The 57,671-nt window shown below is 52.3% G+C and carries 48 protein-coding genes (1 of these 48 running past the window's edge); 33 read left to right on the top strand and 15 right to left on the bottom strand.

Translation table 11 applies throughout. The features are described 5' to 3' along the window. Positions 1–119 precede the first annotated feature (119 nt). The 7 genes from NMD08_RS21305 to thpR all read right to left on the bottom strand — a co-directional run bounded on the left by NMD08_RS21305 (position 120) and on the right by thpR (position 6,071). A complete protein-coding gene (locus NMD08_RS21305) occupies positions 120–710 on the bottom strand; it encodes a fimbrial protein (protein ID WP_370618995.1) in 591 nt (196 codons plus the stop codon). A 570-nt stretch (positions 711–1,280) separates the two neighbouring features. After that, positions 1,281–1,760, bottom strand: coding sequence for a 2-amino-4-hydroxy-6-hydroxymethyldihydropteridine diphosphokinase (gene folK, locus NMD08_RS21300; RefSeq protein ID WP_210904452.1), 480 nt, complete (start codon positions 1,758–1,760; stop codon positions 1,281–1,283). Then, positions 1,757–3,151, bottom strand: a complete 1,395-nt coding sequence (pcnB, locus tag NMD08_RS21295; protein WP_210904658.1) for a polynucleotide adenylyltransferase PcnB — start codon at positions 3,149–3,151, stop codon at positions 1,757–1,759. Before pcnB ends, folK begins: the two co-directional genes overlap by 4 nt. Before the next feature lie 71 nt (positions 3,152–3,222). Next, positions 3,223–4,119 carry a tRNA glutamyl-Q(34) synthetase GluQRS gene (gene gluQRS, locus NMD08_RS21290; RefSeq protein WP_370618993.1) on the bottom strand — a complete coding sequence of 299 codons (897 nt, stop codon included), beginning with the start codon at positions 4,117–4,119 and terminating at the stop codon, positions 3,223–3,225. A 69-nt stretch (positions 4,120–4,188) separates the two neighbouring features. Next, positions 4,189–4,644: an RNA polymerase-binding protein DksA gene (dksA, locus tag NMD08_RS21285; RefSeq protein ID WP_003018625.1), complete on the bottom strand. Its 456-nt coding sequence runs from the start codon at positions 4,642–4,644 to the stop codon at positions 4,189–4,191. 176 nt (positions 4,645–4,820) lie between these two features. Then, positions 4,821–5,525 (bottom strand): DNA/RNA nuclease SfsA, encoded by a 705-nt coding sequence (gene sfsA / locus NMD08_RS21280; RefSeq protein ID WP_151216775.1) that lies wholly within the window; start codon positions 5,523–5,525, stop codon positions 4,821–4,823. A gap of 15 nt (positions 5,526–5,540) precedes the next feature. Continuing rightward, the gene (gene thpR / locus NMD08_RS21275; RefSeq protein ID WP_187253746.1) at positions 5,541–6,071 is read right to left on the bottom strand and encodes an RNA 2',3'-cyclic phosphodiesterase; all 531 of its coding nucleotides are present in this window, start codon (positions 6,069–6,071) and stop codon (positions 5,541–5,543) included. Between the two features lie 73 nt (positions 6,072–6,144). Here thpR and hrpB point away from each other — a divergent pair, with 73 nt between their 5' ends. The 10 genes from hrpB to fhuB all read left to right on the top strand — a co-directional run bounded on the left by hrpB (position 6,145) and on the right by fhuB (position 22,842). Further along, the gene (gene hrpB / locus NMD08_RS21270; RefSeq protein WP_370618991.1) at positions 6,145–8,574 is read left to right on the top strand and encodes an ATP-dependent helicase HrpB; all 2,430 of its coding nucleotides are present in this window, start codon (positions 6,145–6,147) and stop codon (positions 8,572–8,574) included. Between the two features lie 79 nt (positions 8,575–8,653). After that, entirely contained in the window at positions 8,654–11,203 is a 2,550-nt protein-coding gene (gene mrcB, locus NMD08_RS21265; protein ID WP_370618989.1) for a bifunctional glycosyl transferase/transpeptidase, read from the top strand. A 603-nt stretch (positions 11,204–11,806) separates the two neighbouring features. After that, a complete protein-coding gene (locus NMD08_RS21260; RefSeq protein WP_151216777.1) occupies positions 11,807–12,349 on the top strand; it encodes a fimbrial protein in 543 nt (180 codons plus the stop codon). Between the two features lie 51 nt (positions 12,350–12,400). Next, the gene (locus NMD08_RS21255) at positions 12,401–13,114 is read left to right on the top strand and encodes a molecular chaperone (protein WP_370618987.1); all 714 of its coding nucleotides are present in this window, start codon (positions 12,401–12,403) and stop codon (positions 13,112–13,114) included. 31 nt (positions 13,115–13,145) lie between these two features. Further along, on the top strand, positions 13,146–15,629 hold the full coding sequence (locus NMD08_RS21250; RefSeq protein ID WP_370618985.1) for a fimbria/pilus outer membrane usher protein: 2,484 nt from the start codon (positions 13,146–13,148) through the stop codon (positions 15,627–15,629). Positions 15,630–15,643: 14 nt separating this feature from the next. Further along, positions 15,644–16,660, top strand: coding sequence for a fimbrial protein (locus NMD08_RS21245; RefSeq protein ID WP_278238242.1), 1,017 nt, complete (start codon positions 15,644–15,646; stop codon positions 16,658–16,660). Between the two features lie 218 nt (positions 16,661–16,878). Further along, positions 16,879–19,128, top strand: a complete 2,250-nt coding sequence (fhuA, locus tag NMD08_RS21240; protein ID WP_151224577.1) for a ferrichrome porin FhuA — start codon at positions 16,879–16,881, stop codon at positions 19,126–19,128. 47 nt (positions 19,129–19,175) lie between these two features. After that, positions 19,176–19,973: a Fe3+-hydroxamate ABC transporter ATP-binding protein FhuC gene (gene fhuC / locus NMD08_RS21235; RefSeq protein ID WP_286540983.1), complete on the top strand. Its 798-nt coding sequence runs from the start codon at positions 19,176–19,178 to the stop codon at positions 19,971–19,973. After that, positions 19,973–20,863, top strand: a complete 891-nt coding sequence (gene fhuD, locus NMD08_RS21230; protein ID WP_151216783.1) for a Fe(3+)-hydroxamate ABC transporter substrate-binding protein FhuD — start codon at positions 19,973–19,975, stop codon at positions 20,861–20,863. The genes fhuC and fhuD overlap by 1 nt, the downstream gene beginning before the upstream one ends. Beyond that, positions 20,860–22,842, top strand: a complete 1,983-nt coding sequence (gene fhuB, locus NMD08_RS21225) for a Fe(3+)-hydroxamate ABC transporter permease FhuB (RefSeq protein WP_252838394.1) — start codon at positions 20,860–20,862, stop codon at positions 22,840–22,842. Before fhuD ends, fhuB begins: the two co-directional genes overlap by 4 nt. A gap of 36 nt (positions 22,843–22,878) precedes the next feature. On the opposite strand, the gene hemL is transcribed toward fhuB, so the two are convergent. Further along, the gene (hemL, locus tag NMD08_RS21220; protein ID WP_151216785.1) at positions 22,879–24,159 is read right to left on the bottom strand and encodes a glutamate-1-semialdehyde 2,1-aminomutase; all 1,281 of its coding nucleotides are present in this window, start codon (positions 24,157–24,159) and stop codon (positions 22,879–22,881) included. 168 nt (positions 24,160–24,327) lie between these two features. Here hemL and clcA point away from each other — a divergent pair, with 168 nt between their 5' ends. The 3 genes from clcA to erpA are packed head-to-tail and all read left to right on the top strand — an operon-like array spanning position 24,328 to position 26,175. Then, on the top strand, positions 24,328–25,749 hold the full coding sequence (clcA, locus tag NMD08_RS21215) for a H(+)/Cl(-) exchange transporter ClcA (RefSeq protein ID WP_151224580.1): 1,422 nt from the start codon (positions 24,328–24,330) through the stop codon (positions 25,747–25,749). A 23-nt stretch (positions 25,750–25,772) separates the two neighbouring features. Next, complete coding sequence (yadW, locus tag NMD08_RS21210) at positions 25,773–25,838, top strand: small protein YadW (protein ID WP_122973801.1); 66 nt, start codon at positions 25,773–25,775, stop codon at positions 25,836–25,838. Continuing rightward, entirely contained in the window at positions 25,831–26,175 is a 345-nt protein-coding gene (erpA, locus tag NMD08_RS21205) for an iron-sulfur cluster insertion protein ErpA (RefSeq protein ID WP_003018581.1), read from the top strand. The genes yadW and erpA overlap by 8 nt, the downstream gene beginning before the upstream one ends. Positions 26,176–26,218: 43 nt before the next feature. Here the strand turns inward: erpA and NMD08_RS21200 are convergent, their stop codons facing one another. From NMD08_RS21200 to mtnN, 3 genes are read right to left on the bottom strand one after another with little or no spacing between them, the layout of a single operon-like run. Further along, positions 26,219–26,842, bottom strand: a complete 624-nt coding sequence (locus NMD08_RS21200) for a TRIC cation channel family protein (RefSeq protein ID WP_151216786.1) — start codon at positions 26,840–26,842, stop codon at positions 26,219–26,221. 35 nt (positions 26,843–26,877) lie between these two features. Then, the gene (gene btuF, locus NMD08_RS21195; RefSeq protein ID WP_151216787.1) at positions 26,878–27,678 is read right to left on the bottom strand and encodes a vitamin B12 ABC transporter substrate-binding protein BtuF; all 801 of its coding nucleotides are present in this window, start codon (positions 27,676–27,678) and stop codon (positions 26,878–26,880) included. Next, positions 27,671–28,369, bottom strand: a complete 699-nt coding sequence (gene mtnN, locus NMD08_RS21190; RefSeq protein ID WP_135323092.1) for a 5'-methylthioadenosine/S-adenosylhomocysteine nucleosidase — start codon at positions 28,367–28,369, stop codon at positions 27,671–27,673. The genes btuF and mtnN overlap by 8 nt, the downstream gene beginning before the upstream one ends. A gap of 83 nt (positions 28,370–28,452) precedes the next feature. On the opposite strand from mtnN, the gene dgt reads away from it, so the two are divergent. From dgt to cdaR, 3 genes are all read left to right on the top strand, one after another. After that, positions 28,453–29,970 (top strand): dGTPase, encoded by a 1,518-nt coding sequence (dgt, locus tag NMD08_RS21185; protein ID WP_151224581.1) that lies wholly within the window; start codon positions 28,453–28,455, stop codon positions 29,968–29,970. A 129-nt stretch (positions 29,971–30,099) separates the two neighbouring features. After that, complete coding sequence (gene degP, locus NMD08_RS21180) at positions 30,100–31,533, top strand: serine endoprotease DegP (RefSeq protein ID WP_187253755.1); 1,434 nt, start codon at positions 30,100–30,102, stop codon at positions 31,531–31,533. Between the two features lie 147 nt (positions 31,534–31,680). After that, positions 31,681–32,838 carry a DNA-binding transcriptional regulator CdaR gene (gene cdaR / locus NMD08_RS21175; protein WP_151216789.1) on the top strand — a complete coding sequence of 386 codons (1,158 nt, stop codon included), beginning with the start codon at positions 31,681–31,683 and terminating at the stop codon, positions 32,836–32,838. A gap of 86 nt (positions 32,839–32,924) precedes the next feature. On the opposite strand, the gene NMD08_RS21170 is transcribed toward cdaR, so the two are convergent. The 4 genes from NMD08_RS21170 to map form a co-directional block, all read right to left on the bottom strand. After that, the gene (locus tag NMD08_RS21170; RefSeq protein WP_003018562.1) at positions 32,925–33,311 is read right to left on the bottom strand and encodes a DUF3461 family protein; all 387 of its coding nucleotides are present in this window, start codon (positions 33,309–33,311) and stop codon (positions 32,925–32,927) included. A gap of 109 nt (positions 33,312–33,420) precedes the next feature. Continuing rightward, the gene (dapD, locus tag NMD08_RS21165; RefSeq protein ID WP_003837532.1) at positions 33,421–34,245 is read right to left on the bottom strand and encodes a 2,3,4,5-tetrahydropyridine-2,6-dicarboxylate N-succinyltransferase; all 825 of its coding nucleotides are present in this window, start codon (positions 34,243–34,245) and stop codon (positions 33,421–33,423) included. A gap of 31 nt (positions 34,246–34,276) precedes the next feature. Continuing rightward, positions 34,277–36,949, bottom strand: a complete 2,673-nt coding sequence (glnD, locus tag NMD08_RS21160) for a bifunctional uridylyltransferase/uridylyl-removing protein GlnD (protein WP_151224583.1) — start codon at positions 36,947–36,949, stop codon at positions 34,277–34,279. 238 nt (positions 36,950–37,187) lie between these two features. Then, positions 37,188–37,982 (bottom strand): type I methionyl aminopeptidase, encoded by a 795-nt coding sequence (gene map / locus NMD08_RS21155; RefSeq protein WP_151216791.1) that lies wholly within the window; start codon positions 37,980–37,982, stop codon positions 37,188–37,190. A 448-nt stretch (positions 37,983–38,430) separates the two neighbouring features. Between map and rpsB the strand changes: the two genes are divergently transcribed. From rpsB to accA, 17 genes are all read left to right on the top strand, one after another. Further along, positions 38,431–39,156: a 30S ribosomal protein S2 gene (gene rpsB, locus NMD08_RS21150; protein ID WP_016151758.1), complete on the top strand. Its 726-nt coding sequence runs from the start codon at positions 38,431–38,433 to the stop codon at positions 39,154–39,156. Between the two features lie 264 nt (positions 39,157–39,420). After that, positions 39,421–40,272 (top strand): translation elongation factor Ts, encoded by an 852-nt coding sequence (gene tsf, locus NMD08_RS21145; RefSeq protein ID WP_151216792.1) that lies wholly within the window; start codon positions 39,421–39,423, stop codon positions 40,270–40,272. 145 nt (positions 40,273–40,417) lie between these two features. Next, positions 40,418–41,143, top strand: a complete 726-nt coding sequence (gene pyrH / locus NMD08_RS21140; RefSeq protein ID WP_151216793.1) for a UMP kinase — start codon at positions 40,418–40,420, stop codon at positions 41,141–41,143. 139 nt (positions 41,144–41,282) lie between these two features. Beyond that, positions 41,283–41,840 (top strand): ribosome recycling factor, encoded by a 558-nt coding sequence (frr, locus tag NMD08_RS21135; RefSeq protein WP_016151760.1) that lies wholly within the window; start codon positions 41,283–41,285, stop codon positions 41,838–41,840. A 110-nt stretch (positions 41,841–41,950) separates the two neighbouring features. Beyond that, complete coding sequence (ispC, locus tag NMD08_RS21130; protein ID WP_151216794.1) at positions 41,951–43,147, top strand: 1-deoxy-D-xylulose-5-phosphate reductoisomerase; 1,197 nt, start codon at positions 41,951–41,953, stop codon at positions 43,145–43,147. Between the two features lie 187 nt (positions 43,148–43,334). Further along, a complete protein-coding gene (gene ispU, locus NMD08_RS21125; protein ID WP_003018543.1) occupies positions 43,335–44,093 on the top strand; it encodes a (2E,6E)-farnesyl-diphosphate-specific ditrans,polycis-undecaprenyl-diphosphate synthase in 759 nt (252 codons plus the stop codon). A 12-nt stretch (positions 44,094–44,105) separates the two neighbouring features. Continuing rightward, positions 44,106–44,963 (top strand): phosphatidate cytidylyltransferase, encoded by an 858-nt coding sequence (gene cdsA / locus NMD08_RS21120; RefSeq protein WP_151216795.1) that lies wholly within the window; start codon positions 44,106–44,108, stop codon positions 44,961–44,963. Between the two features lie 11 nt (positions 44,964–44,974). Beyond that, complete coding sequence (gene rseP, locus NMD08_RS21115) at positions 44,975–46,327, top strand: sigma E protease regulator RseP (protein WP_151224585.1); 1,353 nt, start codon at positions 44,975–44,977, stop codon at positions 46,325–46,327. A 29-nt stretch (positions 46,328–46,356) separates the two neighbouring features. After that, positions 46,357–48,780: an outer membrane protein assembly factor BamA gene (gene bamA / locus NMD08_RS21110; protein WP_151216797.1), complete on the top strand. Its 2,424-nt coding sequence runs from the start codon at positions 46,357–46,359 to the stop codon at positions 48,778–48,780. 122 nt (positions 48,781–48,902) lie between these two features. Further along, positions 48,903–49,388, top strand: coding sequence for a molecular chaperone Skp (gene skp, locus NMD08_RS21105; RefSeq protein WP_003018533.1), 486 nt, complete (start codon positions 48,903–48,905; stop codon positions 49,386–49,388). Between the two features lie 3 nt (positions 49,389–49,391). Further along, positions 49,392–50,417: a UDP-3-O-(3-hydroxymyristoyl)glucosamine N-acyltransferase gene (gene lpxD, locus NMD08_RS21100; RefSeq protein WP_151216798.1), complete on the top strand. Its 1,026-nt coding sequence runs from the start codon at positions 49,392–49,394 to the stop codon at positions 50,415–50,417. Positions 50,418–50,520: 103 nt separating this feature from the next. Then, complete coding sequence (gene fabZ / locus NMD08_RS21095) at positions 50,521–50,976, top strand: 3-hydroxyacyl-ACP dehydratase FabZ (RefSeq protein ID WP_003018528.1); 456 nt, start codon at positions 50,521–50,523, stop codon at positions 50,974–50,976. 3 nt (positions 50,977–50,979) lie between these two features. Beyond that, a complete protein-coding gene (gene lpxA / locus NMD08_RS21090) occupies positions 50,980–51,768 on the top strand; it encodes an acyl-ACP--UDP-N-acetylglucosamine O-acyltransferase (protein WP_151216799.1) in 789 nt (262 codons plus the stop codon). Continuing rightward, a complete protein-coding gene (gene lpxB, locus NMD08_RS21085) occupies positions 51,768–52,916 on the top strand; it encodes a lipid-A-disaccharide synthase (protein WP_151216800.1) in 1,149 nt (382 codons plus the stop codon). The genes lpxA and lpxB overlap by 1 nt, the downstream gene beginning before the upstream one ends. After that, the gene (gene rnhB / locus NMD08_RS21080) at positions 52,913–53,509 is read left to right on the top strand and encodes a ribonuclease HII (protein ID WP_187253757.1); all 597 of its coding nucleotides are present in this window, start codon (positions 52,913–52,915) and stop codon (positions 53,507–53,509) included. The genes lpxB and rnhB overlap by 4 nt, the downstream gene beginning before the upstream one ends. 24 nt (positions 53,510–53,533) lie before the next feature. Then, positions 53,534–57,016, top strand: coding sequence for a DNA polymerase III subunit alpha (gene dnaE, locus NMD08_RS21075; RefSeq protein WP_370618981.1), 3,483 nt, complete (start codon positions 53,534–53,536; stop codon positions 57,014–57,016). Positions 57,017–57,028: 12 nt separating this feature from the next. Further along, positions 57,029–57,671 carry the 5' portion of an acetyl-CoA carboxylase carboxyl transferase subunit alpha gene (accA, locus tag NMD08_RS21070; RefSeq protein ID WP_061067282.1) on the top strand. 317 nt of this gene lie beyond the right edge of the window, so 643 of the gene's 960 nt are visible here — the first part of the coding sequence; the start codon lies at positions 57,029–57,031; the stop codon falls past the right edge of the window.

The raw sequence follows: 57,671 nt of genomic DNA, 5'->3' as shown, positions 1-57,671 counted from the left end.
TTTTCGCTGTCTATTGTTGCGGCAGGATAAAACCGCATCCGCCTGCTATGTGCTTATTATGCGGTAGCAGGGAAACGAGGAGCTATCCCATTACTGCCGATAGCTCCAGAACCGGGCCTTTACTCGTAGGTCAGAGTATAGGCAGTGTTCGATTTCACGTAACCCGGCGTTACAGGAACTGCGCTGGCCTGTCTGACGTAGGACGCCACAAAGTTAAAGGTGGCGATGCCGCTTTTGAACGACACCTGGTGAGTATCAGCAGGGTTGTTGACTTTCACCTGTTTGTACGCCACGGCAGCGCCAGACGAATCGACCATATGAATTGCCAGGTTAACGCCGCTGGCCGGGCTGATGATGGCATCATCGTTGTTCAGCGTGCCGTTGGCGTTGCTGAAGAACGTGGAGGCCATGCTGAGGTTGGCTTTGGTATTCGTCGTGGTAGCGCCGCAGTCTACGGTGATGTAGAACTTCTCAGGCATAACACCCGGAGTGGTGTCTGCTACGCCGGTGTTGGCAGTGATATCAGCAGTTTTGGCGGTTTTCAGCTGCACCTGGCCGTCCTGGCTGCCGCCGTTTACGTGCGGCGTACAAGTGTTGTCACTGACCAGACCAGCGAAGTCGACCTGACCGCCGTCTAATGCTGCAAGTGCAGAGGAGGAGAGCAGGGCAGCGGAGAAAGCAACCGATAGTGCGATGATTTTTTTCTTCACAAGAATATCCTTATATAAAGTTAATATGTGGCGTAATTTTTTATCTGGTAAATAAAATATGGGTTATATGAAATTAATTCGTGTGAATTAAACCTGAATGTGGTTACTTTGTAAAATCCATGAGTTGAATTTAAAAAGTTTTATCATTCATAAATTGAATATTATTTTTTTACTTTATCTTCTTTGTCTTGAAGAAGATGTCATTGATATGTCTTTTTTACGCTAAACCATAGGTTTTGATTAATTTTTTGAATGAAATGAGCGTTTTTTTGTTTTTTTATTCGTTTTGAGGTGGTTTTAATACATGTCGAAATGGTTATTAAGTATTAGAGGAGTGTCGGTATATTATTTGTTTTAATGATGTAATTGCGTTATTTAGAATTTTTGAATTGTTTTGTTAGAAAGTATAAGGAGATGTGGGTTAAAATTTCAGCTATTATAAAAGGCGTTTCGGTAGATTGATTTAATATTTCTCGATAGATTATATGGTGAAACTCGTCATCTACTCAAAACTCAGGCACGTGTTGTGACGCAAACTGAATGATTCGTGCCTGCTTTATAAGCGCAATATTACCAGCGTTCGGGGCAGGGTGACACGTGACGCAGGCAGATAGCCAGCGGCTGGTTGTCATCGGGGAAGCGTAATTCAGGGGCTATTTCAAACAGTGGCCACAGCATAAATCCACGGTTCTTCATGTCATAATGTGGCACGGTCAGACGGTCGGTATTCATCACTTCATCACCAAACAGCATTATATCAAGGTCCAGCGTACGCGGCCCCCAGCGTTCGGCTTTACGCACGCGTCCCTGCTGTAGCTCAATGCGTTGGGTGTGATTAAGCAGTTCTTCGGGCGCGAGAGTCGTTTCCAGCGCCACGGCGGCGTTCAGGTAGTCTGGCTGATCCTGTGGGCCTAACGGCGGTGTACGGTAAAACGAGGAAACTGCGACGATGCGGCTGTCGGGAATATCGCCTATCGCTTGCACGGCAGCATTAACCTGCTCCAGAGGTGAGGCTAAATTACTGCCGAGCGCAATATAAACGAGGGTCACGAAGAACCTTCACGACGCGGGGCACGTTTACGCGGGCGACGATGTCGACGGCGCTCTGGTTCTTCGTCGAGTTCATTCAGCATGCCTTTTTGTTCCGGCGGCGCGGAAACCTGGAATTCACTCCACCACTGCGCCAGACGCTGCAGCTCTGCGTTGTGTTCCACTTCGGCGCGCAGGGCCAATAGGTCGTAGGCAGCGCGGAATTTTGGATGCTCCATCAGCTTCCAGGCGCGTTTGCCCTGACGGCGGGACATACGTAGTTGTAGCTGCCAGATATCGCGGGTCAACGAGGTCAGGCGCTTAGGAATAGCCAGCGAGCGGCAGGCTTCGTCCAGTACGTCGTTCATCGCCAGCGCGAAAGCGTCGTAGTAGGCCAGACCGCTCTCCTGCGCGATTTTCTGCGCGGCTTCCAGTAACGGATACCAGAACATGGCGGCGAACAGGAACGCCGGGTTAACGCGCATATCATTGTTGATGCGGTTATCGGTATTCTTCAGCACCTGGGCGATGATGCGCTCCATCGGGCTGTCGCCGTCTTCGGTGAAATAGCGCGTAATAGTTGGGAACAACGGCTGGAACAGGCTGTACTCACGCAGTTTTTTATAGGTTTCATACCCATAGCCCGCCTGTAACAGCTTGAGCGCTTCTTCAAACAAGCGCGCGGGAGGAATATCGTTAAGCAGCGTTGCCAGACGCGGGATCGGTTCTGCGGTTTCCGGGCTGATGCGCATGTCGAGCTTGGCGGCAAAGCGTACGGCACGCAGCATACGTACAGGATCTTCACGATAGCGCGTTTCTGGATTACCGATCAGGCGGATGACGCCATCTTCGAGATCCTGCATGCCTCCGACGTAATCACGTACGGTGAAATCGGCCACGCTGTAATACAGGCTGTTAATCGTGAAGTCGCGACGCTGAGCATCTTCCTCGATGGAGCCGAAGATGTTGTCGCGCAGCAGCATACCGTTTTGCCCGCGTTGTGACGTTGTGCGATCGGACTCGCTGCCTTCATGGTGTCCACGAAAGGTCGCGACTTCGATAATTTCCGGGCCAAACATGACATGGGCCAGACGGAATCGACGCCCAACCAGGCGACAGTTACGAAACAGTTTTCGCACCTGATCCGGCGTTGCATTGGTGGTGACATCAAAATCTTTCGGCTTTTTGCCCAGCAAAAGATCACGTACGCCACCGCCTACCAGCCATGCCTCGTATCCGGCCTTATTGAGCCTGTACATTACCTTCAGGGCATTTTCACTGATATCTTTGCGGGAGATAGAGTGCTGCTCACGCGGGATTACCGTCATATGTGGACGGGCGACGGCAAGCTCGGCCTCGCGCTCCTCGCGGCTTAGCACCTTGCGGCAAAAATTAGCGACTCGGGTAAAAATAGTGCACCTCGGTAGTGTCAAACTTCAGTAAAGACAAGTGTTGCTGTGTAAAAATCGCGGCTAATCATAGCTCAGCATGAGGCATTTGAGAATGCCGGATTTATGCTTACCTGTTCTGGTACCCTGGTGAGATCCCAGTTAGCCACGGCAAATTGCAGGAGTTGTGCCACTGACATATCCCGCCAGTCGTTATAACTGGGCTGCCCCAAAAAGCGTAATGCATCAATCAGTACCGGGCGCGGATCGCCATTGGGCAGTGCAGGCGCATGATTCTGCTTGGAAAGTTTAGCGCCTTGTTCATTGAGCGCCAGTGGCAGATGAATATAGTCTGGTGCTTGCCAGCCGAACTGTTGATACAACGAAATCTGCCGTACCGTTGGTTCGATAAGATCGGCACCGCGCACAATCTCCGTCACGCCCTGGAAGTGATCGTCCACCACCACCGCGAGATTATAGGCAAACAGCCCGTCACGCCGATGGATGATAAAATCTTCCCTTGCGAGTTGCGGGTCAGCCTGAATCATACCGCGCAGTTGGTCGGTAAACTGCAGTACCGGGCGGCGCTGCTTAATGCGTACTGCTGCCTGTTCTGGTCCATGACGTCGCTCGCGGCAGTGACCGTCGTATATACCGCCGACGCTTTGAATACGCGCGCGCGTGCAGGTGCAGTAATAGCTCAGATCCTGCTGTTGCAGCCAGGCGAGCGCCTCGCGGTAGGCATCATGACGTTGGGATTGCCATAAAATGTCGCCGTCCCAGTGCAGTCCGTAATGTTCCAGCTGACGCAGAATTGTGTCTGCAGCACCGGGAACTTCACGAGGGGGGTCAATATCTTCAATACGTACGCGCCAGATTCCGCGATGAGCCCGCGCCTGCAGGTAGCTCCCGAGGGCGGCAATCAGTGAACCGAAATGTAGCTCGCCAGAGGGGGAAGGGGCGAAGCGGCCAGTATAGTGTGAATCGCTCATTTTGCGGGCTAACAAATAATAAGGCGGGAGAAGCTCCCGCCTGTAGTCAACGTGGTAAAATGGCCGGAATTAACCTGCCATTTGTTTTTCGCGGATTTCTGCCAGCGTTTTACAGTCGATGCACAGATCGGCTGTTGGACGCGCTTCCAGACGGCGAATACCAATTTCTACGCCGCATGATTCGCAGTAGCCGAAATCTTCATCTTCTACTTTCTTCAGCGTCTTCTCGATCTTTTTGATCAGTTTGCGCTCACGATCACGGTTACGCAGCTCAAGGCTGAATTCTTCTTCCTGCGCGGCACGGTCCACCGGATCAGGGAAGTTAGCCGCTTCGTCTTGCATATGAGATACGGTGCGATCAACTTCATCCCTAAGTTGATTACGCCATGCCTCAAGAATACGCCTGAAGTGCGACAGCTGGGCTTCGTTCATATACTCTTCGCCCGGTTTCTCCTGGTACGGCTCCACCCCAGCGATGGCGAGAATACTCAGGGACGATGTTTTACGGTTTTGCCCTTCTTGCATGTTGCTTCTCCTTAACACGCACTATCGATCCCCATGTTCGGGGAAAAATCAGGTCGCTATAAATAGCAGATGCTTTTCCGGATAGCAATTATCTAAACGTAACACTTGACAACCCTGTGAGGAAAAGCGTATTTGCCCACGCGCCCAGAATACTAATTAACCAAATGTTTACACCATTACAAGGTAATGGGCAATGGCTCTTTAAGAGTCATACCATGGGCAGAAAGTTCCGCTTTATAAACCAGAATTTCTACCCCCTTAAGCTGTGCTTCAACTAATAATTGCGCATATTTAGCATCGATATGACGCGCGGGTGAAAACCGTGTAATGGCTGAATGCAACACCGCAAAAAATATCACGGCACGCTTGCCTTCAGCCGCTACGCTCATCAATTCCCGAAGATGTTTCTGACCTCGTTCAGTAATGGCATCGGGAAAATAACCCTGATCTTTTTCCGCCAACGTGACTGATTTCACTTCAATATAGCAGTCAGGTCGGGAATCCGCCTGTAACAAAAAGTCGATGCGACTCCCTTCGGTGCCGTATTTTACTTCACTTTTCAAGGTGCTGTAGCCTGAAACTTCTGAAATGAGCTCATTCTCAATAGCTTCTTTCGTTAATTTGTTGGCCCACAGCGTGTTAACACAAATAAAAGCGCCCTTTTGCGTTTGTGTTAATTCCCAGGTATGGGGATATTTCCGTTTAGTATTTTCTGATGTCGAATACCAGACTGTGTCACCCGGCGTTGCACATCCGGTCATCGCTCCCGTATTGGGGCAGTGTAATGTTAGCGCTGTGCCATCCGGTGTAATCACATCCGCTAAAAAACGCTTATAGCGCAGGATGAGCGTGGCAGGTTGTAAAGGTGGAGAAAATTGCATGAACAGTCCCTTTGATTATTCAGTCAGCATCCAGCGTTGCAGTGGCGTGTAACGCGTGCGTCCCCGCGATAGTGAAGAGGAATACAGCGCAAACTCCGTGACCGGAAATGACCAGCCAAAGCCAGGTGCGGGGAGAGATACCGCATGACCCGCATCGCGCAGCAGTGTGATATGTGGATGAAACGGCTGTGGGCTTTGGTAGCACCCGCTTCGTGCGGCCTGCGCCCGCAGCATATTCGCCAGTTGCAGCAGGCCGCGCGGCGGCTGACGCATTCCCAGCCACACAACCCGCGAGCGCAGCCATTGTCCGGCATCATCAAGTTTGAGGGTAAAACCCGGCTGGCGAATACGTCCGGCAAGCTGTGACAGCGCCTGCTGTTTCTCCGCGCTGACGTCGCCTAAAAAGGCCAGCGTCAGATGCAGATTATCAGCGGCGACGGGACGACCCGCTTCAGCGGGAAACTGCGCGGCCCGCCAGTGGATGAGCTGCTCCCGAACCTCGCCTGGCAATTCAATCGCAAAGAACAGCCTTTTTGGCTCAGTCATGATGGATACTCGGTTATGAATTAACGCGATGCTACAATGCAGCGCGAAGAATGTTAACCCTCTGGAGCCATTTGTGACGTCGTTGCCCGTTGCCGCCGTAGTGCCTGAACTGCTTACCGCCCTTGATGCCTCGTTGCAGGTTTTGCTGACGGCGCCGACTGGTGCCGGGAAATCGACCTGGCTGCCGTTGCGACTTCTTGAGCACCGCGGCATCAAGGGGCGCATTATTTTGCTGGAGCCTCGGCGTCTGGCTGCGCGTAATGTGGCGCAACGATTAGCGGAATTGCTGAATGAAAAGCCTGGTGAGACTGTCGGCTACCGGATGCGTGCGCAAAGTTGCGTAGGGCCGCAGACCCGCCTTGAGGTGGTGACGGAAGGTGTCCTGACGCGCATGATCCAGCGCGATCCTGAGTTGTCGGGCGTTGGGCTGGTGATCCTCGACGAATTTCACGAGCGGAGTTTGCAAGCTGACCTGGCGCTGGCGCTGTTACTGGATGTGCAGCAAGGGCTGCGCGACGACCTGAAGCTGTTGATCATGTCCGCCACTCTGGATAATGGGCGTTTGCAGCAGATGTTACCCGATGCGCCGACGATTGTCTCTGAAGGCCGGGCATTTCCTGTTGAACGGCGGTATCAGCCGTTGGCGGCACACCTGCGTTTTGATGAAGCGGTAGCGATAGCTGCGGCAGAATTCTTGCGCCATGAAAGCGGGTCGCTGCTGCTGTTTTTACCGGGCGTGGGGGAAATCCTGCGCGTGCAGGAACAGCTGACATCACGTGTGGGCAGTGATGTGCTGCTATGTCCACTGTACGGCGCATTGACGCTTGCCGAGCAGCGTCAGGCGATTTTGCCCGCGCCGCAAGGTAAGCGCAAAGTGGTGCTGGCGACCAATATTGCCGAAACCAGCTTAACGATTGAAGGCATCCGGTTGGTGGTCGACTGCGCCCAGGAGCGAGTGGCGCGCTATGACGCGCGCACCGGTTTAACGCGGTTGATTACCCAGCGCATTAGCCAGGCATCGATGACCCAGCGAGCCGGGCGTGCAGGTCGTCTGGAGCCCGGTATCTGTCTGCATCTGCTTGCCAAAGAGCAGGCCGAAAGAGCGGCGGCGCAGGGAGAACCCGAGATATTACAGAGCGATCTGTCCGGACTGTTGATGGAACTGCTGCAATGGGGATGCACCGATCCTGCGCAGTTGAACTGGCTGGATACGCCGCCAGCTATCAACCTGCAGGCAGCAAAACGGCTGTTGCAGATGCTGGGCGCGCTTGAGGGCGACAGACTCAGCGTCACGGGGCAAAAAATGGCGGCGTTGGGTAACGATCCCCGTTTAGCGGCTATGCTGGTTAGCACCAACAGTGACGATGAAGCGGCATCGGCGGCAAAACTGGCAGCAATTCTGGAAGAGCCGCCGCGCGGTGGCAGTAGCGATTTGGCTGTTGTATTTTCACGAAATCAGCCCGTCTGGCAGCAGCGTAGTCAACAATTACTGAAACGGCTTAACGTTCGCAGCGGGCAGCCAGACAGCGCGCTGCTCCCCTCGTTGCTGGCGCAGGCGTTTGCCGATCGGATCGCGCGTCGACGTGGACAAGAAGGACGCTATCAACTGGCCAACGGCATGGGGGCAATGCTGGATGCCGATGACGCTCTTGGACGCCATGAATGGTTGATTGCGCCGTTGTTATTGCAAGGCAGCGCGTCACCAGATGCGCGTATTTTACTGGCCTTGCCGCTGGATATTGAAGTGTTGATGCAGAGGTGTCCTGAACTGCTGCAACAGTCCGACACCATCGAATGGGATGAAGCCCAGGGAACGTTAAAAGCACTGCGCCGTACGCGGATAGGCCAGTTGACGCTAAAAGTGCAGCCACTGGCCAAGCCCTCGGAAGAGGAGTTGCATCAGGCGATGCTGAATGGTATTCGCGATAAAGGGCTAAGTGTGCTCAACTGGACACCGGAGGCCGAGCAGTTTCGGCTGCGTTTGCAATGTGCGGCAATCTGGTTGCCGGAGTACGACTGGCCCGCGGTAGATGAGGATTCTCTGTTGAAGACGCTGGAGCGTTGGCTGCTGCCACACATGAGCGGTGTGCACTCTTTACGAGCGTTAAAAGCACTCAATGTGGGTCAGGCATTGCGAGGTTTGCTGGACTGGTCAATGCTGCAACGTCTGGATAGTGAACTGCCAGCGCATTACACTGTGCCAACGGGAAGCCGGATTGCCATTCGCTATCATGAGGATAATCCTCCTGTATTGGCCGTTCGGATGCAGGAAATGTTTGGTGAAGCAAACACTCCGACTATCGCCCAGGGACGCGTGCCGCTGGTGCTGGAGCTGTTGTCTCCGGCCCAAAGACCGCTACAGGTGACGAGCGATCTAAGCGCGTTCTGGCAGGGATCGTACCGCGAGGTGCAAAAAGAGATGAAAGGGCGTTATCCCAAACATGTCTGGCCGGACGATCCGGCGAATACCGCGCCAACGCGGCGCACCAAAAAGTATTCATAATTTGAGAGATTTCTTCTTCTGTCGCAGGGCGGAAGAACTGAGAATCGGCCTTTGCGCCTGAATGTTGCGGAGAAAAAGCATGGCGGGGAATGACCGCGAGCCAATTGGACGTAAAGGGAAACCCTCGCGTCCGGTGAAACAAAAGGTGAGCCGTCGTCAACTCAGAGATGAAGAGTATGACGACGATTATGATGATGATGACTATGAGGATGAAGAACCGATGCCGCGTAAGGGTAAAGGCAAAGGGCGTAAGCCTCGTGGTAAACGCGGCTGGTTCTGGCTGCTGGTAAAACTGTCGATTGTTTTTTTGGTGCTGATCGCCATTTACGGCGTGTATCTGGACCAAAAAATCCGTAGCCGTATAGACGGTAAAGTCTGGCAGCTTCCTGCTGCAGTATATGGTCGCATGGTTAACCTTGAGCCAGAAATGCCGATCGGCAAGAACGAAATGGTGAAGTTGCTGGAAGCCACGCAGTACCGTCAGGTAACGAAGATGACGCGTCCAGGCGAATTCACCGTGCAGGCGAAAAGCATTGAGATGATTCGTCGTCCGTTTGACTTCCCGGACAGTAAAGAAGGGCAGGTGCGCGCGCGTCTGACCTTTGACGGTGATCATCTGGACACCATCGAGAATATGGATAACAACCGCCAGTTCGGTTTCTTCCGTCTCGATCCACGCCTGATTACCATGCTCTCTTCACCTAATGGCGAGCAGCGCTTGTTTGTCCCGCGCAGTGGATTCCCGGATCTGCTGGTCGATACACTACTGGCAACCGAAGACCGTCACTTCTATGAGCATGATGGCGTCAGCCTCTACTCGATTGGTCGTGCGGTGCTGGCCAACCTGACGGCCGGTCGCACAGTGCAGGGGGCGAGTACGCTGACTCAGCAGCTCGTGAAGAACCTGTTCCTGTCCAGCGAACGTTCTTACTGGCGTAAGGCCAACGAAGCTTACATGGCGCTGCTGATGGATGCGCGTTACAGCAAAGATCGCATTCTTGAGCTGTACATGAACGAAGTCTATCTCGGTCAAAGCGGCGATAATGAAATTCGCGGCTTCCCGCTGGCGAGCCTCTATTATTTCGGTCGTCCGGTGGAAGAACTGAGCCTCGACCAGCAGGCGTTGCTGGTGGGGATGGTTAAAGGGGCGTCAATCTATAACCCATGGCGTAACCCGAAGCTGGCGCTGGAGCGTCGTAACCTGGTGCTACGTTTGCTGCAACAGCAGCAGATTATCGACCAGGATCTGTATGACATGCTGAGCGCGCGTCCGTTAGGCGTACAGCCGCGTGGTGGAGTGATCTCGCCGCAGCCAGCCTTTATGCAGATGGTGCGTCAGGAGCTCCAGGCGAAGCTGGGCGATAAAGTTAAAGATCTCTCCGGCGTGAAGATTTTCACCACCTTTGATTCCGTGGCGCAGGACGCTGCGGAAAAAGCGGCGGTGGAAGGCATTCCGGTGCTGAAGAAACAGCGTAAGCTGAGCGATCTGGAAACCGCGATTGTAGTGGTTGACCGCTTCAGTGGCGAAGTGCGTGCCATGGTTGGTGGAGCAGAACCGCAGTTTGCGGGCTATAACCGTGCGATGCAGGCGCGTCGTTCGATTGGTTCTCTGGCAAAGCCAGCGACTTATCTGACCGCGCTCAGTCAGCCGAAACTGTATCGCCTGAATACCTGGATTGCTGATGCGCCGATTGCGCTGCGTCAGCCGAACGGACAGGTCTGGTCGCCACAGAACGATGATCGTCGCTATAGCGAAAGCGGAAAAGTGATGCTGGTGGATGCGTTAACCCGCTCCATGAACGTACCGACGGTAAATCTGGGGATGGCGCTGGGCTTGCCTGCTGTGACTGATACCTGGATTAAACTGGGTGTGCCGAAGGATCAGCTCCACCCGGTTCCGGCCATGCTGCTCGGGGCGTTGAACCTGACGCCGATCGAAGTGGCGCAGGCGTTCCAGACTATCGCCAGCGGCGGCAACCGCGCGCCGTTGTCGGCGTTGCGTTCGGTGATTGCTGAAGATGGCACCGTGCTGTATCAGAGCTTCCCGCAGGCCGAGCGCGCCGTGCCAGCACAGGCGGCGTATATGACGCTGTGGACCATGCAGCAGGTGGTTCAGCGTGGTACGGGTCGTCAGCTTGGCGCGAAATATCCAGGCTTGCATCTGGCAGGGAAAACCGGGACCACTAACAACAACGTGGATACCTGGTTTGCCGGGATCGACGGCAGCCAGGTGACCATCACCTGGGTGGGACGTGATAACAACCAGCCAACCAAGCTGTACGGTGCCAGCGGTGCAATGTCGATTTATCAGCGTTATTTGGCTAACCAAACGCCAACGCCGCTGGTGCTGACGCCGCCGGAAGATGTGGTGGATATGGGCGTGGACTACGATGGTAACTTCGTGTGTAGCGGCGGTATGCGCACGCTGCCGGTCTGGACTACCGATCCTGATTCACTGTGTCAGCAGGGTGAAATGATGCAGCAGCCGACCGGAAATCCGTTCGATCAATCTTCTCAACCGCAGCAGCAACAGCAACAGCAACAGCAGCAACAGCAGCCACCGCAGCAAGAGAAGAAAGACAGTGATGGCGTAGCGGGCTGGATTAAGGATATGTTTGGCGGGAATTAATCTCGCTACCGTTGTACTTTCCCCCATATCAGCATGATGCCAATGCGTGCTGATGTGGGGATTTCCCCCTGTTTGACATCCCTGTTTTTACGCCGCTTCCTGACTAACCTCCAGTTTTTAAAGCAAATAGCATTGAAAATCGATTCGATTATTATGTGCCAATCATAAACAATAATTTTTTTGTATTTATTTCTGTGACAATTAAACGTTAAATTTTTTTTGTTTTCGTTTTCTGGTTGCATTTTACAGTGAATTCCATAATGAAAATAATTAAATCCATCTAAAGTATTCTTTTGGTGTATGTATTTTTATCTTCTTAATGTTGAATTAAGTATAAATAATTTATGGGGATATTCTTAATTTAATCAATGTGTTGATTGTTATATTATTTCACTGTGTGTGGGAAGGCTATTCGCTTTTATTCGTTTATCCTCGTATGATAAATCATCAAAGGGAATATTTTGATGTTGATAGATCTGATGTTTGTATAATATTCATGGGAATATATTGCTCATCATCATTTTCAGCCAGACTCTGTATTTCCTTTGATGCAATCCATTTATTTTAATGTTGATTTTTATGAGCATATGTAAGGAATGCGTTATGTGCAAAAAAATTCTCACCGACTTGTTCATGGGCGGTATGTTGGCAGGGATTGTGGCCCCAGCGTTAGCTGTTGATACGGGAAGCATTACTTTTACCGGGAAGATTGTCCCTGACTCTTGCGTAGTCGATGTCAATGGCGCTGGAGGAGAGGGGACGGTTACCTTTAATCAGTTGTCAAAAACTGCGTTTGGCGCAGATAAGAAAGTTGGCGATTCGCAATCTTTTGCCATCACCATCACGGGTTGTGATGAGGCGGTTCAAAACCTCAATATCAAGTTTGATGGGGCAAGCATCCCCGGATACAACGAGGAAGTATTGCAGCCTGGAGGAGAGGCAAAGAATGTCGGGGTTCGTATGCTGCCTGAAGGGAGCAGTAATTATGTGAAATTTGATGGTTCAGAACCGGATGTCGCGCTAAATAAGGCCAACGTTGGGAACGTAATATTTAACTATAAGGCTGAAGTGATTCAGGTTGGTAGCACTGCGCCGACCGCCGGTGATTACTCGGCACAAGCTACTTACACCCTGCTTTACCGTTAGTACCTGTCTAACCTGGCCCAGGCTGGGCCAGTATTTCAATGGAATGGAAATATGAAACGATTTATTATCGCATTAACCGCTATTTTAACTATCGGGATTAATCTTGCCCATGCTGGTGTTGTATTGGGGGGGACTCGCGTTATTTATCCTGCTAATCAGGCGGAAGTTCAGGTTGCGCTGAAAAATAAGGATAATGATAAGCGCTACCTCGTGCATAGTTGGGTGAGTAATATTGATGACAGCAAAGCCCCCTTTATTATTACTCCGCCAATTTATAAACTCGATGAAAATCATCAGACATTGTTGCATGTCGTTTATACCGGCAGTCAATCTTCTGTCCCTCAGGATCGTGAATCATTGTATATGGCAAATGTTAAATCCGTTTCCGCGATTCCTGAAGCATTGCGTGATAATAATACACTGCAATTTGCCATTAAAACCAAATTAAAGTTGTTCTACCGCCCGGTATCGTTGAAAGAGAGCGAGGCTAAAACCGCCTGGCAGTCACTGCAGTTTAGTCGCAGCCAAAACCAGCTTATCGTGAAGAATCCTACGCCATTTTACGTCACTTTTGGCCGACTCACTGTCGCAGGAAAAGAGATTAAACCGGCCGCAGGTCAGCAAACTCCTTCTGCATTAACGATGATGGTCGCGCCGTTTGGCGAGCAGCGTTTCCCTTTATCATCATCGGTGAAAGGGGATGTGGTCTGGACTGCAATTAATGATTTCGGTTCAGAAACCGGGCAGCACAAACAGTCGCTGTAAATCAACTATTGATTTATCACGGGTGGTATTTATGGCTTCTGATCATACTGTTCGGATACTGGCCCTCAATTCGCTGACATTGGCTTTATTTACGATGAGTGGTGCAGTCTATGCCGAGGATTATTTTAATCTCGATGTTCTGGAAACGGGAACACCATTGGAAAATACGGGGGCGCTTGAATCTTATTTACAGCATAACGGGTTATCACCCGGGCGTTATTTAACATCGATTGTCTGGGATCAGGACCGAATTGATAAGCGAAATATAAATTACCTTCTTTCAAAAGATAATAAAAAACTGATTCCACAACTGACCAAAGCAGAATGGCGCGAGCTCGGTGTGAAAGTGGATGCCATACCGACATTAAAGAATATTGATGATAATACGCTGCTGAGCGATATCGGTGAGTATAGCGCCGATGCACGCTATGACTTCAACCCGGAGACCCAGGTACTGCAATTACGCATCCCTCAGATATACCGTGACCGGCAAATGTCGGGGGAAAGCAACCCCGCTTCCTGGGATGACGGCATTCCGGCGCTGTGGACGAGCTACTATGTCTCGGGGACGCATCAACAATTGAACGGCGACAGCAATGTATCCAACTGGGCGAGCTTCAATTCTGGAATGAATATCGGCCCCTGGCGTTTGCGTAACGCCAGTAACTGGGGAAATGATGATGGCTGGCAATCCATTAGTACGACGCTTTCCCGTGATATCAAGCGCTTACGCAGCCAGCTTCAGTTTGGGCAAACCGCTACCAATGGTGAACTGTTCGACAGCGTGCAAATGACGGGTATGAAGCTGGAAACGGATACCAGCATGCTGCCCAGCGGGTTGCAGGGATTTGCGCCGGTCGTTCGTGGCATCGCCAACAGCGATGCCAAAGTGACCGTTAAGCAAAATGGTTACACCGTTTACCAGACAAACGTTTCACCGGGCCCATTTGAAATCCGTGATTTAGCGCAGGTGACGGCAGGGGCGGATCTGGAAGTCACTGTGACGGAAGCCGATGGCACGGAAAGGAGCTTTATTCAGGCGAGCTCCTCGGTGCCGATCATGCAGCGTGATGGCGCGTTGAAATACAGCCTGGCTATGGGGAAATATCGCGATACGGATAGCCATGAGAAACCAGAATTTGGTCAGGCAACGCTAATTTACGGCTTGCCGTATGGCATTACCGCTTACGGCGGTGTGCAGGGCGCGTCAATGTACCATGCCGGGCTGGTCGGTATCGGGGCGGATTTACATCATTTGGGCTCGCTGTCGATGGATTTAACCATGGCCAAAACGGCTTTTGACGACAGTCGCTCTGATACCAGCGGCCAGTCGTGGCGCGTGCAGTACGCCAAAGATTTTCCGCTGACCGATACCACGGTCACGTTAGCCAGCTATCGTTACTCCACGTCCGGGTTTTATACCTTTCAGGAGGCACTCGACCAGCGAAATAGTCGCTATGACGACGACAGCATCTACAGCTACCGCGACAGCTACAACCGTCGCAGCCGCATGCAACTGAACGTGTCGCAGTCGTTACAGAGCTGGGGATCGGTGTATGCCAACGCTTATCAGCAGGACTACTGGGGAATGCAAGGCCATGAGCGCAGCGTCAGCATGGGCTACAGCAGCAGCTGGCAGGGCGTGAACTGGTCGCTGAATTACAGCCTTACCAAAACGCCGTCGACGGATAACGACCAGCAGTTTTCAGTATCGATTAACGTCCCGCTTTCGCGTTGGCTGCCGAATGCCTGGGGCACGTATAACCTGACGAGTTCGAAAACAGGCAACACGTCACATCAGGTTGGCGTAAGCGGTACATTGCTGGAAAACAACAATTTAAATTACAACCTCCAGCAAACCTACACGGATAACAACGTGGGCTATGGGGCGTATCTCTCGTCACGCTATCGGGCTTCGGCGGGTGAGTTCAGCGCCAATTACAGCTACCAGAAAAATAGCAAGCAGTGGGGCTATAGCGCGCAAGGATCTGTGGTGGCGCATTCGCAGGGGATTACGCTCGGGCAGTCAATTCAGGATGCCTTCGCCCTGGTGCATATCGCCGATGGTGACCACGTTAAAATACAGAATGCGCAGGGGATATACACCGATCGCTGGGGTAATGCGATCGTGCCGAATTTAACTAACTATCGGCGTAATACTGTCACTGTGAATACCGTGGGGCGTGACGATCTGGATATTCAGGATGCTTCTGTGGATGTGGTTCCCACGAAAGGCGCGGTGGTGGCGGCTCACTTTAGTGCTCGTTCGGGGAAACGGGCCTTGCTGACGCTGCGGCATGGCCAGGGCGTGGTGCCGTTTGGCGCAGTGGTGAGTATGGACGGGACGACATCAATCGTCGGCGATGATGGTGAAGCGTATGTCACAGGGCTCAAAGGAACGCAACGTTTTGAGGCGCAATGGGGAAATACCGCACAGACCAAATGTTCGGGCCGCGTGAGCGTGCCGGAGAACGTAGGCGCAGGAATTCTTACGGCTACAGTGAATTGCCAATAACGGAAGGCTAGCGAATGAACTCACAAAAAATAAGATGCAGGATGCTAATTTTAATAGCATTTTTATCCTTTTGGTTGTCACCAGCAGTATTGGCCTCGTGTTATTTTTCTGATGGTGGAGGAAATCCAGCGGAGGTGAATTTTACCATTCCTCAATTGATTGTGAATAGTGATGCACCGCCAGGAACTATTATTTACACGGCAGAAGCCACAAGCGCTTCGATTGCGGTGACATGTGATGCCGACGGCGATATTTATCAAGGATACAATAATGGTTTAATGCCAGATGATGCCAGACCGGACAATCCGCTTAAAGGTGTTTATGCAACGAATATTCCGGGGATTGGTTTTCGCGCTGCCTGGGCGAATAATACTAACGCAACATTAAATGAGGGGGCATTAATTAGCCTCTGGCATATGGGCAGTTCAAAAGTACGTAAATCAGATGGTTACTATCCCATAAAGCTTCATGCCATTATTCAGTTTGTGGTAACCGGTACCGTTTATTCTGGCGGTGGCGTTGTGCATACCCCACAGTTTTATGCAGACTGGAAATATGACAATCTGGTGATGGGGAAACTGCGTTTTTCCGATATAAGCGTTTTTGTACAATCACAAACCTGCGAGCTAACAGAAAAAAATATTACGGTGCCATTAAATGATATTACCGCTGGGGAGTTTACGAATAATGTCTCAAAAGTCGTTTCGGACGATCGTTTTAAAATCCAGTTAAATAATTGTGATGCCGGGATTCAAGTTGACTATCAGTTTACTTCTGCAGGCTCAACCGGTGTGACGGACGGCACTATTTTGAATATTGCTAATGGTGACAATGCCGCCAGCGGGGTGGGTATTCAAATTCTGGATAGCCACGATAATGTTCTTCGGTTTGATCAAAACTACACGGCGGTTGCGCAGACTACGCAGGATCAGTCTGTCACGATTCCGCTGAAAGCGCGTTATGCCAAAACCGGAACTGTGAAGGGAGGGCAGGTCAGCGCAGTGGCAACCTTTGAAGTGTATTATCGCTAAAGCCAGCCTCTGCTTGCCCTGAAACCGGGGGTTTTCTTTGACTCAACATTCCAGCTTATTTTATTAACCCTTTATTTTCATCTGGTTATTTCTTGAGCCCTTAGTTTTGGTAGGGGGCTGTATTGCTTGCTATCGCATCAAATTTTGGCCTATTATTCCCATCGTTATAATAATAATTCTCGTTTACGTTATCATTCACTTTCATCAGAGAAACACCAATGGCGCGTTTTAAAACTGCTAAGCCAAACTCATCGCTGCGTAAAATCGCAGTCGTGGTAGCCACAGCGGTTAGCGGCATGTCTGTCTATGCACAGGCGGCGGTTCAACCGAAAGAAGAAACCATCACTGTCACCGCAGCACCTGCCGTACAAGAAAGCGCATGGGGCCCCGCGGCGACGATTGCTGCTCGTCAGTCAGCGACGGCGACCAAAACCGACACACCGATTCAAAAAGTTCCTCAGTCTATTTCAGTGGTCACCGCCGAAGAGATGGCGTTGCATCAGCCGAAATCAGTTAAAGAGGCGCTCAGCTACACACCTGGTGTGGCAGTGGGTACTCGTGGCGCATCGAATACGTATGATTACCTGATCATCCGTGGCTTCGCTGCTGATGGCCAAAGTCAGAATAACTATCTGAATGGCCTGAAAATGCAGGGCAATTTCTACAATGATGCCGTGATCGACCCGTATATGTTGGAGCGTGCCGAAGTGATGCGCGGTCCGGTTTCCGTTCTCTACGGAAAAAGTAACCCAGGCGGTTTGTTGAACATGGTCAGCAAACGCCCGACCACAGAGCCGTTGAAAGAAATTCAGTTCAAGATGGGCACTGACAGCCTGTTCCAAACCGGTTTTGATTTCAGCGATGCGCTGGATGATGACGGCGTATACTCTTACCGCTTAACTGGCCTGGCGCGTTCCGCGAATGCCCAGCAACAGGGCGCAGAAGAACAACGCTATGCCATCGCGCCATCTTTCTCATGGCGTCCGGACGATAAGACAAACTTCACCTTCCTTTCCTACTTCCAGAACGAGCCGGAAACCGGTTATTACGGTTGGTTGCCGAAAGAAGGGACGGTGACTGAGCTGCCGAACGGCAAGCGTCTGCCTACCGATTTCAACGAAGGTGCGAACAACAATACCTATTCTCGTAACGAGAAGATGGTGGGCTACAGCTTCGACCACGAATTTAACGACACCTTTACCGTGCGTCAGAACCTGCGTTACGCGCAAAATAAAGTCTCGCAGAACAGCGTGTATGGCTACGGTATGTGCTCCGATCCACTCTATACCAAGGATCCGGCTAACAGTCCTTGCGCCAGTGTTCCTCAGGCCGACTGGAATCACACGCTGACTCGTCAGTATGTTATCGACAATGAGAAATTGCAGAACTTCTCCGTCGATACCCAGTTGCAAAGCAAGTTCGCGACTGCTGATGTGGATCACACGCTGCTGACCGGCGTTGACTTTATGCGTATGCGTAATGATATCAACTCCTGGTTTGGCTATGCGGGTTCTGTTGCGCCGTCCGATATCTATAACCTCGACCGTAGCGACTTCGATTTTGGCTCACACCCAGGCCCTTCAGGTCCTTACAAAGTGCTGAACAAACAGAAGCAGACCGGCTTGTATGTCCAGGATCAGGCGCAATGGGATAAGGTGCTGGTTACTCTGGGCGGCCGTTACGACTGGGCTAAACAGGACTCTCTGAACCGTGTTTCTGGCGTAACGGATTCCCGCGATGATAAGCAATTCACCTGGCGCGGTGGGGTTAACTATCTGTTCGACAACGGCGTAACCCCGTATTTCAGCTACAGCGAGTCGTTTGAACCGGCTTCCCAGACGGGGGCAAGCGGTAATATCTTTGCGCCGTCCAAAGGTAAGCAGTACGAAGCTGGCGTGAAGTACGTGCCGAACGATCGTCCAATCGTGATCACCGGTGCTGTCTATCAGTTGACCAAAACCAACAATCTGATGGCCGATCCGAACGGATCGTTCTGGTCAGTGGAAGGCGGTGAAATTCGTTCTCGCGGAGTGGAAATTGAAGCGAAAGCGGCGCTGTCTGCCAGTGTTAACGTTGTCGGCTCTTATACCTATACCGATGCGGAATACACCACCGACACCAACTACAAAGGCAATACGCCTGCGCAGGTGCCAAAACACATGGCATCGCTGTGGGGCGATTATACCCTTTATGACGGTGCGCTTTCCGGGCTGACGTTGGGTACGGGCGTTCGTTATACTGGCTCCAGCTATGGCGATCCGGCAAACTCCTTTAAAGTAGGGAGCTACACGCTGGTGGATGCGTTAGTTCGTTATGATCTGGCTCGTGTCGGCATGGCGGGCTCCAACGTGGCGTTGCATGTGAACAACCTGTTTGACCGCGAATACGTCGCCAGCTGTTTCAATACCTATGGCTGCTTCTGGGGCGCAGAACGTCAGGTCGTTGCAACCGCAACCTTCCGTTTCTAATTTCTTTTTGGGCACGCTTTGCGTGCCCGTTTTACAAGTTGGCTGCTATGCAGGAAAACAGATCCCATCCCGACACCACCTTTGCGTTGCGTAATGTCTCCTTTCGTGTGCCTGGCCGCACGCTTTTGCATCCTCTCTCTTTAACTTTTCCTGTGGGGAAAGTGACTGGCCTTATCGGCCACAACGGTTCCGGAAAATCGACGTTATTGAAAATGCTGGGGCGCCATCAGCCGCCGTCGGAAGGTGAAATCCTGCTCAACGAACAGCCGCTGGAGAACTGGAGCAGTAAAGCGTTTGCCCGTAAGGTCGCCTATCTGCCGCAACAGCTGCCGCAAGCGGAAGGAATGACGGTGCGGGAACTGGTGGCGATTGGGCGTTATCCGTGGCATGGGGCACTGGGACGTTTTGGTGTGGCTGACAGAGAGAAAGTAGAAGAAGCTATTTCGCTGGTCGGCTTAAAACCGCTGGCACATCGTCTGGTCGACAGCCTGTCCGGCGGGGAACGCCAGCGGGCGTGGATTGCGATGCTGGTGGCGCAGGACACCCGCTGCCTGCTGCTTGATGAACCGACTTCCGCGCTGGATATTGCCCATCAGGTTGATGTGCTTGCGCTGGTGCATCGCTTAAGTCAGCAGCGCGGGCTGACGGTGATTGCCGTACTGCATGATATCAACATGGCGGCTCGCTACTGCGATTATCTGGTGGCGCTGCGCGGTGGTGAAATGATTGCCCAGGGGTCGCCTGCTGAGCTGATGCGCAGTGAAACTCTGGAACAGATTTATGGTATCCCGATGGGCATTTTGCCACATCCGGCTGGTGCCGCACCCGTGAGTTTTGTCTATTAATGATTGAATTACATCATATTACCCGTCGGCGGCTGCTTGCGGCGATGGCGCTGTCGCCGCTGCTGTGGCGGATGAATACGGCACACGCTGCAGTGGTTGATACGCAACGCATTGTGGCGCTGGAATGGCTACCGGTAGAACTACTGCTGGCGCTGGGTATTACGCCGTATGGCATCGCGGATATCCCTAACTACAAGCTGTGGGTCAGTGAGCCCCCGTTGCCAGACTCGGTGATTGACGTTGGGCTACGCACGGAACCCAATCTCGAACTGCTGACCGAAATGAAACCCTCATTTCTGCTGTGGTCGGCAGGCTATGGTCCTTCTCCCGAAAAGCTGGCGCGAATTGCGCCTGGCCGGGGATTTAACTTCAGTGACGGTAAAAAGCCGCTGGCCGTTGCGCGACGATCGCTGCAGGAAATGGCGCAATTGTTCAATCTGCAAGCCTCTGCTGAACGCCATCTGACCGAGTACGATCGTTTTATCGCCAGCCTGAAACCGCGCTTTATTCAACGTGGTGCGCGTCCCGTGCTGCTGACATCCTTGCTTGATTCGCGACATATGCTGGTGTTTGGTCCGAACAGTCTGTTCCAGGACGTGCTGGACGAATATGCGATCCCCAACGCCTGGCAGGGCGAGACAAACTTTTGGGGCAGTACTGCCGTGAGTATTGACCGTCTGGCAGCCTTTCAGGATGCCGATGTTTTGTGCTTTGACCACGGCAACGATCAAGAGATGGCTGTGCTGATGTCTACGCCGTTGTGGCAAGCAATGCCGTTTGTCCGCAGCGGACGTTTTCAGCGTGTACCTGCCGTCTGGTTCTATGGCGCCACACTCTCGGCGATGCATTTTGCCCGCATTCTGGATAATGCGCTGGGAGGCAAAGCGTGAGTAAACGAATTGCGCTTTTCCCGCCCCTTCTGCTGGCGATTCTGTTTGTGGCTGCCTGCTGGTTGACCTGGGTGAATTTTTCCGTTGCGTTGCCGCGCAGCCAGTGGCAGCAGGCTATCTGGTCACCAAACATCAATCTCATTGAGCAGATGGTTTTCCACTACAGTCTGCTGCCGAGGCTGGCGATTTCGCTGCTGGTCGGCGCCGGACTGGGGCTGGTTGGCGTCTTGTTTCAGCAGGTGCTGCGTAACCCGCTGGCAGAGCCAACCACGCTGGGCGTCGCGACCGGTGCGCAATTGGGCATTACCGTCACCACGCTATGGTCGATTCCTGGTGCCCTGACCACGCAATTTGCGGCGCTGGCGGGAGCATGTGTCGTTGGGGCGCTGGTGTTTGGCGTCGCCTGGGGCAAGCGTCTTTCCCCAGTGACGTTAATCCTTGCCGGGCTGGTGGTCAGCCTGTACTGCGGGGCGATTAACCAGTTGATGGTTATCTTCCATCACGATCAACTGCAAAGCATGTTTTTATGGAGCAGCGGTACGTTAACCCAAACCGACTGGAGCGGCGTACAACGCCTGTGGCCGCAGTTGCTGGGCGGCGTGATGCTGACGCTGCTGTTACTGCGCCCAATGACGCTGATGGGACTGGATGACGGCGTAGCGCGTAACCTCGGTCTGGCGTTATCGCTGGCGCGCCTGGCGGCCTTGTCGCTGGCGATTGTTCTCAGCGCATTGCTGGTTAACGCCGTCGGGATTATCGGTTTTATTGGCCTGTTTGCGCCGCTGCTGGCGAAAATGCTTGGCGCGCGGCGTTTGCTGTCGCGTCTGATGTTGGCTCCGCTGATTGGGGCATTAATCCTCTGGCTCTCTGACCAAATTATTCTGTGGCTGACCCGCGTATGGATGGAAGTTTCCACTGGTTCGGTGACGGCGCTGATTGGCGCGCCATTGTTGCTGTGGCTGTTGCCGCGCCTGAGGAGTATGAGCGCGCCGGATATGAATGCCGGCAACCGTATCGCCGCTGAGCGTCAGAATATACTGATGTTTGCGCTGGCGGGTGGGGCGATATTGCTGCTGACCGTTATTGTGGCGCTCGCGTTTGGCCGTGATGCGCACGGCTGGACATGGGCCAGCGGCGCGATGCTGGATGAACTCATGCCCTGGCGCTGGCCACGTGTTCTGGCAGCGCTGATTGCCGGGGTGATGCTGGCGGTAGCTGGCTGTATTATTCAGCGTCTGACCGGAAACCCAATGGCCAGCCCGGAAGTATTAGGTATTAGCTCCGGGGCGGCATTTGGCGTGGTATTAATGTTATTTCTGGTCCCCGGAAATGCCTTTGGCTGGCTGATGCCGGCCGGGAGCCTCGGGGCGGCAGCCACCTTGCTTATCATTATGATTGCCGCCGGGCGCGGGGGCTTTTCGCCGCACCGCATGTTGCTGGCAGGGATGGCGCTCAGCACGGCGTTTACAATGCTGCTGATGATGCTGCAGGCCAGCGGCGATCCGCGGATGGCGGGGGTGCTAACCTGGATCTCCGGCTCAACCTATAACGCGAGTGGCGAACAGGTGCTGCGCACCGGGATTGTAATGGTTATCCTGCTGGCGATGACGCCACTGTGTCGTCGTTGGCTGACGATATTACCGCTGGGCGGCGATACGGCGCGGGCGGTGGGGATGGCGATCACGCCGTCGCGCGTAGGGTTACTGCTGTTGGCTGCGGGGCTGACGGCAACCGCAACCATGACGATTGGACCGTTGAGTTTTGTCGGGTTAATGGCGCCGCATATTGCTCGTATGATGGGCTTTCGCCGGGCGATGCCGCATATGCTGATTTCGGCGCTGGCGGGCGGCGTGTTGCTGGTCTTTGCTGACTGGTGTGGGCGAATGGTGCTGTTTCCGTATCAGATCCCGGCGGGGTTACTGTCGACGTTTATTGGCGCGCCGTACTTTATCTATCTGCTGAGAAAGCAGAGCCGGTAATGTAAACGCCTCGCCTTTACAGGCGAGGCGAATGGATCACAACTTTGCAAATACCCGACGCGCGGCGTCGATGGTGTTATTGATATCGTCTTCGCTGTGCGCCACGGACATAAAGCCCGCTTCGAAGGCGGACGGCGCCAGATAAACACCTTCATCCAACATCATATGGAAGAAACGCTTGAAGCGTTCAACATCGCACGCCATTACGTCCTGATAGCAGGTCACGGTTTCGGCATCGGTGAAGAAAATCCCGAACATCCCACCCACATGGTTAACCACCAGCGGAATGTTTGCTTCCTCGGCGGCTTCCAGTAGACCTTCCGCCAGACGTGTCGTCAGTTCGTTCAGCGTTTCATGAATACCCGGTTGGGCCACTTCGGTCAGACAGGCAAAACCTGCCGCCATCGCAATCGGGTTACCGGAAAGCGTACCCGCCTGGTAAACTGGTCCGGTCGGTGCCAGTGCGTCCATCACATCGCGACGGCCGCCGAATGCGCCAACGGGCATGCCGCCACCGATGATTTTACCCAGGCAGGTGAGATCCGGCACGACACCGTAATAATCCTGCGCACCGGCCAGCGCTACGCGGAAACCGGTCATCACTTCATCGATAATCAACAGCGCACCGAACTCATCGCACAGTGCACGCAGGCCCGGCAGGAATTCCGGCAGCGGCGGGATACAGTTCATGTTACCTGCGACTGGCTCAACGATGATGCAGGCGATCTCCTGAGGATATTGTTCAAATGCCGCACGTACTGAAACGAGATCGTTATAAGTGCAGGTCAGGGTGTGTTTCGCGAAATCAGCCGGAACGCCTGGAGAATTCGGCTGACCCAGCGTTAACGCGCCGGAACCGGCTTTGACCAGCAGGCAATCGGCATGACCGTGGTAGCAGCCTTCAAATTTGATGATCTTATCGCGGCCGGTGAAACCGCGCGCCAGGCGGATGGCGCTCATTGTCGCTTCCGTACCGGAGTTCACCATACGCACCATGTCCATGGTCGGCACGAGTTCAGTGACCAGCTCCGCCATTTTCACTTCCATCTCGGTTGGTGCGCCGAAGCTTAAACCGCGCTCTGCGGCTTCAATCACCGCATTACGGATTGCCGGATGGTTATGACCCAGTACCATCGGTCCCCAGGATCCGACGTAATCGATATAGGCTTTACCATCGACATCGTACAGATACGCGCCGTCGGCTTTTTCAATAAACAACGGAGTGCCACCCACGCCGGTAAAGGCGCGAACGGGGGAGTTAACACCGCCGGGGATAAGTTCGCGTGCTGCGTTGTAGAGGTTTTCAGACTTACTCATGGATGGGGTCCTGGTTCGTAGAAAAAGTGAATGCGGGCTATTCTAGTTATTCAGCGAAGGTTATGAAAGTTTTACGCATTTGAAACAATGCGATTTGCAGGGGATTTTCGTGAAATGTGCGAGTAGAATGCCGATTTCGTATTTGTATTACCAATTAATGATCATCTGATGAAGACAGACACTCCCTCTTTTGAAGCACAGCAAATTGTGCGTTTACGCCGTAGGGATCAAATCCGTCGACTCCTGGAACGAGACAAAACGCCGTTGGCGATCCTGTTGATGGCAGCGGTAGTTGGTACCGTAACAGGGTTGGTTGGCGTGGCATTTGAGAAAGCGGTGACTTGGGTACAGAATCAACGCATTGGCGCGCTGGTTCAGGTTGCCGACCATGCCGTTCTGGTGTGGCCTCTGGCGTTTATTCTCTCTGCATTGCTGGCGATGGTCGGCTACTTTCTGGTGCGTAAATTTGCCCCAGAAGCGGGCGGCTCAGGGATACCAGAGATTGAAGGCGCGCTGGAAGAGCTGCGGCCTGTGCGCTGGTGGCGCGTACTGCCGGTGAAATTTTTCGGCGGTATGGGTACGCTGGGTGCCGGTATGGTGCTCGGACGTGAAGGACCGACCGTACAGATTGGCGGTAATATTGGGCGCATGGTGCTGGATATTTTCCGCATGCGCAGCGCTGAGGCGCGGCATACTCTGCTGGCGACCGGCGCGGCTGCGGGGCTTTCGGCGGCGTTTAACGCTCCGCTGGCGGGGATCCTGTTCATTATTGAAGAGATGCGCCCGCAGTTTCGCTATAGCCTTGTGTCGATCAAAGCCGTGTTTACCGGCGTCATCATGTCGAGCATTGTGTTTCGTGTTTTCAACGGCGAGGCCCCGCTCATTGAGGTTGGTAAACTCTCCAATGCGCCAGTGAACACGCTGTGGTTGTATCTGGTCCTGGGGATTATTTTTGGCTGTGTCGGACCGTTGTTCAACACCATGGTGTTGCGGACTCAGGATATGTTCCAGCGTTTCCACGGCGGCGATCTCAAAAAATGGGTGCTGATGGGCGGTGCGATCGGCGGTCTGTGCGGGATCCTTGGCTTAATTACGCCTGAAGCGGCTGGTGGCGGGTTTAACCTGATACCTATCGCTGCGGCAGGGAATTTCAGCGTTGGTTTACTGCTGTTTATCTTTATTGCCCGCGTCATTACCACGTTGCTGTGCTTCTCGTCCGGCGCGCCAGGCGGGATATTTGCCCCGATGTTGGCATTAGGCACGTTACTTGGCACCGCGTTCGGTATGGCGGCAGCGGCCTCGTTTCCCCATTATCATCTGGAGGCCGGAACCTTTGCCATTGCCGGTATGGGGGCATTGTTGGCGGCCTCGGTGCGCGCACCGTTAACGGGCATTATACTGGTACTGGAAATGACCGATAACTATCAGCTCATTTTGCCAATGATTATTACCTGTCTTGGCGCAACACTATTAGCCCAATTTATGGGCGGGAAGCCGCTATACTCGACAATCCTTGCCCGTACGCTGGCGAAACAGGAAGCGGAGCAGGCGGCAAAAAGCCAGAGTGCCGCCACGGGCGAGAATACTTGAACGAAATACCAGGGTATTAGATAATGGCCCAAAATATTGGGTTGAAATTTACCCAATTGCCGATGTCGTTTGGAGCAAAATATGAGTGATGACGTAGCGCTGCCACTGCAATTTACTGAAGCAGCAGCCAATAAAGTAAAAAGCCTGATCGCTGACGAAGATAACCCGAATCTGAAATTACGCGTGTATATCACTGGCGGTGGTTGCAGCGGTTTCCAGTACGGTTTCACCTTTGACGATCAGGTAAACGATGGTGATATGACCATTGAGAAACAAGGTGTTGGTCTGGTCGTTGACCCAATGAGCCTGCAATATCTGGTGGGCGGCGCGGTTGACTATACCGAAGGTCTGGAAGGTTCCCGCTTCGTTGTGACTAACCCGAATGCGAAAAGCACCTGCGGGTGTGGTTCTTCTTTCAGCATTTAAGTATGCGAGAATGAAAAAGCCGTGTTAATGACACGGCTTTTTGCTATCTGCTGTTATCATCCAGCGCAAACGTGGGTAATTTCAAATGCCAGCGAATAGCGGCAAGCCGAATTAGCAGGGTGACAACCATTCCCATCATACTGGCGTTTTCCAGCGAAACATTAAAAGTATAAAACGCCGTCGCATGCACGATCCCGCCGATAATACACGCGGTGGCGTAGATTTCGGTGCGCAAAATCATCGGAACTTCACGCGCTAACACGTCGCGAATGATCCCGCCGCCGACGCCGGTAATCACTCCCATACAAATCGCCACTAACGGCCCGGTTCCGGCGAGAAACGCTTTATTTACACCAATACCTACAAACACCGCCAGGCCAACGGCATCGAGTACCGGAAGGATCCACTTAGGTATTCGTCTGGGCTGGCGCACCAGTACGATCGTCAGCATGCTGGTGATCATCGCCACGACCAGATCGGTCGGATCCTTAACCCAAAAAACTGGCCCATTATCCAGCGCCATATCGCGGATTGTACCGCCGCCAACGGCGGTAACCACGCCAAGCACCAGGACACCAAACGGGTCCATACGTAATTTTCCGGCCAGTAATACGCCAGAGATAGCAAATACCGCAGTGCCTACAATATCAAGCCAATAGACGAGCATTGTCGAATCCCCACTGATAGCCCGACAGGCAGGCTCTATTTCACTTGTGAAAGCGCATTACAGAGTTGTTTTGCGGCGAGGATAATACGCGGGCTCGCGCGTTCGAACCAGTCACTATTCAGCGTAATAACGGGAATTTTTAGCTGGTTTCCCCAGTATTGCTCAATTTTCAGAGTTTCGCCCGGACCTCCGGTTGCAACAATTGCCTGAGGGGCGCGTGCCAGGACCTGCTCGCGACTAACCTGTGGCCAGGGAACCCGGCTGCCGGCAAAGATGTTTTCTCCGCCGCATACCTCAAGAACCTCGTGCTGAATGGAGCCTTTTCCACTGGTAAACAGAGGATTTGCGCCAAACTGGAGAAACACCCGTTTTTTGGGTTTGTTGCCATACTGAGATTTTAGTAAAGCATAATCATCAAGCAGGGTTTGCGCCGCCTGTTTGGCCTGCTCAGGTTTAGGGCTCCACGCTGCCAGCTGGCGGAGCGCATCAGCGACTTGCTCAATGGTAACGGCATCCACCCAGATGACCTTAATTCCCAGGGCGGTCAATTGATTCACCTGGCGTTCAGCATTGCCCCCGCGCCAGGCGACGACTAAATCCGGTTTGAGCGCCACAATGCGTTCAAGATTCATGCCTTGCCAGGTTGATACCTCTTCGATATTTTTCGCTTCGGGCGGATAGTTCGAGTAGCTGCTGACGCCTACGGGCGTAATGCCAGCGGCAAAGGCAAGTTCGGTATTGGCAGGAGAAAGCGTCACAACACGCGGCGCGGCGTAAAGGAACGCCGGGAGAGTGAAAAGCAGGGCGACCAGCGCCCTGGAGAATGATTTAGCCATGCGCCAGTTTCTGCACCAGCGTTTCAACCATCAGGCTTGACTGTTTGGCGGCAACCACCAGGAACTCGTCAAAGCTAAGGTGGGACTGCTGATCGGCGACGTCAGAGATGGCGCGAACCACGACAAACGGCACGTTAAAGTTGTGGCAAACGTGCGCAATTGCAGTGGCTTCCATTTCTACGGCAATGGCCTGTGGGAAGTTATGCTGAATTTTTGCCAGACCAACAGAACCGTTAATGAAGGCGTCACCGCTGACGATAAGACCACGAACAGCGTTCAGGTTGAGTTCTGCGATGCAGGATTCCGCCGCAGCGATAAGTGCGGGATCGGCTTTAAAACCTGCCGGGCAACCCGGGAGCTGACCAAATTCATAGCCAAAGGCGGTGACGTCAGCGTCGTGATAACGCGCTTCGTCAGAAACCACAATATCACCAACTTTCAGCGTAGAGGCCAGGCCGCCCGCGGAACCGGTATTAATGATGGCATCTGGTTTGCAGCGTTCGAGCAGTAGCGTTGCGCCCAGCGCCGCAGCCACTTTACCAATACCCGATTTCAGTAGCGCAACCTCAGTACCGTTCAGTTGGCCGGTATAAATTTCACAACCGCCGAGAGTGATGGTCTGACGGTTTTCGATTTTGTCACGCAGCAGCGTAACTTCTTCTTCCATTGCACCAATGATGCCGATTTTCATAGATTTACTCGCGATAAGCCAGATTTGAGGGCATAGTCTATCATGCGCTTAAGGGGTAGCGCATTTCTCAGGCGGGAGAGGATATGGTACAGATCGATTTCCGAAAAAAAATAAACTGGCATCGTCGTTACCGTTCGCCGCAGGGCATGAAGACGGAGCATGAGATCCTGCGTATTTTTGAAAGCGATCGTGGACGTATTATCAACTCTCCTGCTATTCGCCGGCTGCAGCAAAAAACCCAGGTCTTTCCGCTGGAGCGTAATGCCGCGGTGCGCACGCGCCTGACGCACTCGATGGAAGTTCAGCAGGTTGGGCGCTATATCGCGAAAGAGATCCTCAGTCGGCTGAAAGAACTCAAGCTGCTGGAGCAGTATGGCCTGGATGAACTGACGGGGCCGTTTGAGAGTATTGTCGAAATGTCGTGCCTGATGCATGACATCGGGAATCCACCGTTTGGCCATTTTGGTGAAGCGGCGATCAATGACTGGTTCCGCCAGCGACTGTATCCCGCCGACGCGGAAAATCAGCCCCTTAGCGACGACCGCTGCCTGGTTGCGGCGCTACGTTTACGCGAAGGCGAAGAGTCGCTGAATGATATTCGCCGCAAGGTGCGTCAGGATCTCTGTCATTTTGAAGGCAATGCGCAGGGTATTCGTCTGGTGCATACTTTGATGCGAATGAATCTTACCTGGGCGCAGGTTGGCGGTATTTTAAAATATACCCGTCCGGCATGGTGGCGCGGCAGTACACCTGAAACACATAACTATTTAATGAAGAAACCGGGCTATTATCTTTCCGAGGAACCGTATATTGAGCGGTTGCGTAAAGAATTATCATTAGCGCCTTACAGTCGTTTTCCATTAACCTGGATTATGGAAGCTGCCGACGATATCTCTTATTGCGTAGCCGATCTTGAGGATGCCGTTGAGAAAAGAATCTTCAGCGTCGAGCAACTTTATCACCATTTGTATGAGGCGTGGGGACACCATGAAAAGGGTTCCCTGTTTAGTCAGGTTGTTGAGAACGCCTGGGAAAAATCACGTTCAAATACATTAAGCCGCAGCACCGAAGATCAGTTCTTTATGTATTTACGCGTCAATACGCTGAATAAACTGGTGCCGTATGCGGCCCAGCGGTTTATTGATAATTTACCGCAGATTTTTGCGGGTAGCTTTAATCACGCGCTGTTAGAAGATGCGAGTAGCTTCAGTCAGTTGCTGGGTGTCTATAAAAACGTGGCGGTAAAACATGTGTTTAGTCATCCAGACGTTGAGCAACTGGAATTGCAGGGCTACCGAGTCATCAGCGGGTTGCTGGAGATCTATCAGCCTTTATTAAAAATGTCCCAGTCAGATTTTACTGAACTGGTCGACAATGAAAGAGTTAAACGTTTCCCTATCGAATCACGATTATTTCAGAAGTTGTCTACTCGCCATCGTCTTGCTTATGTAGAGGCGGTTAGTAAAATATCAACAGGTTGCGCTGAGTTTTCGGTACTGGAATATTATTATCGCTGCCGGCTGATTCAGGATTATATCAGCGGTATGACAGATTTGTATGCCTGGGATGAATATCGTCGCTTGATGGCCGTAGAACAATAAATACTCATTTGTAAAGACGACCAATAAAATTTTACTTTTTCCTTAAACTCAATTCTGGAACTTAGCGCTATAAAACGACTCTGACGTATACAGCAATTTTGCGTTACCTGTTAATCGAGAACGAAACACATGAAAAAAACCACATTAGCAATGAGTGCACTGGCTCTGAGTTTAGGCTTGGCGTTGTCCCCTCTGTCTGCAACTGCGGCTGAGACGTCGTCTTCAGCAATGACCGCCCAACAGATGCCAAGCCTGGCCCCGATGCTCGAAAAAGTGATGCCATCGGTGGTAAGTATTAACGTCGAGGGGAGCACGACGGTGAATACGCCGCGTATGCCGCGTAATTTCCAGCAGTTCTTTGGTGATAATTCACCGTTCTGTCAGGACGGTTCTCCGTTCCAGAGTTCTCCGTTCTGCCAGGGCGGCGCGCCGGGCGCTGACAATGGCGGCGGCCAGCAGCAGAAATTTATGGCGCTGGGTTCCGGCGTAATTATTGATGCCGCGAAAGGATATGTCGTGACTAACAACCACGTGGTGGATAATGCCACGGTGATTAAAGTCCAGTTGAGCGATGGTCGTAAATTTGACGCGAAGATCGTGGGTAAAGATCCACGTTCTGATATCGCGCTGATCCAAATTCAGGATCCGAAAAACCTGACAGCAATTAAGCTGGCAGATTCCGACGCGTTACGCGTGGGGGATTACACCGTGGCGATTGGTAACCCGTTTGGCCTCGGTGAGACCGTGACTTCCGGTATCGTTTCTGCGCTGGGGCGTAGCGGCCTGAACGCGGAGAACTACGAAAACTTTATTCAGACAGATGCCGCGATTAACCGGGGTAACTCCGGTGGTGCGCTGGTCAATTTGAACGGCGAGCTGATCGGCATTAACACCGCGATCCTCGCACCGGACGGCGGTAACATCGGTATCGGTTTTGCGATCCCAAGCAACATGGTGAAAAACCTGACTTCGCAGATGGTTGAGTTTGGCCAGGTTAAACGTGGTGAGCTGGGTATTATGGGGACCGAGCTGAGCTCTGAGCTGGCGAAAGCGATGAAAGTTGACGCTCAGCGCGGCGCATTTGTCAGCCAGGTGATGCCAAACTCTTCGGCAGCGAAAGCAGGTATTAAAGCCGGGGATGTGATTACCTCCCTGAACGGTAAACCTATCAGCAGCTTTGCCGCTCTGCGTGCGCAAGTGGGGACAATGCCGGTAGGCAGCAAAATTAGCCTTGGCCTGCTGCGCGACGGTAAGCCAGTCACCGTGAATCTGGAACTGCAGCAGAGCAGCCAGACTCAGGTTGATTCCAGCTCTATCTTCAAAGGCATTGAAGGTGCTGATATGAGCAACAAAGGTCAGGACAAAGGGGTCGTGGTTAGCGACGTTAAACCGAATAGTCCGGCTGCACAGATCGGCCTGAAGAAAGGTGATGTGATTATCGGTGCGAACCAACAGCCGGTGAAAAACATCGCCGAACTGCGCAAAATCCTCGAGAGCAAACCGGCTGTACTGGCGCTGAACATTCAGCGTGGCGACAGCTCCATCTATCTGTTGATGCAGTAATCTCCCTCAACCCCTTCCTGCACAGGAAGGGGTTCTTTTTGTGATACCTCCCACAACTCCATATTTATCCCTTCTGCTTTGTGCATTTGCACAATGTCGCCGCTTATTATCTTCCCTATGCTTGAGCTCTGCTCACAGGAGGGGTTTATGGCTGGCTGGCATCTTGATACCAAAATGGCACAGGATATCGTGGCGCGAACCATGCGCATTATTGATACCAATATCAACGTAATGGATGCCCGTGGGCGGATCATTGGCAGCGGCGATCGCGAACGTATTGGTGAATTGCACGAAGGTGCGCTGCTGGTGCTTTCGCAGGGTCGGGTGGTGGACATTGACGATGCGGTGGCCCGGCATTTACACGGTGTGCGGCAGGGGATAAACCTGCCGTTGCGTCTTGAAGGCGAAATCGTTGGCGTTATCGGGCTTACCGGCGAACCGGAACATCTGCGCAAGTATGGCGAACTGGTGTGTATGACCGCGGAAATGATGCTGGAGCAGTCGCGTCTGATGCATCTGTTAGCGCAGGATAGTCGCCTGCGTGAAGAACTGGTGATGAACCTGATCCAGGCAGAAGAGAATACCCCTGCGCTGATGGAATGGGCGCAGCGATTAGGCATTGATTTAAACCAGCCGCGTGTGGTGGCTGTGGTGGAGGTCGATAGCGGTCAGCTTGGTGTTGATAGTGCGATGGCGGAGCTACAGCAATTGCAGAGCGCATTGACTACGCCCGAACGTAATAATCTGATTGCGATTGTTTCTTTGACCGAGATGGTGGTGTTGAAACCGGCTCTCAATCAGTTTGGCCGCTGGGACGCTGAGGATCATCGCAAGCGGGTTGAGCAGCTCATTGCTCGCATGAAAGAGAACGGACAGCTGCGTTTTCGCGTGTCGCTGGGCAACTATTTTACCGGGCCTGGCAGTATTGCCCGTTCGTATCGTACGGCGCGCACGACCATGATGGTCGGTAAGCAACGGATGCCGGAAAGCCGTAGCTATTTCTACCAGGATTTAATGCTGCCGGTGCTGCTGGACAGTTTGCGCGGTGGCTGGCAGGCTAACGAGCTGGCGCGTCCGCTGGTACGGCTGAAAGCAATGGATAACAACGGCTTACTGCGTCGCACATTAGCGGCGTGGTTTCGGCATAACGTTCAGCCGCTGGCGACCTCCAAAGCGTTATTTATCCACCGCAATACGCTGGAATATCGCCTGAACCGAATTTCAGAGCTGACCGGGCTGGATTTAGGGAATTTTGACGACCGACTGCTTCTGTATGTCGCGTTACAGTTGGATGAGCAGCATTAATTTCTTGCCTGTTGGCGCTACGCTTATCAGGCAAAATGCCGGGGGCGGCTTCGCCTTACCCGGCATACGAACACATTCACTCGCGGTTATTTACGCGTTAGCTTTTCCAGATCGGCTTCAATTTCGCTGATCTTGTTGGTCACGACGCTTTCCAGATGACGTAAATCATCGAGGATCTTGCGTTTAAGATCGACTTCGCTGCGATCGCGCTGGCAGATCTGATCCAGTTCGTCGATCACATAACGCAGGTTGGGGCTGATCTCCTGCACTTCTTTGTAACCCTGGCCGACGCCATCGGCGACAACCGTTTTACGCTGACGGGGATATTTGAATTTCACGCTCTTGGCAAAAAACTCACCTTTATCCTTCTGGAAATAGATTTTCAGGATATCGTTGTTGGCTTCTTGCCGCAGGCTGTAACGATCGATTTCTTCAGGATTAGTAATGCCCAGACTTTTCAGATTGTCATACATAGCGGTACCCTTAAGCTCACTATAACCATTGAATAATTAACGAAAAGCCTTGTTTATGCCACTCGTAGATGTAAAAAAAGCGGGCTAAGCCCGCTTTTTCAAATCACGGTTAGTCGATGGTGCGTAACAGTTCGTTGATTCCTACTTTGCCACGCGTTTTGGCATCGACTTTCTTCACAATTACCGCGCAGTACAGGCTATATTTGCCATCTTTCGACGGCAGGTTGCCGGAGACAACCACAGAGCCTGCCGGAACGCGGCCATAATGCACTTCGCCGGTTTCGCGATCGTAAATACGGGTGCTTTGACCGATGTACACGCCCATAGAGATAACAGAGCCTTCTTCGACGATCACGCCTTCAACCACTTCAGAGCGCGCGCCGATGAAGCAGTTGTCCTCGATGATGGTCGGGTTAGCCTGTAACGGCTCCAGTACGCCGCCGATGCCAACGCCACCGGACAGGTGAACGTTTTTACCGATTTGCGCGCAGGAACCCACGGTCGCCCAGGTATCAACCATTGTACCTTCATCAACATAAGCGCCGATGTTTACGTAAGAAGGCATCAGTACGGTGTTACGTGCGATAAACGCACCCTGGCGTACGGCTGCTGGCGGAACCACGCGGAAACCCTCTTTCTGGAAGCGTGCTTCATCATAGTTGGCGAATTTCATCGGTACTTTATCGAAGTAACGACTTTCCGCACCCTCGATAACCTGATTATCGTTAATACGGAAAGAGAGCAGGACCGCCTTTTTCAGCCACTGATGCGTGACCCACTGACCCTCAATCTTCTCTGCGACGCGCAGTGCACCGGAATCCAGTAAAGCAATAACCTGATTCACCGCTTCGCGGGTTACGGTATCTACATTTGCCGGAGTAATGTCGGCACGGCGCTCGAAAGCGGACTCAATAACGTTCTGTAACTGCTGCATTGTTAAACTCTTTCCATAATAAATAAAAACATTACCCTTTATCGTTTGGATTGAGGGCCTCTGTCAACCGTTGATGTACTTCCTGCTGCAGCTCATTATTAAGGGCGCGCCGGTCGGCAGTGGCGATTATGAATAAATCTTCTACTCGCTCGCCAATGGTTGTAATTCGGGCGCCATGCAGCGAAATTCCCAGATCGGCAAAAATCTGCCCGACCCGCGCCAGCAGTCCAGGCTGGTCGAGGGCGATAAGCTCAAGGAATGATTTTCGGTCGGTATGGGTCGGCAGGAAAGTGACCTCGGTATCGACGGTAAAGTGGCGTAATTTTGCCGGTTGGCGACGCGGCTGCGGCGGCTGCCAGCTCCGCTGCGTGATCGCCTGTTCCAGTCCAAAACGGATCGCTTCGTGTCGGTCTGACGACAGCGGGCTACCGTCCGGCTCCAGTACAATGAACGTATCCATCGCCATCCCATCGCGGGTGGTAAAGATCTGCGCATCGTGGACGCTTAGATTGCGCCTGTCCAGTTCGGCGCAAACGGCGGCAAACAGGTAAGGGCGATCGGGGCTCCAAATGAATATTTCCGTTCCGCCGCGCGTGGCCTGCGGGCTGAGCAGGATTAGCGGCTTACTGAGATCGTGTTGCAGCAGATGACGCGCATGCCAGGCCAGTTGATTTGGGCTGTGGCGCACGAAATAGTTGGCGCGACAGCGCGACCAGATGTGGTGCAGCGCTTCTTCATCAATGTTATCCATACGCAGTAGCGCCAGCGCCTGAAGCTGATGATGGCGAACGCGTTCGCGCATATCCGGCGTGTTTTGCATCCCGCGACGTAGCTGTTTTTCCGTCGCAAAGTACAACTCACGCAGCAAACTTTGCTTCCAGCTATTCCACAGCGTTTCGTTAGTAGCGCAAATATCCGCGACGGTCAGGCACACTAAAAAGCGCAGACGGTGTTCCGTTTGTACTTCTTCAGCGAATTGCTTGATCACTTCCGGATCCTGAATATCACGGCGCTGAGCGGTCACCGACATCAGCAAATGCTGACGCACCAGCCAGACGATCAGCTGTGTTTCACGTGAGTTCAGACCGTGCAGTTCGGCGAATTTGAGCACGTCCTGGGCGCCGAGAACCGAGTGATCGCCGCCGCGACCTTTGGCGATATCGTGGAACAGCGCGGCAATCAGAATCAGTTCAGGTTGTCGCAAGCGCGGCCACAGATCCACGCACAGCGGATGGCGCGGGCGGGTCTCTTCGTTAGCAAAACTTTCCAGCTTGAGCATCACGCGGATGGTGTGTTCATCCACCGTGTAGGCATGAAACAGGTCAAACTGCATTTGGCCGACAATATGTGACCATTGCGGCATATAGGCCCACAAAACGCTATGGCGATGCATCGGCAGCAGGCCGCGACTCACTGCTCCCGGATGGCGCAACATACTCAGAAACAGTGAGCGCGCTTCCGGGATGTAGCACAGCGGCTGGGTTAAATGACGGCGGGCATGACGCAGATGGCGCAGCGTGGTGGAGTAAATCCCAGCGATCGCGCTGTTACGCACCATGATGTAAAACATCCGCAATATCGCTTCGGGTTTGCGGATAAACAGGTCGTCGTTGCGCAGATCAATCAACGAGCCGCGTAGTTGAAAGTCGTCGTCAATCGGACGAGGTTTTTCATCGGCGGGCAGGGCGAGGATTGCTTCGTCAAATAGCTGCAGCAGCATGTGGTTCAGTTCGCTGACCCGCCGCGTAACGCGGAAATAGTCTTTCATCATCCGCTCGATTGGCTCGTTGCCTTCACCGCCGTAGTTCAGGCGTTGCGCCACGCTGAGCTGACGATCAAACAGCAGGCGGTTATCGTAGCGACTGACCTCCAGATGCAGGGCGAAGCGAATGCGCCAGAGGATGTGCAGACATTCATTCAATTCGGCGCGTTCTGCCAGCGTCAGGAAGCCAAAGCCGACCATTTCATCCAGCGAGGTAGCGCCAAAATGGCGGCGGGCGACCCATTGCAGAGTATGAATATCGCGCAGGCCGCCGGGGCTGCTTTTGATATCCGGCTCCAGGTTGTAGCTCGTGCCGTGATAGCGTTGGTGGCGCTGATTTTGCTCTTCCACTTTGGCGGCGTAAAATTTATCGGACGGCCAGAAACCTTCGCTAAAAATATGCTTTTGTAGCTCAAGAAACAGCGCCACGTCGCCAATCAGCAGGCGTGTTTCTATCAGGTTGGTGGCGACGGTTAAGTCTGACAATCCTTCCAGCAGACACTCTTCCAGCGTGCGCACGCTGTGCCCAACCTCGAGCCTCACGTCCCACAGCAGCGTTAACAACTCGCCGACTTTTTCGGCCTGCGCGTCAGGGAGCTTTTTACGACTGAGGATTAGCAGGTCAATATCGGAAAGCGGATGCAGTTCGCCGCGTCCGTAACCGCCAACTGCAACCAGCGCCAGGTCGGCAATTTGACCAAAACCAGCTTCAATCCACAGACGCTGAAGCAACTGGTCAATAAACTCGGTGCGGGCCTCAATCAGCTGTTCAGCGGAGATCCCGCTGTCAAACGCTTCACCTAACCAGTGCTGGAACGCGTCGATATGCGCTTTAATGCCGGGACAGTTGAGGTCGTGCTGCGGCCAGGTTCCGGGATTTTGCGGTTGGCCAGGCAGGGTGGGGAGGGCAGTATTTGCGTGCTGTTCAGGAAGAGTATTCATTTTGCGCCACCCATTAAAAAGCCGGATGGCGGCTAATGCGCCTTACCCGGCCTACGGATTTACTCTTCATCCTTCAAGCTGCTTCTGCGTTGGCTGCGCTCGTTCACTCCAGTCACGTACTTTTGTACGCTTCTGGAGGTTCACTCTCTTGCCGTCTTGAATCAATTCGAATGATTTTGAGTAAAGGTGCAACTTGTAGGCCTGATAAGATGCAGGGGCATCGCCATCAGGCAAAACATTATTCGCCGTGTGTGATGATCGCCGGGATGGTGTCATCCTTGCGTAACGTCAGAATTTCACAGCCGTTTTCCGTCACCACAATAGTATGCTCGTACTGAGCAGACAAGCTCCGGTCTTTGGTTTTTACCGTCCAGCCGTCTTTCATGGTGCGGATGCGGTAATCACCGGCATTCAGCATAGGTTCTACGGTGAAGGTCATGCCCGGCTGCAGTACCACGCCGCCGTCGTCTGCATCGTAATGCAGAACCTGAGGCTCCTCGTGGAAGCCGCGACCGATGCCGTGACCGCAGTATTCACGGACCACAGAGAACCCTTCGCCTTCCGCATATTTCTGAATCGCAGCGCCCAGTGTGCGCAGGCGAATACCCGGTTTTACCATCCGCAGCGCCAGGTACAGGCTTTCCTGCGTGACGCGGCACAGACGCTCGCCCAAAATGGTAGGTTTGCCGACGATGAACATTTTCGAGGTGTCGCCGTGGAATTCGTCTTTAATTACGGTGACGTCAATGTTGACGATATCACCGTCTTTCAGGAGTTTGGCGTCGTCCGGGATCCCGTGGCACACCACCTCATTAATAGAGATGCACACGGATTTCGGATAACCGTGGTAGCCAAGGCATGCGGAAATAGCCTGCTGCTCGTTCACGATGTAGTCATTACAGATGCGATCCAGCTCGCCAGTGCTGACGCCCGGTTTAACAAATGGTTCGATCATTTCCAGTACATCAGCGGCCAGGCGACCAGCGACGCGCATTTTTTCGATTTCTTCAGGGGTCTTGATTGAGATAGCCATGAATTCTGTCCATCAGTACCGATGATATCGGCAATAATTGTTTAAGTGCTGCCAATGGTATCAGTCAGGGGTGTACCCTGCCAAATTGAGAATCATTCTGAACTTCGCCTTTCGTGCCACAGGTGCGTTGGCTCTATTTTTTCACTCCGCTCACTTACTACATGTAAGCTCCCGGAGATTCGAAAATTTGCCGCCTTCCTGTAACACGAAATTCATCGTTCATTCAGCACACAGTGCCAACAATTATTGGTGTCGGCGGCGTATTTGTGGTATAAAGCGCGCCGGACTTCCGATCCGTTCGAAGACTACACACGATGGACGGGAGCGACAAATCTCACTTTGTGTAACAACACACACGTATCGACACATATTCCGGGGTGCCCTTTGGGTCGGTAATATGGGATGCGTGGAGGCTTAACCCCAACTTTTATATATAGAGGTTTTAATCATGGCAACTGTTTCCATGCGCGACATGCTCAAGGCTGGTGTTCACTTTGGTCACCAGACCCGTTACTGGAACCCGAAAATGAAGCCGTTCATCTTCGGTGCGCGTAACAAAGTTCACATCATCAACCTTGAGAAAACTGTACCGATGTTCAACGAAGCTCTGGCTGAACTGAACAAGATCTCTGCTCGTAAAGGTAAAATCCTTTTCGTTGGTACTAAACGCGCTGCAAGCGAAGCGGTGAAAGAAGCTGCTAACAACTGCGACCAGTTCTTCGTGAACCATCGCTGGTTGGGCGGTATGCTGACTAACTGGAAAACCGTTCGTCAGTCCATCAAACGTCTGAAAGATCTGGAAACTCAGTCTCAGGACGGTACTTTCGAAAAGCTGACCAAGAAAGAAGCGCTGATGCGCACTCGTGAGCTTGAGAAACTGGAAAACAGCCTGGGCGGTATCAAAGACATGGGCGGTCTGCCGGACGCTCTGTTCGTAATCGATGCTGACCACGAGCACATTGCTATCAAAGAAGCAAACAACCTGGGTATCCCAGTATTTGCTATCGTTGATACCAACTCTGATCCGGACGGTGTTGACTTCGTTATCCCGGGTAACGACGACGCAATCCGTGCTGTGACCCTGTACCTGGGCGCTGTAGCTACTACCGTTCGTGAAGGCCGTTCTCAGGATCTGGCTTCCCAGGCGGAAGAAAGCTTCGTAGAAGCTGAATAATAAGGCACGCTCGTTAGAGCGACCCCTTATATATCCTGGATAATTCGAGTTGCTGGAAGGCGTTGACGCAACGAATCCCCCGGAGCTTACGTCAGTAAGTGACTGGGGTGAGTAAGGAAAACAACGCACCAGCAGCTTGAAGAATGACGGATATAGGCCAGGTAGTATCACGTTTGGTTAGGGGGCCTGTATATGGCCCCCTTTTTCACTTTTAAATCTGTGCGGTTTCATGCCGGGCAGATCAAATCTTCCGAGGATTTTAGAATGGCTGAAATTACCGCATCCCTGGTAAAAGAGCTGCGTGAGCGTACTGGCGCAGGCATGATGGATTGCAAAAAAGCACTGACTGAAGCTAATGGCGACATCGAGCTGGCAATCGAAAACATGCGTAAGTCCGGCGCAATCAAAGCGGCGAAAAAAGCAGGCAACGTGGCTGCTGACGGCGTAATCAAAACCAAAATCGACGGCAACATCGCTTTCATTCTGGAAGTTAACTGCCAGACTGACTTCGTTGCTAAAGATGCTGGTTTCCAGGCATTTGCTGACAAAGTACTGGACGCTGCCGTTGCTGGCAAAATCACTGACGTTGAAGTTCTGAAAGCACAGTTCGAAGAAGAACGTGTTGCACTGGTTGCTAAAATCGGTGAGAACATCAACATCCGTCGCGTTGCTTCCCTGGAAGGCGACGTTCTGGGTAACTACCAGCACGGTGCTCGTATCGGTGTTCTGGTTGCTGCAACTGGCGCTGACGAAGAACTGGTTAAACAGCTGGCAATGCACGTTGCTGCAAGCAAACCAGAATTCGTTAAGCCGGAAGACGTTTCCGCTGAAGTGGTAGAGAAAGAATACCAGGTTCAGCTGGATATCGCGATGCAGTCTGGTAAGCCGAAAGAAATCGCAGAGAAAATGGTTGAAGGCCGCATGAAGAAATTCACCGGCGAAGTTTCTCTGACTGGCCAGCCTTTCGTTATGGATCCGAGCAAATCTGTTGGTCAGCTGCTGAAAGAGCACAATGCTGACGTAACAGGCTTCATCCGCTTTGAAGTGGGTGAAGGTATCGAGAAAGTTGAGACTGACTTTGCAGCAGAAGTTGCTGCAATGTCCAAGCAGTCTTAATTTTTAAAGGAGCCGCCTGAGGGCGGCTTCTTTTTGTGTCTGGCTTGTAAATTCAGCGAACCGCTATAGTGGTCATGCTGAAAAGCGACATACAATGTCGCCGGAATTAACTCATCTCATTCGTTGACAGTCTCAGGAAAGAAACATGGCTACCAATGCAAAACCCGTCTACAAACGTATTCTGCTTAAGTTAAGTGGCGAAGCTCTGCAAGGTTCAGAAGGCTTCGGTATTGATGCAAGCATCCTTGACCGTATGGCTCAGGAAATCAAAGAGCTGGTTGAGCTGGGTATCCAGGTTGGCGTAGTGATTGGTGGTGGTAACCTGTTCCGTGGCGCTGGTCTGGCGAAAGCAGGGATGAACCGTGTTGTGGGCGACCACATGGGCATGTTAGCCACCGTCATGAACGGTCTGGCGATGCGCGATGCGCTTCACCGCGCCTATGTGAACGCTCGCTTGATGTCCGCTATTCCTCTGAATGGTGTGTGTGATAACTACAGCTGGGCAGAGGCTATCAGCCTGCTGCGCAACAACCGCGTTGTTATTTTGTCTGCGGGTACCGGCAACCCATTCTTTACCACCGATTCTGCAGCCTGCCTGCGTGGTATTGAAATTGAAGCGGATGTGGTACTGAAAGCCACCAAAGTCGACGGCGTATTTACGGCTGATCCGGCTAAAGATCCAACCGCGACCATGTACGAGCAGTTGACCTATTCGGAAGTGCTGGATAAAGAACTGAAAGTGATGGATCTGGCGGCGTTCACGCTGGCTCGTGACCACAAATTGCCGATTCGTGTCTTTAACATGAACAAACCGGGTGCGCTGCGCCGTGTTGTTATGGGTGAAAAAGAAGGCACGTTAATCACGGAATAATTCCCGTTGCGGCTAAATGCAGGTAATATTCCGCTTTAATGTCGCGGGATACGTCCCTCAAAATTAATCAAGACTATACTTGTCACATCTTGCGTGGTGGGTATGGTCTGACTGAAACAAGCTTTCAAGGATTCGTAACGTGATCAACGATATCAGAAAAGATGCTGAAGTACGCATGGACAAATGCGTCGAAGCGTTCAAAAACCAAATCAGCAAAATTCGCACGGGTCGTGCTTCTCCTAGCCTGCTGGATGGTATTGTCGTGGAATATTACGGCACACCGACTCCGCTGCGCCAGTTGGCAAGCGTAACGGTTGAAGATTCCCGTACCCTGAAAATTAACGTGTTTGACCGTTCTATGGGACCAGCCGTTGAGAAAGCCATTATGGCTTCCGACCTCGGTCTGAACCCAAGCTCTGCGGGTTCCGATATCCGCGTTCCGCTGCCGCCGCTGACTGAAGAACGTCGTAAAGATCTGACCAAGATCGTGCGTGGCGAAGCTGAAGGCGCGCGCGTTGCCGTACGTAACGTACGCCGTGATGCCAACGACAAAGTGAAAGCATTGTTGAAAGAAAAAGAGATCAGCGAAGATGACGATCGCCGTTCTCAGGATGACGTGCAGAAACTGACTGACGCAGCTATCAAGAAAGTTGATGCGGCGCTGGCAGAGAAAGAAACGGAACTGATGCAGTTCTGATTCGCCTGTACGCTAAAAACGCCGCTTAGAAGGCCTGAGAAGGCTGGAGAGCGGCGTTTTGCTTTATTCTGCCTATATACCTTAAAGGGTAAAATTCTTCTGGATGTCTCATGAAGCAATTAACCATCCTGGGATCAACCGGTTCCATTGGTTGCAGTACGCTGGATGTAGTACGCCATAACCCGGAAAAATTTCGTGTTGCTGCGTTAGTGGCGGGTAAAAATGTCGCCCGTATGGTCGAGCAATGCCTGGAGTTTGCTCCTCGCTATGCGGTAATGGACGATGAAAAAAGCGCGACGTTGGTAAAAATAGCTCTGCTGGAGCAGGGCTGTCGTACTGAGGTAATGAGTGGACAGCAGGCGGCCTGTGATATGGCTGCGCTGGATGATGTTGATCAGGTGATGGCGGCGATTGTTGGCGCGGCGGGATTGCTGCCGACGCTGGCTGCAATTCGTGCGAGCAAAAGCATTTTACTGGCGAATAAAGAATCTCTGGTGACCTGTGGTCGTCTGTTTATGGACGACGTGAAACGTCACAAAGCGCAACTTTTGCCGGTAGATAGCGAACATAACGCGATTTTTCAGAGTTTACCGCAACCTATCCAACACAATCTGGGATACGCTGACCTTGAGCAAAATGGCGTCATGTCAGTTTTGCTTACCGGGTCTGGTGGCCCTTTCCGTGAAACGCCATTGTCCGATCTGATTTCTATGACCCCCGATCAGGCATGTCGTCATCCGAATTGGTCGATGGGACGAAAAATCTCTGTCGATTCCGCCACTATGATGAATAAAGGTCTGGAATACATTGAAGCGCGTTGGTTGTTTAATGCCAGTGCGAGTCAGATGGAAGTGCTGATTCATCCGCAGTCGGTTATTCATTCGATGGTTCGTTATCAGGATGGTAGCGTTCTGGCGCAGTTGGGGGAACCTGATATGCGTACACCTATTGCCCATACGATGGCATGGCCAGAACGTGTGACGTCTGGTGTTAAGCCTGTCGACTTTTGCCAACTCAGTGCGTTGACGTTTTCCGCACCTGATTATCAGCGTTATCCCTGCCTGAAACTGGCGATGGACGCGTTTGAGCAAGGGCAAGCGGCGACGACCGCGCTGAACGCCGCGAATGAAATTACCGTTGCCGCATTTTTGGCGCAGCAGATCCGATTTACCGATATTGCTGACCTGAATTTATCCGTACTGGATAAGATGGATTTGCAGGAGCCACAGAGCGTTGATGATGTGCTGAAGGTTGATGCCATCGCGCGGGATGTCGCCAGAAAAGAAGTGATGCGACTCTCAAGCTGATGATAATCCCTGTACGCAGAATCGCGCTATTTGTTAGCGTTGGGCTTCAGTGATATAGTCTGCGCCACTCGATCGCGGGTATTTGCTTTTTTCCGGTCGGGTAAGCCGTGGTTTGACACGGCTTTTTTGTGGATGGGCTTCAGTATTCCTGAGTACCGTTAATCCTTTCAGGGACTAAAAACGCGTTATGTTGTCTGCAACTAAACCATTAAGCGAAAATTTGCCAGCACATGGTTGTCGCCATGTAGCAATTATCATGGATGGCAATGGCCGCTGGGCGAAAAAGCAAGGGAAGATTCGCGCCTTTGGGCATAAGGCCGGAGCTAAATCCGTCCGCCGGGCTGTCTCTTTTGCTGCCAATAACGGTATTGATGCGTTAACGCTGTATGCCTTTAGCAGTGAGAACTGGAACCGACCTGCGCAGGAAGTGAGCGCGTTAATGGAGCTGTTCGTGTGGGCGCTTGATAGCGAAGTGAAAAACCTGCACCGCCATAACGTACGTCTGCGTATTATCGGGGATATCAGTCGATTTAACTCACGTTTGCAAGAACGGATTCGCAAATCAGAAGCGATTACCGCCCAGAATACCGGGTTGACGCTGAATATTGCAGCGAATTACGGTGGACGGTGGGATATAGTCCAGGGAGTCAGGCAACTGGCACAACAGGTGCAGGATGGTCTGCTGCGACCAGAGCAAATCGATGAAGAGATGCTTGGGCAGCAAATTTGCATGCATGAACTGGCTCCTGTGGATTTAGTGATAAGGACTGGGGGGGAGCATCGAATTAGTAATTTTCTGTTGTGGCAAATTGCCTATGCCGAACTTTACTTTACGGATGTTCTCTGGCCCGATTTCGATGAACAAGACTTTGAAGGTGCGCTGCATGCCTTTGCTAATCGTGAGCGTCGTTTCGGCGGCACCGAGCCCGGTGATGAAAAAGCCTGATGGGGGTCGCTTTTGCTGAAGTATCGCCTGATTTCTGCTTTTGTTTTAATACCCGTTGTCATCGCGGCGTTGTTTTTGCTGCCGCCGGTGGGGTTCGCCATTGTCACGCTGGTTGTCTGTATGCTGGCCGCCTGGGAATGGGGACAGTTAAGCGGTTTTACCACGCGTACACAGCGAGTATGGCTGGCGGTTTTGTGTGGGCTATTGCTGGCACTGATGCTGTTTTTACTGCCAGAATACCATCGCAATATTCATCAGCCTCTGGTTGAAGTCTCGCTGTGGGCGTCGCTGGGCTGGTGGGTCGTGGCGCTGTTGCTGGTACTGTTTTATCCCGGCTCTGCGGCGGTATGGCGTAATTCCAAAACATTACGCATAATTTTCGGCGTGTTGACCATTGTCCCGTTCTTTTGGGGAATGCTGGCGCTACGTGCATGGCACTATGATGAGAATCATTATAGTGGCGCGCTATGGCTGCTGTATGTCATGATCCTCGTCTGGGGAGCTGACTCTGGTGCCTATATGTTTGGTAAGCTGTTTGGCAAACATAAGCTGGCGCCGAAGGTTTCTCCTGGTAAAACCTGGCAGGGTTTTTTTGGCGGACTCGCCACTGCGGCCGTGATCTCATGGGGTTATGGCATGTGGGCGAATCTTGAGGTTGCGCCTGTCACCTTGCTTATTTGCTCCATCGTTGCAGCCCTGGCCTCCGTGCTGGGTGACCTGACCGAGAGTATGTTTAAGCGTGAAGCAGGAATAAAGGACAGTGGTCACTTAATTCCAGGACACGGTGGTATTCTGGATCGCATTGATAGCCTGACGGCTGCGGTACCGGTCTTTGCCTGCCTGTTGTTATTGGTATTCAGGACGCTTTAACGGATGGTCTTATGCTGAGTATTCTCTGGAATCTGGCTGCATTCATTGTTGCACTTGGTGTGCTTATCACCGTGCATGAATTTGGTCATTTCTGGGTTGCGCGGCGCTGCGGAGTTCGCGTCGAACGCTTTTCCATTGGTTTTGGAAAAGCGCTTTGGCGGCGTACCGATAAATCAGGTACGGAATACGTCATCGCCCTGATTCCTCTCGGCGGTTACGTCAAAATGTTGGATGAGCGCGCTGAACCGGTCGCACCGGAGTTGCGCCATTACGCTTTCAACAATAAAACGGTTGGACAACGCGCAGCCATCATCGCCGCAGGTCCGATTGCAAACTTCCTTTTTGCTATTTTCGCTTATTGGCTGGTGTTTATCATCGGTGTTCCTGGCGTTCGCCCGGTTGTTGGTGAAATAACGCCCAACTCAATTGCTGCGCAGGCGCAAATTCAGCCGGGTACGGAACTAAAAGCGGTTGATGGTATCGAAACCCCTGATTGGGATGCCGTAAGATTGCAACTGGTAGCCAAAATTGGCGATCAGCATACGACTCTCAGCGTAGCGCAATTTGGCAGTAACCAGCGTCAGGACAAAACGCTGGATTTACGTCAGTGGGCATTTGAGCCAGACAAGCAGGATCCCGTCTCCAGTTTAGGGATTCGTCCGCGCGGTCCGCAGATTGAACCGGTGCTGTCAGAAGTGCAGGTTAACTCCGCTGCAAGTAAGGCGGGTTTGCAAGCTGGCGACAGGATCGTTAAAGTCAATGGTCAGCCGCTGACACAATGGATGACGTTTGTCACGCAGGTGCGCGATAATCCGGATAAGCCGTTAGCGCTAGATATTGAAAGACAAGGAAGTTCCTTGTCTTTAACGTTAACCCCAGATTCAAAAGAGGTTAACGGGAAGGCAGAGGGTTTTGCGGGCGTGGTGCCTAAAGTTATTCCTCTGCCTGATGAGTATAAGACTGTACGCCAGTATGGGCCATTCAGCGCCATCCTCGAAGCCTCGGATAAAACGTGGCAGTTGATGAAGCTGACGGTCAGTATGCTGGGAAAATTGATTACCGGTGATGTAAAACTGAACAACCTCAGTGGGCCGATTTCTATCGCCCAGGGGGCTGGGATGTCAGCGGAGTTCGGGGTTATTTATTACCTGATGTTCCTTGCGCTTATCAGCGTGAACTTAGGGATAATCAACCTGTTTCCGTTGCCCGTTCTTGACGGGGGGCATCTGCTGTTCCTGGCGATTGAAAAGCTGAAGGGCGGTCCGGTATCCGAGCGGGTTCAAGACTTTAGTTATCGCATTGGCTCTATCTTGCTGGTGTTGTTAATGGGGCTTGCACTTTTCAATGATTTCTCTCGGTTGTAAGAGAGTGTTAGGAAGAACGCATAATAACGATGGCGATGAAAAAGTTGCTCATAGCGTCGCTGCTGTTTAGCAGCGCCACCGTATACGGTGCTGAAGGGTTCGTAGTGAAGGACATTCATTTCGAAGGCCTACAGCGAGTCGCCGTTGGTGCGGCTCTCCTCAGTATGCCGGTGCGCACAGGCGACACGGTTAATGATGAAGACATCAGTAATACCATTCGTGCTCTGTTCGCCACCGGTAACTTTGAGGATGTCCGCGTCCTGCGCGATGGTGATACCCTTCTGGTTCAGGTAAAAGAACGCCCGACGATTGCCAGCATCACTTTCTCCGGTAATAAATCGGTGAAAGATGACATGTTGAAGCAGAATCTCGAGGCGTCTGGCGTGCGTGTTGGCGAGTCTCTGGATCGCACCACGCTTGCTGATATCGAAAAAGGCCTGGAAGATTTCTACTATAGCGTCGGTAAGTACAGCGCCAGTGTGAAAGCAGTGGTTACGCCTTTGCCGCGTAACCGCGTTGACCTCAAACTGGTCTTCCAGGAAGGGGTTTCGGCGAAGATCCAACAGATCAATATCGTCGGCAACCATGCCTTCACAACCGAGGAACTTATTTCTCACTTCCAGTTGCGTGATGAAGTTCCGTGGTGGAACGTGGTGGGCGATCGTAAATACCAGAAACAGAAACTGGCGGGCGACCTTGAAACCCTGCGCAGCTACTATCTGGATCGCGGCTATGCTCGTTTCAACATCGATTCCACCCAGGTCAGCCTGACGCCGGATAAAAAAGGTATCTATATCACCGTTAACATCACTGAAGGCGATCAGTACAAGCTTTCAGGGGTACAGGTGAGCGGTAATCTGGCCGGGCATTCTGCCGAAATTGAGACCCTGACGAAAATCGAACCAGGCGAACTCTATAACGGCACTAAAGTGACCAAAATGGAAGATGATATCAAGAAGCTTCTGGGTCGCTATGGCTATGCCTATCCGCGCGTACAGTCGCAGCCTGAAATCAACGATGCAGACAAAACCGTTAAATTGCGCGTAAACGTGGATGCGGGTAACCGTTTCTATGTGCGTAAGATCCGCTTTGAAGGTAACGACACTTCTAAAGATTCCGTTCTGCGTCGCGAAATGCGTCAGATGGAAGGTGCCTGGTTGGGTAGCGATCTGGTCGATCAGGGTAAAGAGCGTCTGAACCGCCTGGGTTACTTTGAAACCGTCGATACCGATACTCAGCGTATTCCGGGCAGTCCGGATCAGGTTGATGTGGTTTATAAGGTCAAAGAGCGTAACACCGGTAGCTTTAACTTCGGCGTCGGTTACGGTACCGAGAGCGGCGTGAGCTTCCAGGCTGGCGTTCAGCAAGATAACTGGTTAGGTACTGGCTATTCTGTTGGTATCAATGGCACCAAAAACGACTACCAGACCTATACTGAGTTGTCTGTGACTAACCCGTACTTCACCGTTGATGGTGTGAGTCTGGGTGGCCGTGTCTTCTACAATGACTTTGAAGCGAATGATGCGGATCTGTCCGACTATACCAACAAAAGTTATGGTACAGACGTAACGCTTGGCTTCCCGGTAAACGAATACAACACGTTGCGTGCTGGCCTGGGTTATGTACACAACAAACTGTCCAACATGCAGCCGCAGGTTGCGATGGATCGTTATCTTGAGTCAATGGGCGAGACCAATACCAACAGCTTTGCCGCTGATGACTTCACCTTTAACTATGGTTGGACGTACAACAAACTGGACCGTGGGTACTTCCCAACGGACGGTACACGCGTCAACCTGAACGGTAAAGTGACCATTCCGGGTTCTGATAACGAATACTACAAAGTGTCGATGGATACCGCGACCTATGTGCCGATCGATGACGATCACAAGTGGGTGGTTTTAGGACGTACGAAGGTAGGCTATGGTGACGGCATTGGCAGTAAAGAAATGCCGTTCTATGAAAACTTCTATGCAGGTGGTTCCAGCACCGTGCGTGGTTTCCAGTCGAATACCATCGGTCCAAAAGCGGTCTATAAAAACGGTGCCTACGCCAGTGGTTCCGATAATAACGATTACGAAGAGTGTTCCAACGCAGACGGTAAAGACTGTAAATCGGATGATGCAGTGGGCGGTAACGCCATGGCTGTCGCCAGCCTGGAGTTTATTACCCCAACGCCGTTCATTAGTGACAAGTATGCTAACTCGGTCCGTACCTCGTTCTTCTGGGATATGGGTACCGTTTGGGATACTAACTGGCAGGATAGCGCTCAAACAAGAGCTATAGGTGTGCCGGACTACAGTGATCCAAGCAATATCCGTATGTCAGCGGGTATCGCTTTACAATGGATGTCCCCATTGGGGCCGTTGGTTTTCTCCTACGCCCAGCCGTTCAAGAAGTACGATGGAGACAAAGCGGAACAGTTCCAGTTTAACATTGGTAAAACCTGGTAATTGTTCTTCGCAAAGGAATGTAGTGGTAGTGTAGCGATGACTTTAGGCGATCTTGCATGGGATCGCCTGGCCACGCAAAGAACTGTACCCTCGGGTGCAAATGGGATGGTAAGGAGTTAATTGTGAAAAAGTGGTTATTAGCTGCAGGTCTCGGTTTAGCGATGGCAACGTCCGCACAAGCGGCTGACAAAATTGCAATCGTCAACATGGGTAGCCTGTTCCAACAGGTTGCACAGAAGACAGGCGTTTCTGCTACGCTGGAAAACGAGTTCAAAGGCCGTGCCAGCGAACTGCAGCGTATGGAATCCGATCTGCAATCTAAGATGCAGCGTCTGCAATCAATGAAAGCAGGTAGCGATCGTACCAAGCTGGAAAAAGACGTTATGGCTCAGCGTCAGACTTTCTCTCAGAAAGCTCAGGCTTTTGAGCAGGATCGTGCGCGTCGCTCCAACGAAGAACGTGGCAAACTGGTTACTCGTATCCAGACTGCTGTGAAATCTGTTGCCAGCAGCCAGAGCATCGATCTGGTCGTTGACGCAAACACCGTTGCATACAACAGCAGCGATGTAAAAGACATCACCGCTGACGTACTGAAACAGGTTAAATAAGTAATGCCTTCAATTCGACTGGCTGATTTAGCAGAGCAGTTGGATGCAGAATTACACGGTGATGGCGATATCGTCATCACCGGCGTAGCGTCCATGCAATCTGCGCAAACTGGCAATATTACGTTCATGGTGAATCCTAAGTACCGTGAGCACTTAGGCGTATGCCAGGCTTCTGCCGTAGTGATGACGCAGGACGATCTTCCTTTTGCTAAGAGTGCAGCGCTGGTAGTGAAGAATCCCTACCTGACCTATGCTCGCATGGCGCAAATCTTAGATACCACGCCGCAGCCGGCACAAAACATTGCACCGAGTGCAGTAATTGATGCGACGGCGAAGCTGGGTAACAATGTCTCTGTGGGCGCAAATGCGGTCATTGAGTCTGGCGTAGAACTGGGCGATAACGTCGTTATCGGCGCAGGTTGCTTCGTCGGAAAAAATACTAAAATCGGCGCAGGTTCACGCTTGTGGGCGAATGTGACGATTTACCATGACATTCAGATCGGTGAGAATTGCCTGATCCAGTCCAGCACGGTCGTTGGATCTGATGGATTTGGTTACGCGAACGATCGCGGTAACTGGGTGAAGATCCCCCAGCTTGGTCGCGTGATTATTGGCGATCGCGTCGAGATCGGCGCGTGTACCACTATTGACCGTGGTGCCCTGGACGATACTGTGATCGGTAATGGTGTTATCATTGATAACCAGTGCCAGATTGCGCATAACGTTGTGATTGGCGACAATACGGCGGTAGCCGGTGGCGTCATTATGGCGGGTAGCCTGAAGATTGGCCGTTACTGCATGATTGGCGGTGCCAGCGTGATTAATGGGCATATGGAAATATGCGACAAAGTCACGGTGACTGGCATGGGTATGGTGATGCGTCCTATCACTGAACCGGGCGTCTACTCCTCAGGCATTCCGCTGCAACCTAACAAGGTATGGCGTAAAACAGCTGCACTGGTGATGAACATTGATGATATGAGCAAGCGCCTCAAATCGATTGAGCGCAAGGTTAATCAACAAGACTAAAGCACCTTTTTTGCATGTCTGACTTTTCGGCCTGTCCCATTCATACGATTGCGACAGGCCGTGTTATTATTGCCTTTTAGTATATTTTGACAGGAAGAGTATTTTGACTACTAACACTCATACTCTGCATATTGAAGAGATTCTAGAACTTCTGCCGCACCGTTTTCCGTTTTTGCTGGTTGACCGCGTGCTGGATTTTGAAGAAGGTCGTTTTCTGCGCGCAGTGAAAAATGTATCCGTTAACGAGCCTTTCTTCCAGGGCCACTTCCCGGGTAAACCTATTTTTCCAGGCGTACTGATTCTGGAAGCGATGGCGCAGGCCACCGGCATCCTCGCGTTTAAAAGCGTAGGAAAACTGGAACCAGGCGAACTGTACTATTTCGCGGGCATTGACGAAGCACGCTTTAAGCGTCCTGTCGTACCTGGCGATCAGATGATCATGGAAGTGACTTTCGAGAAAACGCGCCGTGGCCTGACCCGTTTTAAAGGGGTTGCGCTGGTCGACGGTAAAGTTGTATGCGAAGCAACGATGATGTGTGCCCGTAGCCGGGAGGCCTGATACGTGATTGATAAATCCGCCTTTATTCACCCGACCGCCATTGTGGAAGAGGGCGCCAGCATTGGCGCTAACGCTCACATTGGCCCATTTTGTATTGTTGGACCCCATGTTGAAATTGGTGAGGGTACCGTACTGAAGTCTCACGTTGTCGTGAATGGCCATACCAAAATTGGTCGCGATAACGAGATCTATCAGTTTGCCTCCATCGGTGAAGTTAACCAGGATCTGAAATATGCTGGCGAACCAACCCGCGTGGAAATTGGCGATCGCAACCGCATCCGCGAAAGCGTCACCATTCATCGTGGCACAGTGCAGGGCGGTGGAGTGACGAAGGTGGGCAGCGATAACTTACTGATGATTAATGCGCACGTTGCGCATGATTGTACGGTAGGCAACCGCTGTATTCTGGCAAATAACGCCACGCTTGCCGGACATGTATCGCTTGATGATTTTGTTATCATCGGCGGCATGACCGCGGTGCATCAGTTTTGCATCATCGGCGCGCATGTGATGGTTGGCGGTTGTTCTGGCGTTGCCCAGGATGTGCCTCCGTACGTTATCGCCCAGGGCAACCACGCCACGCCGTTTGGCGTTAACATCGAAGGTCTGAAGCGTCGCGGATTTACCCGCGAAGCGATCACCGCGATTCGTAACGCCTATAAAGCGTTGTACCGTAACGGTAAAACGCTGGAAGAAGCGAAGCCGGAAATCGCGGAACTGGCGCAACAGTACCCCGAAGTCCAGGCTTTCAGCGATTTCTTTGAGCGCTCAACGCGTGGCCTGATTCGTTAATGACTGAACAGCGTCCTTTAACGATAGCCCTCGTCGCCGGAGAAACCTCCGGCGATATTCTTGGTGCAGGGTTAATCCGTGCACTCAAGGCGCGTGTTCCCAATGCGCGTTTTGTTGGCGTGGCGGGCCCGCTGATGCAGGCCGAAGGCTGTGAGGCCTGGTACGAAATGGAAGAGTTGGCGGTAATGGGCATTGTTGAAGTGCTCGGACGCCTGCGCCGCTTACTACATATTCGTGCCGATCTCACTCGCCGTTTCACTGAACTTAAGCCGGATGTTTTCGTCGGCATTGATGCGCCTGACTTCAATATTACCCTCGAAGGCAACCTGAAAAAGCAGGGCATAAAAACCATTCATTATGTCAGTCCTTCTGTATGGGCCTGGCGACAGAAACGTGTTTTCAAAATAGGCAGATCCACCAATATGGTGCTGGCCTTTCTGCCTTTCGAAAAAGCGTTTTATGACAAATTTAACGTTCCGTGCCGCTTTATCGGCCACACTATGGCGGATGCCATGCCGCTGGATCCGGATAAAAACGCGGCACGCGACGTGCTGGGTATTCCCCATGATGCTCACTGTCTGGCTCTATTGCCAGGAAGCCGTGGCGCAGAAGTGGAGATGCTCAGTGCCGATTTTCTGAAAACGGCGCAGCTTTTGCGCCAGCATTATCCGGATCTCGAAGTCGTGGTGCCGTTGGTGAATGCCAAACGTCGCGAGCAGTTTGAGCGTATCAAAGCTGAAGTTGCACCGGATCTTTCCGTACATCTGCTCAATGGGATGGGACGTGAAGCGATGGTGGCCAGCGATGCAGCACTGTTGGCTTCAGGCACGGCAGCGCTGGAATGTATGCTGGCAAAATGCCCGATGGTGGTTGGCTACCGTATGAAACCCTTTACCTTCTGGTTGGCGAAGCGTCTGGTGAAAACGGATTACGTTTCGCTACCTAACCTGCTGGCAGGAAGAGAACTGGTTAAAGAGTTGTTGCAGGAAGAGTGTGAACCGCAGGCGCTGTCGCAGGCGCTGCTGCCGTTGCTGGCGAAGGGTAAAACCAGCCATGCGATGCACGACACATTCCGTGAACTGCACCAGCAGATCCGTTGCAATGCTGATGAGCAGGCGGCGGATGCAGTCCTGGAGTTAGCACAATGATTGAGTTTGTTTATCCACATACGCATTTAGTGGCGGGTGTGGATGAAGTTGGACGTGGTCCTTTGGTCGGCGCGGTTGTTACTGCCGCCGTTATTCTGGATCCGGCTCGTCCTGTTATTGGTCTGAACGACTCAAAAAAACTGTCGGAAAAACGTCGCCTGGCGCTGTTTGATGAAATCAAAGAAAAAGCGTTAAGCTGGAGTCTGGGCCGTGCGGAACCGCATGAAATCGACGAGCTGAATATTTTACATGCCACCATGCTGGCGATGCAGCGTGCGGTTGCGGGTCTGCATATTGCGCCGGAATACGTACTGATTGACGGCAATCGTTGCCCGGCATTACCGATGCCGTCAATGGCGGTGGTCAAAGGTGATAGCCGCGTGGCGGAGATTAGCGCTGCTTCGATACTGGCAAAAGTCACCCGTGACGCTGAAATGGCGGCACTGGATACGGTTTTCCCGCAGTATGGCTTTGCACAGCACAAAGGTTATCCAACTGCTTTTCATCTGGAAAAGTTGGCACTACATGGTGCAACAGAGCACCATCGCCGTAGTTTTGGCCCCGTCAAACGCGCTCTGGGACTCACGTCCTGATTCTTGTGTCGAAGGAATCTGAAGATGTCTGAACCTCGTTTCGTCCACCTGCGGGTGCACAGCGACTACTCCATGATCGATGGGCTGGCGAAAACCGGGCCGCTGGTAAAAAAGGCGGCCGCGTTAGGCATGCCTGCGCTGGCGATCACCGATTTTACCAACCTGTGTGGTCTGGTGAAGTTTTACGGAGCGGGTCACGGCGCCGGCATTAAACCGATTGTTGGTGCAGATTTTCATGTCCGCAGTGAGCTATTGGGTGATGAACTCACGCAACTCACCGTGCTGGCCGCTAACAATACCGGCTATCAGAACCTGACGTTGTTGATATCGAAAGCCTATCAGCGTGGCTATGGCGCAGAAGGACCTGTCATCGACAGAGACTGGCTGATCGAACTAAAAGAAGGTTTGATTTTGCTCTCCGGCGGTCGTATGGGCGACGTCGGGCGCAGCCTGCTGCGCGGCAATAGCGCACTGGTTGATGAGTGCGTGGCGTTTTATGAAGAACATTTTCCTGATTGCTATTTTTTAGAACTGATTCGCACCGGCAGGCAGGATGAAGAAAATTATCTGCATGCTGCGGTAGAACTGGCTGAAACGCGTGGTCTTCCGGTGGTGGCGACCAACGATGTTCGCTTCCTTGAAACCGGTGATTTTGACGCGCATGAAATCCGCGTGGCAATCCACGACGGGTTTACCCTTGATGATCCAAAACGACCGCGTAATTATTCGCCGCAGCAGTACATGCGCAGCGAAGATGAGATGTGCGATCTATTCTCCGATATCCCGGAGGCGTTGCAAAACACTGTTGAGATAGCCAAGCGCTGTAACGTGACGGTGCGTCTGGGTGAGTATTTCCTGCCACAGTTCCCGACTGGTGATATGACCACCGAGGATTTCCTTGTGGCAAAATCACGCGAAGGTCTGGAAGAGCGTCTGGCGTTTTTATTCCCGGATCCTGAAGTTCGCGCGCAGAAGCGACCGCCTTATGACGAACGTCTGGAAGTTGAACTTAAAGTTATCAACCAGATGGGCTTCCCGGGTTACTTCCTGATCGTTATGGAGTTTATCCAGTGGTCGAAAGATAACGGCGTACCGGTAGGCCCGGGACGTGGTTCTGGTGCTGGTTCGCTGGTCGCCTACGCGCTGAAAATTACCGACCTTGATCCGCTGGAATTTGACCTGCTGTTCGAACGTTTCCTTAACCCGGAACGTGTTTCAATGCCCGATTTTGACGTTGATTTCTGTATGGAAAAACGTGACCAGGTCATTGAACACGTGGCGGAAATGTACGGTCGTGATGCGGTTTCGCAGATTATTACCTTCGGTACGATGGCGGCAAAAGCGGTTATCCGTGACGTGGGCCGCGTACTGGGTCACCCGTATGGCTTCGTTGACCGTATTTCGAAACTGGTGCCGCCCGACCCGGGCATGACGCTGGCCAAAGCCTTTGAAGCTGAACCTCAACTGCCGGAAATCTATGAGGCAGATGAAGAGGTTAGAGCGCTGATCGATATGGCGCGCAAGCTGGAAGGCGTCACGCGTAACGCTGGTAAGCACGCCGGTGGCGTGGTTATAGCACCGACCAAAATTACTGATTTTGCGCCGCTGTACTGTGATGAGCAGGGGCTGCACCCGGTCACCCAGTTTGATAAAAACGACGTGGAATACGCCGGCCTCGTGAAGTTCGACTTCCTCGGTCTGCGTACGCTCACCATCATCAACTGGGCGTTGGAAATGATCAACGCGCGCCGTGAAAAGAACGGTGAACCGCCGTTGGATATCGCCGCTATCCCGCTGGATGACAAAAAAAGCTTCGACATGCTGCAACGTTCGGAGACCACGGCGGTGTTCCAGCTTGAATCCCGCGGCATGAAAGATCTGATCAAACGTCTGCAGCCTGACTGCTTCGAAGATATGATCGCACTGGTGGCTCTGTTCCGACCTGGTCCGCTACAGTCGGGGATGGTAGATAACTTTATCGACCGTAAGCATGGTCGTGAAGAGATTTCCTACCCGGACGTACAATGGCAGCATGAGTGTCTGAAACCGGTACTGGAGCCGACCTACGGCATTATCCTGTATCAGGAACAGGTTATGCAGATTGCCCAGGAGCTGTCCGGATACACCCTTGGCGGCGCGGATATGCTGCGTCGTGCGATGGGTAAGAAAAAACCGGAAGAGATGGCTAAGCAGCGCGGTACCTTTGAAGAAGGGGCGAAAAAGCGCGGCGTCGACGGCGAACTGGCGATGAAAATCTTTGACCTGGTGGAGAAATTCGCCGGTTACGGATTTAACAAATCGCACTCCGCAGCCTATGCGCTGGTCTCCTACCAGACGCTGTGGCTGAAGGCGCATTACCCTGCCGAATTTATGGCGGCGGTAATGACCGCCGATATGGATAACACCGAGAAAGTCGTCGGACTGGTGGATGAATGCTGGCGCATGGGGCTCAAAATCCTGCCACCGGACATCAACTCCGGGCTTTATCATTTTCACGTGAATGATGATGGCGAGATTGTCTACGGCATCGGCGCGATAAAAGGCGTGGGTGAAGGGCCAATTGAGGCTATTATTGAGGCGCGAAATGAAGGCGGTTACTTCCGCGAACTATTTGATCTTTGTGCGCGTACGGATATCAAAAAACTTAACCGCCGGGTGCTGGAAAAGTTAATCATGTCCGGGGCGTTTGACCGCCTTGGTCCGCATCGTGCGGCGTTGATGAACTCACTCAGCGATGCCCTAAAAGCCGCCGATCAGCATGCGAAAGCCGAGGCAATTGGTCAGGCGGATATGTTTGGCGTACTGGCGGAAGAGCCGGAACAAATTGAACAGTCTTATGCCAACTGTACACCGTGGCCGGAGCAGGTGGTATTAGACGGTGAGCGTGAAACGTTAGGTCTTTACCTGACGGGACACCCTATCAATCAGTATTTAAAAGAAATTGAGCGCTATGTTGGAGGCCACAGGCTGAAAGACATGCATCCGACAGAACGTGGTAAAGTCACCACGGCTGCGGGGCTCGTCATTGCTGCGCGGGTAATGGTCACCAAGCGCGGCAATCGTATCGGCATCTGTACACTGGATGACCGTTCCGGGCGTCTGGAAGTGATGTTATTTACCGATGCTCTGGATAAATACCAGCAATTGCTGGAAAAAGACCGCATACTTATCGTCAGCGGACAGGTCAGCTTTGATGACTTCAGCGGCGGGCTTAAAATGATGGCCCGTGAAGTCATGGATATTGACGAAGCCCGGGAAAAATATGCTCGCGGGCTTGCTATCTCGCTGACGGACAGGCAAATTGATGACCAGCTTTTAAACCGACTCCGTCAGTCTCTGGAACCCCACCGCTCTGGGACAATTCCAGTACATCTCTACTATCAGAGGGCGGATGCGCGTGCGCGATTGCGTTTTGGCGCAACGTGGCGTGTCTCTCCGAGCGATCGTTTGCTAAACGATCTCCGTGGCCTTATTGGTTCGGAGCAGGTGGAACTGGAGTTTGACTAATACAGGAATACTATGAGTCTGAATTTCCTTGATTTTGAACAGCCGATTGCAGAGCTGGAAGCAAAAATCGATTCTCTGACTGCGGTTAGCCGTCAGGATGAGAAACTGGATATTAACATCGATGAAGAAGTGCATCGTCTGCGTGAAAAAAGCGTAGAACTGACGCGTAAAATCTTCGCCGATCTTGGCGCATGGCAGGTAGCCCAACTGGCGCGCCATCCACAGCGTCCGTACACCCTGGATTATGTCCGCCTGGCATTTGATGAATTTGATGAGCTGGCGGGCGATCGTGCCTATGCGGATGATAAAGCAATTGTCGGCGGCATCGCGCGTCTGGATGGCCGTCCGGTGATGATCATTGGTCATCAGAAAGGCCGTGAGACCAAAGAAAAAATCCGTCGTAATTTTGGCATGCCAGCGCCGGAAGGCTATCGCAAAGCGCTGCGTCTGATGGAAATGGCTGAACGTTTCAATATGCCGATCATTACCTTCATCGACACCCCTGGGGCATACCCGGGCGTAGGCGCGGAAGAGCGTGGTCAGTCTGAAGCGATTGCGCGCAACCTGCGTGAAATGTCGCGTCTGAGTGTGCCGGTTATCTGTACCGTTATCGGTGAAGGTGGCTCCGGCGGCGCACTGGCGATCGGCGTGGGCG

It is taken from the genome of Citrobacter meridianamericanus (assembly GCF_041320245.1).
In the GTDB taxonomy this organism is placed as follows: domain Bacteria; phylum Pseudomonadota; class Gammaproteobacteria; order Enterobacterales; family Enterobacteriaceae; genus Citrobacter; species Citrobacter meridianamericanus.
The sequence above is the reverse complement of the archived record's forward strand: the minus strand, read 5'-3'. Positions and strand labels throughout refer to the sequence as shown.

Bases quoted from the DNA above. Each gene is read 5' to 3' on its own strand.
- dnaE (WP_370618981.1), top strand. From the start codon at position 53,534: ATGTCTGAACCTCGTTTCGTCCACCTGCGGGTGCACAGCGACTACTCC.
- NMD08_RS21255 (WP_370618987.1), top strand. From the start codon at position 12,401: ATGAAACGATTTATTATCGCATTAACCGCTATTTTAACTATCGGGATT.
- fhuD (WP_151216783.1), top strand. From the start codon at position 19,973: ATGATTGAATTACATCATATTACCCGTCGGCGGCTGCTTGCGGCGATG.
- fhuA (WP_151224577.1), top strand. From the start codon at position 16,879: ATGGCGCGTTTTAAAACTGCTAAGCCAAACTCATCGCTGCGTAAAATC.
- dksA (WP_003018625.1), bottom strand. From the start codon at position 4,644: ATGCAAGAAGGGCAAAACCGTAAAACATCGTCCCTGAGTATTCTCGCC.
- glnD (WP_151224583.1), bottom strand. From the start codon at position 36,949: ATGAATACTCTTCCTGAACAGCACGCAAATACTGCCCTCCCCACCCTG.
- btuF (WP_151216787.1), bottom strand. From the start codon at position 27,678: ATGGCTAAATCATTCTCCAGGGCGCTGGTCGCCCTGCTTTTCACTCTC.
- erpA (WP_003018581.1), top strand. From the start codon at position 25,831: ATGAGTGATGACGTAGCGCTGCCACTGCAATTTACTGAAGCAGCAGCC.
- lpxD (WP_151216798.1), top strand. From the start codon at position 49,392: ATGCCTTCAATTCGACTGGCTGATTTAGCAGAGCAGTTGGATGCAGAA.
- rpsB (WP_016151758.1), top strand. From the start codon at position 38,431: ATGGCAACTGTTTCCATGCGCGACATGCTCAAGGCTGGTGTTCACTTT.
- NMD08_RS21170 (WP_003018562.1), bottom strand. From the start codon at position 33,311: ATGTATGACAATCTGAAAAGTCTGGGCATTACTAATCCTGAAGAAATC.
- sfsA (WP_151216775.1), bottom strand. From the start codon at position 5,525: ATGCAATTTTCTCCACCTTTACAACCTGCCACGCTCATCCTGCGCTAT.
- rnhB (WP_187253757.1), top strand. From the start codon at position 52,913: ATGATTGAGTTTGTTTATCCACATACGCATTTAGTGGCGGGTGTGGAT.
- gluQRS (WP_370618993.1), bottom strand. From the start codon at position 4,119: ATGAGCGATTCACACTATACTGGCCGCTTCGCCCCTTCCCCCTCTGGC.
- hemL (WP_151216785.1), bottom strand. From the start codon at position 24,159: ATGAGTAAGTCTGAAAACCTCTACAACGCAGCACGCGAACTTATCCCC.
- tsf (WP_151216792.1), top strand. From the start codon at position 39,421: ATGGCTGAAATTACCGCATCCCTGGTAAAAGAGCTGCGTGAGCGTACT.
- bamA (WP_151216797.1), top strand. From the start codon at position 46,357: ATGGCGATGAAAAAGTTGCTCATAGCGTCGCTGCTGTTTAGCAGCGCC.
- NMD08_RS21245 (WP_278238242.1), top strand. From the start codon at position 15,644: ATGAACTCACAAAAAATAAGATGCAGGATGCTAATTTTAATAGCATTT.
- mrcB (WP_370618989.1), top strand. From the start codon at position 8,654: ATGGCGGGGAATGACCGCGAGCCAATTGGACGTAAAGGGAAACCCTCG.
- NMD08_RS21260 (WP_151216777.1), top strand. From the start codon at position 11,807: ATGTGCAAAAAAATTCTCACCGACTTGTTCATGGGCGGTATGTTGGCA.
- ispC (WP_151216794.1), top strand. From the start codon at position 41,951: ATGAAGCAATTAACCATCCTGGGATCAACCGGTTCCATTGGTTGCAGT.
- mtnN (WP_135323092.1), bottom strand. From the start codon at position 28,369: ATGAAAATCGGCATCATTGGTGCAATGGAAGAAGAAGTTACGCTGCTG.
- degP (WP_187253755.1), top strand. From the start codon at position 30,100: ATGAAAAAAACCACATTAGCAATGAGTGCACTGGCTCTGAGTTTAGGC.
- fhuC (WP_286540983.1), top strand. From the start codon at position 19,176: ATGCAGGAAAACAGATCCCATCCCGACACCACCTTTGCGTTGCGTAAT.
- cdaR (WP_151216789.1), top strand. From the start codon at position 31,681: ATGGCTGGCTGGCATCTTGATACCAAAATGGCACAGGATATCGTGGCG.
- rseP (WP_151224585.1), top strand. From the start codon at position 44,975: ATGCTGAGTATTCTCTGGAATCTGGCTGCATTCATTGTTGCACTTGGT.
- map (WP_151216791.1), bottom strand. From the start codon at position 37,982: ATGGCTATCTCAATCAAGACCCCTGAAGAAATCGAAAAAATGCGCGTC.
- dapD (WP_003837532.1), bottom strand. From the start codon at position 34,245: ATGCAGCAGTTACAGAACGTTATTGAGTCCGCTTTCGAGCGCCGTGCC.
- pyrH (WP_151216793.1), top strand. From the start codon at position 40,418: ATGGCTACCAATGCAAAACCCGTCTACAAACGTATTCTGCTTAAGTTA.
- NMD08_RS21200 (WP_151216786.1), bottom strand. From the start codon at position 26,842: ATGCTCGTCTATTGGCTTGATATTGTAGGCACTGCGGTATTTGCTATC.
- lpxB (WP_151216800.1), top strand. From the start codon at position 51,768: ATGACTGAACAGCGTCCTTTAACGATAGCCCTCGTCGCCGGAGAAACC.
- clcA (WP_151224580.1), top strand. From the start codon at position 24,328: ATGAAGACAGACACTCCCTCTTTTGAAGCACAGCAAATTGTGCGTTTA.
- dgt (WP_151224581.1), top strand. From the start codon at position 28,453: ATGGTACAGATCGATTTCCGAAAAAAAATAAACTGGCATCGTCGTTAC.
- thpR (WP_187253746.1), bottom strand. From the start codon at position 6,071: ATGACTGAGCCAAAAAGGCTGTTCTTTGCGATTGAATTGCCAGGCGAG.
- ispU (WP_003018543.1), top strand. From the start codon at position 43,335: ATGTTGTCTGCAACTAAACCATTAAGCGAAAATTTGCCAGCACATGGT.
- NMD08_RS21250 (WP_370618985.1), top strand. From the start codon at position 13,146: ATGGCTTCTGATCATACTGTTCGGATACTGGCCCTCAATTCGCTGACA.